Raw genomic sequence first — 57455 nt, 5'->3', positions numbered from 1 at the left:
GCGCACATGGCGCGCACGGCCTCGCGGATGGCCTCGTGGGTCTCGTCCACGGAGAAGTCCATGGATCCTCCTGGTCTCGGGGTGCCGGCGGCGCGCGGGGGTCGGTGCCATCCGGAAGTTCCTTATCACTATTATCACTATGTCGCGGGCACTGTCACCCCCTCCGGCTCGACCCGCTCAGGCGCTGGACAGGGACGCGGCGGGACCGATCAGGTCCGCCCGAGGCGGCGCGGCCCGCCGCACCAGCACCATCGCCACGACGGTGGAGACGGCCATCGCCAGCCACGCCCAGTCGCGGCCACCCGCCTGCGAGAGCAGGCCGAAGCCCATCGGTCCCACGGCGGAGCCGAGCCCGCTGCCCAGCTGCAGCAGCCCGCTCGCCGCGCCGGGCCCCGAGGCGCGCCGAACCACGGCCAGGAGCAGGAGGGCCGGCCAGGTCCAGGCCGCGACCAGGCTGAGCACGACGCCCGAGACCACCAGCCAGCCCGTGCCGCCGAAGGCGGTCCCGGCCGCCACCATCGCCAGAGCCAGGCCCGCGACCCCCATCACCAGCAGCAGGGGCGTCAGGTCGTCGGCGGGCCGGGCGTCGAGGAACCAGCCCGACCCCAGACGCACCAGGACGGCGAGGAGGCTGCCCACCGACACCACACCGGCCGCGGCGACCGGCGCGAGCCCCGCGCCGACCAGGGTGAGGACCGCGAAGCCGGTGATGGTCGCCACCGAGAGCGTGCCCAGGCCGGCGGCCACCACGACGGGCACGGTCCGCAGCGGCGCGGGACGACGCTCGCCCGTCGCCCGCACCGCGTCGACGGCGCCCTGCGAGGACGGCGCCGGGCGGCCCGTCGGCGCGCCGCGCGCGACCAGCAGCCGCGATCCGACCAGCACGGCGAACGGGAGGGTCAGCCCCACGGCCATCGCCGCCCGCCAGCCTTGGCTGTGCGCGAACGCCGGCAGCGTGGCACCGGCGACGGCCAGCAGCACCGGTGGCGCAGTCTGCTTGAGCCCCAGGGCCGAGGCCTGGCGGCGCGCCGGGACGGCGGTCATCACCAGCAGGTTGCTCGTCGGCGAGCAGAGGCCGTAGCCGATCCCGGCGACGGCGAGCACCACGAGGAGCCCGGCCCAGGAGTCGACCAGCAGCACGCAGGCGCCGAGACAGACCGCGCACACCGCTCCCCCCAGGGAGGCACCGAGGGGCCAGCCGCGCCGGTCGATCCAGCGGCCCGCGACCGGGGCCGCGATCGAGGTGACCAGCCAGAAGGCCGAGACGACCACACCGAGCCCGGCGTCACCGAAACCCAGGTCGGCGGTGAGCTCCACCGACAGCAGCCCGACCAGGGACACCACCGCCACCGACGTGCCGAGCAGCGCGAAGGCGAGGAGCGCCACCCCGCGCCCCGACGGGCGCCGGTCGCTCACGCGGCGACCCGCGCCCTGCCGCGTCCGGAGCGGGTCACTCCACGATGCTCAGCGCGATCTCCGGGCACGACTCGACGCCGAGGGCGGCGGCGTCCTCGAGCTCGGCGGGGATCTCGCCGTCGAACTTCACGATCACCTGGCCCTCGTCGACGGTGAGGTCGAAGACGTCGGGGGCGGACATCCGGCAGAGACCGTGCCCCTGGCACTTGTCGAGGTCGGCTACAACTCGCATGGATGGGTCCTCTCCCTTGACGTGATGCTGGGTATAACTATTATCATGATCATGCTCACTCAAGGAAGCCCCTTGGCAACCACGGAGGATTGAACCCGATGTCGGACCAGCCGCGCTGCCCCGTTGTTCACTTCGACCACCACTCGGCGGACCACGCGAAGAACCACGTGGCGAACTACCGCAAGCTCCGCGAGGAGACCCCGGTCTCCTGGACGGACGCGCACGGTGGGTTCTGGGTGCTCGCGGACTACAAGGCGGTCTTCGAGGCGTCTCGCGACGACGAGATCTTCTCCTCCGCGCGCCACGACGAGTACGGCGGCCCCGGCCTGTCGGTGACCATCCCCAAGGCGCCGACCGCCTTCCACATCCCGATCGAGCTGGACCCGCCGGACTTCCGTCCGTACCGCAAGGCCGTCAACAAGGTCACCGCACCTGCGGCCGTGGAGAACCTCGACGGGGTGATCAAGCACTACGTCACCGGCTTCATCGACACCATCATCGAGAAGGGCAACGCCGACCTGGCCATCGTCGCCGCAGTGCCGGCCGCGGTCACCATCGACTGGCTCGGCCTGGACCCCTCGGAGTACAAGAACTACGTCGACGCGATGCACACCCTGGTCTCGGCCGCGCCGGGCACCCCGGAGTACGTGCACGCGGCGGAGGTCGCGGTCCCCTGGGTGAGCAGGACCGTCCGCGACCACATCGCCTACCGCCGCGAGAACCCCGGCACCGACGCGACGACCCACTTCATCAACGTCGACGTCGACGACCGCACGATGACCGACGACGAGATCTACTCGATCCTCGAGCTCGTCATCTCCGGCGGCGTCGGCACCACCGCCTCGCTGGTCACCCAGTCGCTGGTCTGGCTCTACGAGAACCCCGACCAGCGCCAGCGGCTCATCGACGACCCGTCCATGGTCGACATCGCGGTCGAGGAGTTCCTCCGGGTCTTCTCCCCCACCCAGGCCCTGGCCCGCACCATCCTCCAGGACACCGACTTCCAGGGCTGCCCGGTGCGCTCGGGCGACCGGGCGCTGCTGTCCTGGGCCTCGGCCAACCGCGACGCCGAGCAGTTCGAGAGCCCCGACGAGGTCGACATCACCCGCTGGCCCAACCGGCACGTCGCCTTCGGGCTCGGCATCCACCGCTGCGCCGGCTCCCACCTCGGCAAGGCGATGGCCCGGGAGATGATCCGCCAGGTCCTGGCCCGGATGGGCGACTACGTCGTCGACATGGACCGCCTGGTGACCTACCCCGACCAGGGCACCAACGCCGGCTTCCACTCGATCCCGGTGACCTTCACGCCGGGCGAGCGGCTGCTGGGCGACACGCCGCTGTTCGCCGACCACTACACCAAGATCGGCGCGTGAACCGGGCCGCTGCCGGCCACACCCTGGACCCCGAGTCCGGCCACGTCGTGGTCGTGGGTGGTGGCCTGGCCACCGCACGCCTCGTCGGAGCGCTGCGCCGCAAGAGGTTCGCCGGCCGGATCACGGTGGTGAGCGCGGAGCACCATCCGCCGTACGACCGCCCGCCGCTGTCGAAGCAGGTGCTCTCCGGCAGCCGCGACGACGCACCGCTGCCCTTCGACGTCGAGAAGCTCGACGTCGACCTGCGGCTGGGCACCCGGGCCACCGGCCTCGACGCCGGCGCCCGCACCCTGCGCACCGACGCCGGCGACGGCGACGGCGAACTGGCCTACGACGCGCTGGCGATCGCCACCGGGGCGACGCCGATCAGGCTCCCGGGGTCGGGAGCCCAGCTCACGCTCCGCACCCTCGACGACGCGCTCGCCCTGCGACGCCGGCTGACGCCCGGGGCCAGGGTGGTCATCGTCGGCGCCAGCTGGATCGGCGCCGAAGTCGCCACCACGGCGCTCGCGGCGGGCTGCCGGGTCACCTGCGTGGAGTACGCCGCGGAGCCCTTCGCCGGGGCGATCGGCCCCGTGGTCGGCGCCAGCACCCGCGCCTGGTGGGCCGGGATCGACCTGCGCACCAGCACGGCGGTCGCCTCCGTCGAGTCCGACGGCGTCCACCTCGCCGACGGCGAGGTGCTCCCCGCCGAGGTCGTGGTCACCGGGATCGGCGTACGCCCCGACCTGGCCTGGCTGGCGGACTCCGGGCTGCGGACCGACCGCGGCATCCTGGTCGACGCCCGGCTGCGCACCAGCGTGCCGGGGGTCGTCGCCCTCGGCGACGTGGCGCAGCGCTGGTCGCGGCACACCGGCTCGCACCGGCTCGTCGAGCACTGGGACGAGGCGAGCATGGTCGCGACCGCCGCCGCCGCGAGCCTGCTCGACTGGGCCGAGGGCCCCGAGCACGACCCGGTCCCCTACTTCTGGTCCGACCTGTTCGGGCGCAAGCTGCAGTACGTCGGCTCGCACGCCCCCGGCGACGAGCTGAGCGTCGAGCGGGACGACGACGGCGCGCTCGCGCGGGCACGGTGGAGCCGCGACGGCGTGCTGACCGCGTGGCTCGGCGTCGACGCCAGCAAGGACGTCGTGCGGGCGCGGACCGCCGTCGGCGGACCCGTCGAAGCCCTGGGCTGACCCGGTGGAGCTCAGCCTGGGCACGCTTCCGCGAGGACGCCGCGACACGCGCCCGGGCCGGCTCTCGCCCTGGGTCGCCCTGGCCCTGGTCGTCGCGATCGGGGTGAACGTCCGGGCGATCTTCGGCGTGACCCCGCCGCTGATCCCGGTGATCAGCGAGGACCTGGGCATGAACGCCACCACGGCGAGCCTGCTCACCTCGCTCTCGGTGCTCGCGATGGCGGCGGGCGCTCCGCTCGGCCACGCCCTGGCCAGCCGGGTCGGCGCCGACCGGGCGATGATCTCGCTGTTCGCCGTCCTCGGCCTCGCCGAGCTCTCGCGCCTGGTGATCGGCACGGCGGTGCCGCTGGTGGTCACGGCGGGCCTCATCGGCGTGTTCCTGGGCGCGATCTCGACGCTGGCGCCGGCGTTCATCAGCCACCACCTGCCGCGCCTGCGCGGGCTCGGCACCGGGGTCTACTCCACCTCCATGGCCCTCGGGGTCGCGCTCGCCGCCGGTACGGCGCAGCCGATCACCGACCGCGCCGGGTGGCGCTTCACGCTGTCGCTGTGGGGCGTCGGCGCACTGCTGCTCGTCGCCGCCCTCGTCGTCCTCTCCCTGCGCGGCCTGGGCATCCCCCGCACCACGGGCCCGCGGGAGCGGCTGGCACTGCCCCTGCGCGAGGGACGCGCCTGGTTCGTCACCGTCGTCTACAGCGTGCCGATGTTCCTCGGCTTCGGGGTGATCGCGTGGCTGCCGACGCTGTTCGTCGACCACGGCATCGACCCGACGACCGCGGCCGTCTACCTGGTCTGCTTCCAGCTGGTCCAGTTCCTCTCGATCCTCACCCTGGCCCCGCTCACCGACCGGATCCGCGGACGTCGCGGCGTCTTCGCCACCGCCATGGTCGCCTCGACGGTGGGCACGCTGATGCTCACCTGGGAGCCCCACGACTGGGCACTGCCGGGCGCGCTGCTGGCCGGTTTCGGCATCGGCGGCGCGAGCACCCTCGCCCTGGTCAAGGTCCAGGACGAGGCCACGTCTCCGCAGGACGCGACGCGCCTGAGCTCGATGTGCATGCTGTTCTCCTTCACCGCGGGCGGCGCCGCGCCGTTCCTGATGGGTGCGCTGAAGGACGCGACGGGCTCCCTGGTGCCGGGCTTCGGCGTGTGCGCCGCGGTCAGCGTGCTGAGCCTGCCGCTGCTGATCCGGATGCGCCCCGCGGGGCAACCGCGCTGGGGCGACACCCCGAAGTAGGCAAATCTATGCTTATGATTGCACTAGACTTGCAACGACCCCCCATGAGAGGAGACCCGCGATGCCCGGCATGTGGTTCGAGGAGTTCGAGGCCGGCCAGGAGTTCAAGCACCCCTGGAGCCGCACCGTCACGGAGATGGACAACATCCTGTTCACCTCCATCACCATGAACCCGGCGCCCATCCACCTGGACGCGGAGTACATGAAGACCCAGCCGCACGGACAGCGGCTGATGAACAGCCTCTACACCGCCGGTCTGATCGGCGGGATGATCGTCTACGACCTCACCATGGGCACCACCCTGGGCAACCTGGGCTACACGAAGTTCGACTTCCCCCACCCGGTCTTCCACGGCGACACCCTGCGCGCCGAGTCGACGATCCTGGACAAGCGCGAGTCCAAGAGCCGCACCGACTCCGGCATCGTCTACTTCGAGCACCGCGGCTACAACCAGCGTGACGAGGTCGTCCACATCGCCCACCGGGCCGGCCTGATGCTCAAGCGCCCCACCGAGCAGTGACCGAAGCAGTGACCGGAGCGGTGACCGGGGCTCAGACCCTGATCGCGGCCCAGGTGAGCATCGCGTGCCGATGCCAGCGGTCGGGGTCGAAGTCCCCGAAGTCGGCGAGCTGACCCGCCACGCCGAGGACGAGCACCGCCATGTCGGCGTAGGTGATGTCCGCACGGACCTGGCCGTCGTCGATCGCGCGGAGCAGCGCCGCGGTGAAGAGCAGCTCGGTCTCCTGCCGGGCGCGCTCGACCTCGGGGTGCAGGGACGCGGCCCGGAGCACGTCCAGGGTGAACCGGTCGCACCGGAGCCGCTCGAAGAGCGCCGGCAGCAGGTCGGCCAGCGCGTCCTGCCGGGTCGCTCCCAGGCGCCGCCGCATCACGCGACCCCAGTCCCCCAGCCAGCGCCTGGCCACCTCGTCGAGCAGGTCGGCCTTGGTCGGGAAGTGCCGGAACACGGTGGCGTTGCCGACGCCGGCCCGCTCGGCCACCTGCGAGACGGTCGCCCGCAGCCCGTGCTCGGCGAAGACGTCGTACGCCGCCTCGGCGACCAGCACCCGGTTGCGCAGGCCGTCCGAGCGCTGGCGCCGGCGAGCCGGCGGGCGCTGGTCGCTCGCCTCCCTGCCGGGTGCGCTCATCCGACGAGGGCGCCCGCGGGCGCCGTCAGCTGGTCGACCGCCGCGTCGGCGACCCCGGCCGCCAGCCGCCGCAGGTGCTCGGCCGGCTTGACCGCGACCGGGTGCGGCACCACGAGCGAGTGGTAGCCGGGCGACCCGAGGACGTCGGAGAAGCGCGCGACGGTGGGCACGAAGACGTCGGTGATGAGCACGGTCGCGGGCACGCCGTTGCGCTCCAGGAGCAGTGCGTCGTGCACCGAGCATGCCGTGCACGCACCGCAGTCGCCGAGGCCCGCGACGGCCAGGTCGACGCGCGCGGCGAGCGCCTCAGCCTCCTCGTCGCCGATCGGGTTGGCCGCCGACGCCTTGCTGATCAGCTCGACGGAGACGATCGGCAGCCGGGCCCGCAGCTCCTCGGCGAGCAGCTGCAGCAGCTCGCGGGCCCGCGGCTTGCCGTTGTCGACCAGGCCGAGCCGCAGGTCGGCCGGCGCGTCGCCCCGGAGGGCCGGCCGGGCGGCGAGCGGGATCCGCTCGGTCTCGACCTCGGGCAGGCAGGGGGTGTGCACCTGGATGGCGGGACCGGTCATGACGCTGCTCCTCGGGCGTGAAGGGTGGCGGAGAAGGTCGAGAGGTCGACCTCGCAGGCGTCCGGCCCGCAGTCGGGCAACTCGTCGGCCGCCGTCCGGACCCGACGGGTCACCGCCCGGCTGTGCTTCGCCGGCGCGAAGCCCGGGAGGTACGCCGACCACCCGGGACCGCCGCCGCCGCCGCTGACTAGGACGAGGTCGTCGGGCGAGACGAGGGAGGGCAGCAGCCCGTCGGCGCCGGGGGTCATGTCGTGCGCGCTGTCGACCTCGAGCGGTACGCCGTTGGCGATCAGGTCGTCGGGGTGGATCCGGCTGGCCTCGACCAGGAGCTCGGCGGCCTGCCGTTGGGTCCAGCCGGCCTGGCGCAGCGCGAGGGAGTGCTCGGGCCCGAGCACGACGACACCCTGGCCGCCCTTGCCGACCGGGAACGTCGCCGGCACGCGTATCGACGAGGCGATCGTGCGCAGCAGGCCGACGGGGTCCTCCGAGAGGTGGTTGGCGATCTGCCGCGACGCCTCGGTGGCCATCACGGTGACCGTGGTGTCCTCCGGCGCGTAGCCGAGCCGGACCCGCAGCGGCAGCCAGGGCTCCGGCGGGTCGGCCTCGGCGAAGCAGAGGCTGAGCTTGGCGGCGTTGCCGAGCGACGAGGCGTCCATGTCCCCGCTGGCGGCGCCGAAGACGTTGCGGGCGACCAGGCGGAGGGCCCGGCCGATGGTCAGGTTGGCGCGGTTGCCCGGGCCGAGCAGGTTGGCGCCGGAGTTCATCCCGGCCTCGGACGCCATCGGGCCGCTCACCACGATGCAGGTCGCCGCGCCGCCGGTGCTGGTGAAGGTCGCGTTCGCATTGAAGGCCGGGTCCAGGGCCGCACCCATGGCGGCCACCGCGATCGGGAAGTGCACGGGGGCGCAGCCGGCCATCACGGCGTTCACCGCGGCGAGCTCGGCGGTGAGCACCCGGCCGCGACGCGCGATGCCGCCGACCACGTCGCCGGGCGCCATGCCGACGGTGGCGAGCATCGCGGCCACCCGGTCGGGGGTCGGCGCGACGACGGGCAGCCCGTCGGTCCAGCCGCGCTCCATGAAGGTCTCGCAGACCTCGGACTCGGGCAGCTCCAGCAGGGTCATCGGCGCTCTCCATCTGCGATCGCCGGCCGGTGCGGGCCGGTTCGTCGGCGGCGGACGTCGATGACGCTAGCGTCTTAAGCGGACTGCGTCAATCCGTTTAAGCGCCGGGACGGCTCAGCCGGCGAGCACCGGCGGCTGGAACTCCTCGAAGCCGATGCTCTCCAGGTCCCGGAGGGGCGCGACGACCTCGCGACCCACCCGCTCGAGGTAGGCGGCGGTCTGCTCGGCGTCCATGCCGGGCCAGTGCGGCCGGATCAGCAGCGGGCCGATCGGGAGCCGGGCCGCGATGTCGCGGATCTGGTCGCACACCTGGTCACCGGTCCCGAGCAGGACGTGGTCCTTCACGTTCTCGAGGAACTCGTTCTCGACCCGCTCCTGGTCCAGCAGCTGCATGCCCTGGCCGGCGTAGGAGACGTACTTGACCCGCGCGACCTCCGCGAAGTCGCGCAGCGCGTCGTCGTACGACGCGGCCACCTGCAGCTCGCGGCGCAGCGGGAACTTGGTGAGCGGCAGGCCGCACCGGGCGCGCTCGTCGATGTAGGTGCCGATCAGGCCCTCGACCTGCTCGATGGTCTGCTGCGGCGTGATCGTCCAGACGTCGCCGTGGCGCGCGGCCCGTCGCACGCCGGTCTCCTTCATCGCGCCGAGCCAGATCGGCGGCCGGGGCTTCTGGATCGGGTGCAGGTGTGTCGGCCGGTCGTCGATGTCGAAGAACCTGCCGTGGTGGGTGACCCGGTCCTCGGTCCAGCACTTGGTCATCACCTCGATGAGCTCTTCGAGGAGCGAGTAGCGCTGCTTGAACGGCTTGCCGAAGACGTCATACTCGTGCGCCAGGTAGCCGGTGCCGATCCCGACCACCAGCTTGCCGCGGGTGATCACGTCGAGCGTGGCCAGGTCCTCGGCCAGGGACACGGGATGGTGCACCGGCCCGACCAGGACCGTGGTGCCGATCCGCACGTGGTCGTCGAGCTCGGCGGCGAGCCGCGCCAGCAGCGGGATCGGCTGGAACCAGCGGAAGCCGTCGTACAGGTAGTGCTGACCGATGGTGAGGTAGGTGAAGCCGGCGCGCTGGGCGGCCTCCACCTTGCGCAGCATCAGGTCGAGGTGCTCCTCCGGCGGGGTCGAGACCGGCTGGTCGCCCATCAGGATGCCGAATTCCATGACTTGCCTCCTCTGCGCGGTGCGCGCCGCCGGCGGCGGCGCGCACCGACGGGGTCACTTGGCCGTCAGACCGCCGTCCACGGGGATCGTCACGCCGGTGACGAAGCTGGACATGTCACTGGCCAGGAACAGTGCGACCTGCGCGATCTCCTCGGGCTGCGCGGCCCGGCCCAGCGGGATCTGGGCGAAGAACGCCGCCTTCCGCTTCTCGGTCTCCTCCGGGCTGGCCCGGAAGAACGCCGGCAGGCCCGGGGTCTCGACCGATCCCGGCGCGATGGCGTTCACCCGGATGCCGTCGGGGGCCAGGGCGAGCGCCATCGAGCGGACCAGGGCGATGATGCCGCCCTTGGTGAAGGAGTACATCGGGCTGAACGGCGACCCCACCAGGCCCGAGGTCGAGCTGGTGAAGATCACCGAGGCGCGGTCGGCCGCCTTGAGCGCGTCGGTGAGGTAGCCCGAGAGGAAGAAGCTGGACCGGGCGTTGATCTCCAGCCCGGTGTCCCACTCCTCCACGGTCATGTCGAGGCCGGCGGCACCCGGGATGCCGACGTTGTTGTAGAGCACGTCGAGCTTCCCGTGGTCCGCGACGACCTGGTCGGCGAGCCGCTTGAGCGCGTCGAGGTCACGGACGTCGACCCCGGCGGCGCTCGCCGAGCCACCCTTCTCGGCGATGCCCCCGGCCACCTCCGTGGCGGCCGCCTCGTTCACGTCGACGACGTAGACGTGGGCGCCGTGCTCGGCGAACAGCTCGGCTCCGGAGCGGCCCATCCCCGAGGCGCCCGCGGTGACGAGCGCGACCTTGTCCTTCAACAGCATGTGCGTGGATTCCTCTCAGTCCTGCTCGGTCCTGGTGGGTCGGGGCACGCTCAGGTGCCCGGGGGGCGGGTGATGCCCGCCAGCGCGTACTGGATGTGCTTGACCTCGAAGAACTCGGCGTACCCGTCCTCGCCGAGCTCGCGGCCCACACCGCTGCGGCCGGGGCCGCCCCACGGCGCGTCGGGTCGCATGCCCGAGCCGCCGTTGACGGTCACCGTGCCGGCCCGGACCCGCTTGGCGACCTCGATCGCCTGGTCGAGCGGGCCGAAGACGTTGCCGGCGAGGCCGTAGCGCGTGTTGTTGGCCAGCTCGATCGCGTGCTCGACGTCGCGATAGCCGAAGATCATGCCGATCGGGGCGAAGAACTCGGTGTCGGCCAGCGGGTGGTCCGGATCCACGTCGCGCAGCAGGCCGGGACGCAGGTAGTGCCCCTGGTCGAGACCCTCGGGACGACCGCCTCCGGCACCCCAGCTGGCGCCGGCGTCGAGGAGCTCCTGGACCCAGCCCTCGACCCGGGTGCGGTGGGCCTCCGAGATCACCGGGCCGACGACGCTGTCCTCCTCGAGCGGGTCCCCGACCTTGACGGTCGCGATGAACTCGTCGGCCAACCGGCAGAACTCGTCGACCCGGTCCTCGGGGACCAGCACCCGGCTCCACGCCGCGCACCCCTGGCCGGCGTTGCGGGCGAACCGCAGGATCGAGGCCGCGACGGTGGCGGGCAGGTCGGCGTCGGGGAGGACGATGTTCGGGCTCTTGCCGCCGAGCTCGAGGACCGCCTTGCTCACGGAGCCGAGCGCCCCCTGCGACATCACCTGGGCGCCCACGGCGTCCGACCCGGTGAACGACACCATGTCGACGTCCGGGTGGCCGGTGAGGTGGATGCCGATCTCGGGCCCGCCCGTCACCAGGTTGACCACGCCCGCGGGCAGGCCGACCTCGTCCAGCAGCTCGAAGATCCGCAGCGTGCTCCACATGCCCTGCGGCGAGGGCAGGACGACCGTGGTGCAGCCGCTGGCCAGGGCGCCGCCGAGCTTCCACACCAGGAGGTTGAGCGGGTAGTTGTAGGCCGGCAGGGCGGCGATGACGCCGACCGGCTCGTAGTGCAGGAGGCTGCCGGAGGGGACCGGCGTGTTGTAGTGGGGCAGGGCCTGCTCGTAGCCGCCCCGCGGGCCGCGGACCGCCATCTCGGCGTACCACCGCAGCACCTCGATCGGGCCGCCGACCTGCATGCTGCGGCAGGCCGCCACCGGGGTGCCGACCTCCGAGGCGATGAGTCGCGAGAGCGACTCCTTCTCGCGCTCGAGGATGTCGGCGAACCGGTGGATCGCGGCGGCGCGGTTGCGGGGCGTCCAGGAGGGCCACTCGCCGGACCGGAACGCCTTCCGGGCCGCCGCGATCGCCTCGTCCACCTGGGCCACCGAGCTCGTGACGGTCTCACCGAGGGGCTGCCCGGTCGCCGGGTTCACGGACGTGTACGACGTGCCGGACGCGCCGTCGGTCCATGCGCCGTCGACGTAGGTGCTGGCCGACCGCTTCTCGACTGCCATCGAAGTCCTCCTCGGGGTAGTGCGTCTGGTTCCGCCTTGAACATAGCAATGATAGTCATGAATGAGAAGAGCATCGACAGCTTGACCGGCATCGGCTTTTCCGTAGGATTGATTATCACTATTAGGCGTTGGGTCTGGCGCCATCCCGGACCGGGACGAATCGGAGTGCCCATGACTGTCGAGACCCCCAAGCCCGTCGAGCAGTTGGAGCGTGTCGTCATCCGGTTCGCCGGCGACTCCGGCGACGGCATGCAGCTCACGGGCGACCGGTTCACCCAGGAGACCGCGGTCTTCGGCAACGACCTGTCGACGCTCCCGAGCTTCCCGGCGGAGATCCGGGCGCCGGCCGGCACGATCCCCGGCGTCTCGTCCTTCCAGCTCCACTTCGCCAGCCGGGACATCCTCACCCCGGGCGACCATCCGCACGTGCTGGTGGCGATGAACCCGGCCGCGCTGCGCGCCAACGTCGCCGACCTGCGGCCCGGCGCGACGATCATCGTGGACACCCACGACTTCACGGCGCGCAACCTCGCCAAGGCCGGCTACGACGCGAACCCGCTCGACGACGGCTCGCTCGACGACTTCACCGTGCACGCCATCGACCTGACCGGGATCGCGGTGGCGGCCACCAGCGAGTTCGGGCTGTCCCGCAAGGACGCGGCGCGCTCGAAGAACATGCTGGCGCTCGGCCTCCTGTCGTGGATGTACGGCCGGCCCGTCGAGGGCACGCTGAGCCACCTCGCCAGCAAGTTCGCCGGCAGGCCCAGCGTGCGCGACGCCAACATCGCGGCGCTCAGGGCCGGGTGGAACTTCGGCGAGACCACCGAGGCGTTCGCCGTCCGCTACGAGGTCGAACCCGCCGCGGCCGCGCCGGGCCGCTACCGCAACGTCACCGGCAACACGGCGCTGTCCTACGGGATCCTCGCGGCCGGGGACCGGAGCGGGCTGCCGGTGTTCCTGGGGGCGTACCCGATCACGCCGGCCTCCGACGTCCTGCACGAGCTGTCCAGGCACAAGGGACTCGGCGTCACGACGTTCCAGGCCGAGGACGAGATCGCCGGCATCGGGGCGGCGCTCGGCGCGGCGTACGCGGGCGTGCTGGGGGTGACCATCACCTCGGGGCCCGGGATCGCCCTGAAGTCCGAGGCGATCGGCCTGGCGGTGATGCTCGAGCTGCCGCTGGTGGTGGTCGACGTGCAGCGCGGCGGCCCCTCGACCGGGCTGCCGACCAAGACCGAGCAGGCCGACCTGCTCCAGGCGATGTACGGGCGCAACGGCGAGGCACCGCTGCCGATCGTGGCACCGCGGTCACCGGGCGACTGCTTCGACGCCGCCCTGGAGGCAGCCCGGATCGCGATCACCTACCGCACCCCCGTCATGCTGCTCAGCGACGGCTACCTCGCCAACGGCTCCGAGCCCTGGCGGATCCCGGAGATCGCCGCGCTGCCGAGGATCGAGCCCGCGTTCGCGACCGGGCCGAACCGCCGGGTGGTCGAGAAGGACGGCTCCCTCAGCGACGTGTTCTGGCCCTACCTGCGCGACGAGTCGACCCTGGCCCGGCCGTGGGCGCCGCCCGGTGTCGCGGGACTGGAGCACCGCATCGGCGGCATCGAGAAGGCCGGCCACGCGGAGAACGGCACCGGCGACATCTCCTACGACCCGGCCAACCACGACCGGATGGTGCGGTTGCGTCAGGCCAAGGTCGACGCGGTGGCCGAGTCGGTTGCGGGCGTCGAGGTGGACGACCCCTCCGGCCGCGCCCGCCTGCTGATGGTCGGCTGGGGCTCGACGTACGGCCCGATCGGCGCCGGCGTCCGCCGGGTCCGCGACCTGGGCCACGACGTCGCACAGGTGCACCTGCGCCACCTCAACCCGTTCCCCACGAACCTCGGGGAGGTCCTGCGCCGCTACGACAAGGTGCTCGTGCCGGAGATGAACCTCGGCCAGCTGAGCCTGCTGCTGCGGGCGAAGTACCTCGTCGACGCCCAGCCGCTCACCAGCGTGCGTGGCATGCCGTTCGGCGCCGAGGAGATGGAGCGGCTGATCCTCGACGCGCTGGCCGATCTGGGCGAGCGGCCGCACCGCTCCACCACCCTCGCGCACGTGCGCCGACTCGATCTCCAGGAGGCAGGCAAGTGAGCACCACCGGGCTTCCGTTCCCCGGACTCCGTTCGGGTGTCGAGCTGGTCCCCACCACCGACCAGCCCCAGACCGGCAAGGACTTCACCTCCGACCAGGAGGTCCGCTGGTGCCCCGGCTGCGGCGACTACGCCGTCCTCAAGGCCGTCCAAGGATTCCTGCCCGACCTCGGCCTACGCCGCGAGAACATCGTCTTCGTCTCCGGCATCGGCTGCTCCAGCCGGTTCCCCTACTACCTCGACACCTACGGCATGCACTCCATCCACGGCCGTGCGCCGTCGATCGCCACGGGCATCGCGACCGCCCGCGAGGATCTCTCCGTCTGGGTCGTCACCGGCGACGGCGACGCCCTCTCCATCGGCGGCAACCACCTCATCCACGCCCTGCGCCGCAACGTCAACATGACCATCCTGCTGTTCAACAACCGCATCTACGGCCTGACCAAGGGCCAGTACTCCCCCACGTCCGAGACCGGCAAGATCACCAAGTCCACCCCCATGGGCTCCCTCGACCACCCGTTCAACCCGGTCTCGCTCGCGCTGGGCGCCGAAGCCACCTTCGTCGCCCGCACCATCGACTCCGACCGCAAGCACCTCACCACCGTGCTGTCCGCGGCCGCCGCGCATCGTGGCACGTCGCTGGTGGAGATCTACCAGAACTGCCCCATCTTCAACGACGGCGCCTTCGACGCGATCAAGGACAACGACACCAAGGCCGACGCGATCATCCCGCTCGTCCACGGCGAGCCGATCGTCTTCGGCAACGGCGCGAAGGGGCTGGTCCGCGACAGCGAGACCGGCGGGGTGAAGATCGTCGCGGTCGCAGACGTCGGTGACGATGCGATCCTCGTCCACGACGCGCACAACCCCGACCCCACCACCGCGTTCGCGATCTCGCGACTCACCGACGCCGGCTACCTCAACCAATCCCCCATCGGGATCTTCCGCCAGGTCGAACGCCCCACCTACGACGACCAGGCCCGCGAGCAGGTCCGGGTCGCCCGCGGGAGCGCGCCCGGCCTGCAGGCCGTCGTCGACGGCGGCGGCGACGTGTGGACGGTGGACTCCTGACCCTCCGCCCGCCCCCGGGTCATCCGCGGGGACGGGCGTGCCGGGTCAGCCCAGCTTCTGGGTGGAGCCGGCGTCCACCGGCAGCACCACGCTGGTCAGCGCTCGGGACTCGTCCGAGGCGAGGTAGAGCACGGCGTTGCTGATGTCCTGCGACTCGATCAGCGGAATCGGCAGCATGTGGAACGCGCGCATGGACTCGTGCAGGTCATCGACGGTCGCCTCGCCGTTCTTGTGCGGGGCGAAGAGGTCGTAGGTCGGCTGGTTCAGGACCATGTCGGTGGCCACGGTGCTCGGGTGGATCGTGTTCACCCGGATCTGGTGCGGCGCGAGCTCCGAGGCCAGCGCCCGCATCATGCCGACGAGTCCACCCTTCGCCGCCGAGTAGGCGACGGCCTGGGGGCAGCCACGCAGCGCGAGCTGGGAGGAGGTGAACATGATCGAGCCGCCCTGGCCGCGGTCGATCATCGACGGGAGCGCCGCCTGCGCGGTGTTGAAGGCGCCGGTGAGGTTCATGTCGAGAGCGAACTGCCACTCGTCCTCGGGCAGGTCGCGCGCCTCGCCCCAGGTCCAGACGCCCGCGCTGGCGACCACGGCGTCGATCTGGCCGAACCGCTCGAGCCCGGCCTGGACGGCGGCCTGCAGTTGGGACCGGTTGCGGGTGTCGGCCTGCAGCAGCACCGCCTCGCCGCCGATCTCCTTGATGAGCCGGTCGGTCTCGGCGAGATCCTCCTCGGTGCCGAGCGGGTAGGCGACCTTGTCGAGCGAGTGACAGAGGTCGATGCCGATGATCTTGGCGCCCTCACGAGCGAGCGTCAGGCAGTGCGACCGCCCCTGGCCCCGGGCGACGCCCGTGACGAAGGCGACCTTGTTGTCCATGCGACCCATCGTGTTCTCCTTACTTGTCCGGTAACTCAGAGCTCGGCGAGGCTCGCGGTCGCAGCCTCGATGGTGTAGTCGATGTCCTCGGCGGTGACGGCCGCGTTCATCCGGCGGTCACCGGTCGGGAAGCTGGGCTCGAGGACCCCGCGGCTCAGCAGTCCGGCGTGGTAGCGCGCGAACAGGTCGCCGTCGACGTCCATGGCCTCCTTGAAGTTCTTCGGGAGCTGCTCGCGGAAGTACACGACGTACTCGGAGCCGAGGCCGGCCACGCAGGCGGGCACCCCGGCGGCGGCGATGGCCTCGCGCAGCCCGGCCCGGAGCCGCTCGCCCATCGCGTACAGGTGCGGGATCGTCTCGTCGTCGCCGAGCACCCGCAGGGTGGCCAGGGAGGCCGCCATCCCGTAGGGCGAGGCGTTGTAGGTGCCGTCGAGGGTCGCCTTCTTCCCGTCGTAGGCGCCCAGGTGCCCCATCAGCGACTCGATGCCCGCGATGCCGGCGACGGAGAACCCGTTGGCGATGGCCTTGCCGAACGCCGTGAGGTCGGGCGTGACGCCGATGACGCTCTGGTAGCCGCCCAGCGCGGCGCGGAACCCGGTCTTGACCTCGTCGAAGACGAGGATCGTGCCCTCGGCCGTGCACAGGTCGCGCAGCAGCTCGAGGAAGCCGGGCTCGGCCGGCACGCAGCCGTAGCTGTGCACGTAGGGCTCGGAGAAGGCGGCGGCCAGCTCGGGGCCGAACTCGGCGAACGCCGCCTTCAGCCCGGCGTGGTCGTTCCACTCGACGACCACGACGTCGGCGACCGAGCCGGGGTGCAGCCCGGCGCCGTTCGGGGTGTTGAGCGGAGCGTCGGGCGAGAAGTCGACGCGGGAGCTGCCGACGGCGAGCTGGTCGTTCCAGCCGTGGTAGCTGCCGTGGAACTTCAGCAGCTTGCGACGGCCGGTCGCCGCCCGGGCGATGTGCGCCGCGTGCATGGTGGCGTCGGTCCCGGAGCTGCAGAACGCGACCTTGTCGGCGCTGGGCATCGCGCCGCACACGATCTCCGCGACGTCGGCCTCGTAGAGCTGGGGACCGACCCCGGTGACGTCGCAGGTCCGGATCGCCCGCGACACCGCCTCGCTGACCCGCTCGTCGCAGTGGCCGAGGACGATCGGGCCCCACGCGTTGAGGTAGTCGATGTAGCGGTTGCCCTCCATGTCCCACACGTAGGAGCCGGCGGTGCGGTCGAAGACCTGGGTCCAGCCGACCCGGTGTCCCGACGAGACGCCCCGGGGCACGAACTGCTGCGCTCGGGCGATCGCCTGAGCCTGGATGTCTGACTTGTTCATCTTCCTCGTTCCCTTCAGGGTCGTCAGGGCCTGGTCTTCGACGCTCTCAACTTCGCGCGTCGGACGCGAGGGCGTTGAGGCCGACCGCGACGATCATCACCAGGCCACTGATGATGTCCCGGTAGTGCGGTGCGGCGTTCAGCAGGTTCAGCCCGTTCTGGACGAGGGCGAGCAGCAGCACTCCGACCGCGGTGCGCCAGATGGCGCCCTGCCCGCCCTTGATGCTGGTGCCGCCGACGATCACGGCCGCGATGGCGCCGAGTGCGAGCCCGCTCGCACCGGACGCGTCGGCCTGGCCGACGCCCGACTTGGTCACCTCGGCGAGGCCCGCCAGCGCCGCACACACGCCGCTGACGACGAACGTCGTGACGATGACCGCTCCGACCCGGACGCCCGAGACGCGGGCGGCCCTGGGGTTGGCGCCGACGGCGTAGACGTAGCGGCCGTAGGCCGTGCTGCGCAGCAGGAAGGTCAGGGCGATACCGACCACGATCATGATCACCACCGGCGACGGGATGCCGGCCACCGCGGTCGTGCCGATCGTGGTGAAGCCCGCGACGTCGGAGGCGTTGATCAGGAAGCCGCCGCTGATGCCCACCGAGAAGCCCGAGATGATGACGCCGGTGGCCAGCGTGACCAGGAACGGGTGGGCGCGGAGCAGCCGGGAGGCCAGTCCGTTCGCGCAGCCGAACGCCGCGCCGGCGAGGACGACCAGGGCGAGGGCGGCCGGGGTCCCGACGTGCAGGGCCAGCCAGGCGCTGGCCACGCCCGTGAACGCGTAGATCGCGCCGACCGAGAGGTCGAACCCGCCCGCGATGATGACCAGCGTCGCACCGAACGCCGTGATCGCGACGTAGGCGTTCTGGTTGAGGATGTTCATGAAGTTGTCGACGCTGAGGAAGTTGGGGCTGGCGATCGACAGCGACACGACGAGCGCGAGCACCGCCGCCACCAGGCCGAAGTCGCGGATCACGGCGGAGAGCGCGATCTGCCGCCGCGGGGCGACCGCGGCCTCGGTGGAGTTCAGGTCCAGCTCTTGCACCGACATCACGCGGCTCCTTCGACTACGCCGAGAGCGATACTCATGATCGAGTGGACCGAGAGGTGCTCCTGCTCCACCGTGTCCACGATGTGTCCACGCCTCATGACGTGGACGCGGTGTGCCAGCCCGACGAGCTCCTCGCTGTCGGACGACACGATGACGCACGCGACCCCGCTCGCGGAGAGCTCCGCGATGAGCCGGTAGATGGCGACCTTGGCGCCGATGTCGACCCCGCGGGTCGGCTCGTCCAGCAGCAGCACGCGCGGCGTCTCCGTCATCCAGCGGCCGAAGAGGATCTTCTGCTGGTTCCCGCCCGAGAGGTTGCCGACGCGGCCGCGTGGGTCGAGAGGGCGCACCTCGAGCCGGGTGAGCAGCGAGGTGACCATCGGGGTCTCCAGGCTGGCCCGCGGGACGCCGGCGAAGCACAGCCGCCGGAGGTGGGTGAGCGTCAGGTTGACCTTCTGGGAGAGACCGAGCAGCAGCCCCTCGTCGGCGCGGTCCTCCGGGATCAGGCCGATCCCGCGGGCGATCGCCGCCTGGACCGAGCCGGACCGGACCGGCTCCCCGCCCACCGTGACCGTGCCCTGGTGGCGACGGTCGACCCCGAAGATCGCCCGCAGCACCTCGGACCGGCCGCTGCCGACCAGGCCACCGAGTCCGACGACCTCGCCCGGCCAGACCCGGAAGGAGATGTCGTCGACGGCCTCCGTGCTGAGGCCGTCGACGACGAGCACCGGATCGGCCGACCGGTCGACGGCACTCCGGTCGGGGAACACCGCCCCGACCGGGCGACCGAGCATCGCCTCGACGAGGGCCGGCACCGTGAGCCGGTCACGGTCCGGGCAGGCGACGCGCCGGCCGTTGCGCAGCACGGTGACGTCATCGGCGATCTCGAGCACCTCCTCGAGGAAGTGCGAGACGTAGACGACCGCCACCCCCTCACGACACAGCCCGCGTACGACGTCGTGGAGGACCTCCGTCTCGCGGACGCCGAGGGACGACGTGGGCTCGTCCATGACGATGACCCGTGCGTCCCGGGCGACGGCCCGCATGATCTCGATCTTCTGCTGGTCGGCGATCGACAGCGTGCTGACCAGGGCCTGGGGGTCGAGCGCGAACGGCAGCCGCGCCGCGAGCCGCTCGAAGCGCTCGCGGAGCCGGCGTCGGCTCACCACCCCGACGCTCGGCTGCTCCTGACCGAGGAACACGTTCTGCTCCACGGTGAGCGTGGGCACCAGGGTCGGCTCCTGCTGGATCACGACCAGTCCGCGTGCGAGTGCCTCCCGGGGCGAGCCCTGGTGCACCGACCGGCCGTCGACCTTGAGGGTCCCGGTGCTGTGCGGCACCTCGCCCCCGATGATCCGCCCGAGGGTGGACTTGCCCGCGCCGTTCTCCCCGACCAGGGCGTGCACGCGCCCGCGCCGGATCTCGACCGAGACGTCGTCGAGCACCCGGTTGGCCCCGTAGGTCTTGCCGATGCCGTCCAGCTCGACGATGACGTCGCCGCTCACAGCTTCTCCTCGATGTCCGATGGTGGATGCCCGGCGACTACTGGGTGCTGTACTGGCCGACGAAGTCGGGGTTCTCGGCCAGCGACTTCTCGCTGGCCATCACGCCGATGGGGCTCAGGCTGTTCTGCACGATGCTGCGCTCGTCGTCGGACGGCTCCTCGCCGCGGGCCGCGGCGATCGTCAGCTCGGTGACCTTGGCGGCCATGTCCTTCGGCACGAGGGCGAGCGACTCGAACCACCGGCCGGCGCGGATCGCCTCCACCCCGTCGGTGGTGGCGCCGTAGCCGATGATGGTGACCGACCCGGCCTTGTTGCCGAGGGTGCGCCCGCTCTCGGTGACGGCCCGCGCCGCTCCACCGGCCATCTGGTCGCCGACGGTCACGAACAGGTTGATGTCCGGGTTGGCCTGGAGCATGTCGGTGGCGAGGTTGAACCCGTCGACCTCGAGGTAGTTCGCGTCGCCCTCGGCGACCAGCTTGTTGGCCGGGTCGAGGTCGTCCTTGAACGCCGGGACCTTGACCGCGTCGGTGGGCAGCTTCCGCGAGCCCCACAGCATGGCGACCTGGCAGCCCTCGTAGACCTCGCAGGCCCGGTTGGCGGAGTCGGCGATCGACTCGGCGCCGAAGACGACGTCCTCGATGACCTGGGTGGTGAGGCCGTCGAGCTGGAGGTCCACACTCGCGGGGTCCTTGCCGATGGGGTACTCCAGGGACGAGACCTTGATGCCCGCGTCGATCGCCTGCTGCGCGAAGGGCAGGATGCTCGCGGAGTCGTTCGGCATGATGATGAAGGCGTCGTAGTTGCCCGAGGTGATCGCGTCCTGGACCTGGCGGGACTGGACGGAGGCGTCGAACTTGCCGTCGAAGAACTGCACCTTCGCGTCCATGCCCTGGGCCGTCTCCTCGGCCTGCTTGAACATCGACTGGGTGTAGGTGTTGTTGGCGGCGAGGCCGAAGAAGGCGATGTCGACGGTGCCGCTGACGGGGTCGGCCGCGGCCGCGCTGCCGCCGCTCTTCTCGGTCGAGGAGCAGGCGGTGGCGGTCGCGAGGACGGCGGTCAGGGCCAGGGCGCTGACGCCGCGCGCGAGGGTGCTGCGGTTCATGGGTGGTCTCCATCTGAGGTGTACGAAGGATGTGTCGGGGTGCCGCGGGCGCTGGGGCGTCGCGGTGGGACGCCCGGCGAGGGCGGTCGTGTGTTCGTCCGAGACGGTCGGCTCCGGTCGGGCCTGTGGGCCCGCTCCTCAGCCGGACAGCTGATCTGCGACGTGTCGTGCGAGTCGCTTCGCCACCATCACGGTGGGCAGGTGGGTGTTGGCGGCCGGGATGTCGGGGAGCACGGAGGCGTCGATGACGCTGACGCCGTCGTACCCGATGACGCTGCCGTGCAGGTCCACGACGGCGCCGTCGTCGGCGGGGTCGCCCATGCGGCAGGTCCCCACGGGGTGGAGGTAGTTGCCGAGGCGGCCCTCGAGCCAGGTGTCGACGAACTCCTCGGACCGCAGCCGGTCGAAGGTGGTGCCGGTCCCGGCCTCGACGCGCTCGACGGTCTTCTCGAAGGCGGGCGTGGCGAGCACCTCTCCGAGGATCTGCAGGCCGGCGAGGAAGGCCTGCTTGTCGTCGTCGGTGCTGATCAGGTCCAGGTCGATCGCGAGCCGGCCGGTCGCGTCGTCGAGTCCGAGGCCGCCGCTCGACGTCGCGGTCATCAGCGACATCACGAGGACGCCGGCCGCGCCCTCCGGCGCCCCGGCCAGGCTGCCGTGCATGGGCAGCAGGTGGATGTCGCTGGGCGTGCGACCGGACGAGGTGCGCAGCACCGAGCCGATGGTCGGGATCGAGCGGTCCTCGGCGGGCGCGTCCGCGTGCAGCACGAGGTCGACGCGGATGGCGGCGTGGTCCTTCAGGTTGCGGCCCAGGCCGGGCCGGGAGATGCCGGAGCGCATCAGGATCTCCGGGCTCCCGAACGCGCCCGCGCACAGCACCACGTGGTCGGCGTCGATCCGCGAGCCGTCCGAGAGCCGGACGCCGGTCACCTGCGGGCCACGGCACTCGAGCGCGACCACCGTGGCGTCGTCGCGGACCGTGACGCGTCCGTCGGCCCGGGCGCCGTCGAGGAACTGCTCCGCGCTCGAGCTGCGGCCGGCGTCGTCGGCGGTCAGCCAGAGGCGACCGGCGCCGTCCTGCTCGTCGAAGCGGAGATCGACGTCGTCGGGCATGCCGAGGTCGGCGGCGGCGTCGCGCAGGGCGCGGTCGACCACGGTGAGCTCGTCCTCGCGGACCTGGCGCAGCGTGGGGAACAGCTCCGCGAAGGTCGGGGCGACGTCGTCCCAGCCCCAGCCGGTGCAGCCGTACCGGTCCCGCCAGCGGTCGTAGTCCGCGGCGATGCCCGGGAGGCCGATCATCGCGTTGACCGCGCCCGACCCGCCGATGCCACGACCGCGCAGGTAGTCACGGGGCGCCTCGCCCCGACGGAACGACGCGACGACTCCGCTCCAGAACGCCGCGGGCTCGTCGAGGGCGTCCATGTACGCGATCGATCGGAGCCGGGCCGGACGGCTCTCCGGCGTCCGGTCGCTGCCGGCCTCGACGAGGAGCACCTCGCAGCCACCACCGAGCTCGGCGGCGACGACGCACCCGGCAGACCCGGCACCGACGACTACTACCCGCTTCATCAGACCCCTCCGCTCCATGACGACCCTGTGACGTCGATCTCGCTATCGTGGAGATCACGAGGAAGTTACATTCATTTCAGGTCGTCTGCCAAGAGGCTTGCCTGAAATATTTCGATCGAATCTGCTTCTCCCCTGCCCCCAGCCCGTCGCGGCGCGCGATTCTCGCTCGATCACGGTCGCGGACGGGCGAGAGATCGCTCTTGGGCCCCGCGCGAGCGTTCTGAACTATCTGTTTCAGGTCAGCCCTGATCTCGGATTCCGCAAGATCGATGTCACTTCCTGTTACGATGCGCGAGTGACGATGCCGGACGCTGACACCACCCCGGCCGGCGGCGACGCAGACGGCCCTCCGGCCTCGGTCCGCCGGGCCGTGCAACAGTCGATGGAGCGGCTCAGCAACAGCGAGCGGAAGGTGGCGCGCGCCCTGCTGGCCGGCTACCCCGGCTCCGGTCTCACCACGGTCGCCGACCTGGCCGCCGCGGCCGGCGTCAGCCCGCCCACGGTGATCCGGTTCACCGCCCGGCTCGGGTACGACGGCTACCCCCAACTGCAGCGCGCGATCGTGCACGAGGTCAACGAGGGCATGGGCTCGCCGCTGGCGCAGTACGGCGACACCCGCCGGTCCGAGGGCGAGGAGGTCCTCGACCACGCGGTGCGGACCATCCAGTCGAGCCTCGAGCGCTCGTTCTCCGAGCTGTCCAGCTGGGACTTCAAGCGCGTCGTCCGACTGCTCAGCGACGAGTCCCGTGAGATCCGGGTCGTGGGCGGCCGCTTCAGCCGCCTGCTGGCCGACTACCTCTCCTCCCACCTGCACCTCCTGCGCGGCCGGGTGCAGCTGATGAGCGAGCCCGGGCTCGAGCGCCTGGCCGCGATCGCGGACGCCGGCCCGAGCACCCTCCTGGTCGTGTTCGACTACCGCCGCTACGACGAGGCGGTCGGGCAGTTCGCCGTCGACATGAAGTCGCGGGGGTCGAGCGTCGTGCTGCTGACCGACAACTGGCTCTCGCCCGTCGCGAAGATCGCCGACGTCGTGCTCACCAGCCGGGTCGAGGCACCCTCCCCCTTCGACTCACTCGTCCCCGCGATGGCCCTCACCGAGGCGCTGATCGCGGCCCTCACCGATGCCGTCGGCGACCGGGGCCGCGAGCGGCTCGAGCGGCTGGAGGCCTTCGACCCCCAGGCCCGGCACCTCGAGGACCAGGCCTGACCCTGGAACCACCGGTACCGCACGGCGGGGTGGTTTCGAGGTTCGGGCCTGGCGGCCCTCACACCTCAACCACCGGGCTCACGCCGGTTGAGGTGCGAAGGCGCTCAGCGCCTCAGCCTCGAAACCCGGCGAGTCTGGAGGCTCGCGCTGGTTGAGGTGCGAAGGCGCTCAGCGCCTGAGCCTCGAAACCCGGCGAGTCTGGAGGCGAGCGGGACCACGGTCAGGTACCTCGGGTGTGGTGGTTTCGAGGTTCGGGCCTGGCGGCCCTCACACCTCAACCACCGGGCTCACGCCGGTTGAGGTGCGAAGGCGTTCTGCGCCTGAGCCTCGAAACCCGGTGAGTCTGGAGGCCACCGGCTGACCCGCTCGATCACCTCGTTGCGATGACCGGCCGCCGGGCACAGGCGCGGCCAGCAGACGTCGCAGACCGCGCCGCCCGAGCGGCGTCCCGGCAGACCCATCACAGACCCTGATGCGGGTGGCGGTGCTCACGCGGCGGGTCGAGGTTCTCCTTGATCGCGCGCACGGACGTCCAGCGACGGAGGTTGTCGGGGGCGCCGGCCTTGTCGTTGGTCCCGGAGGCGCGGGCACCGCCGAACGGCTGCTGCCCCACGACGGCGCCGGTCGGCTTGTCGTTGAGGTAGAAGTTGCCCGCCGCGTTGCGCAGCAGGACGGTGCCGCGGTGCAGCGCGACGCGGTCGGTCGCGAAGACGGCGCCGGTGAGGGCGTACGTGCTGGTGTCGGCGATGTGGGTGGCCATCGCCTCGAACTCGTCGTCCTCGTAGACGTGCACGGCCAGGATCGGGCCGAAGTACTCCGTGTCGAACATCGCGTGCTCCGGGGTGTCGATCTCGACGATCGTGGGCCGGACGAACCAGCCGTCGGCGTCGTCGTACGTCCCGCCGGCGAGCACCGTGCACGCGTCGTCGGCGTGTGCGGCGTCGATCGCGGCGGCGTGCTTGCGGTAGGCCCGCTCGTCGATGACCGCGCCCATGAAGTGGGAGGGGTCGGTGACGTCGCCCATCGTCAGGGACTCGACGGCGCTGCAGAGGTCGTCGCGGATCGCGCTCCACAGCGACCTGGGCAGGTAGGCCCGCGAGGCGGCCGAGCACTTCTGCCCCTGGTACTCGAAGGCCCCGCGGATCAGGGCGGTGCGCAGTGCCACCAGGTCCGCCGAGGGGTGCGCGAGGACGAACCCCTTGCCCCCGGTCTCGCCGACGATGCGGGGGTAGGCCGCGTAGCGGCCGAGGCCGCCGGCGACCTCCGCCCAGAGGTGGCGGAACGTGGCCGTCGATCCGGTGAAGTGGATGCCGGCGAGAGCACGGTGCCGGAGCGCGACGTCGCTGACCAGCCGGCCGTCGCCGGGGAGCATGTTGATGACGCCGGGCGGCAGCCCGGCCTCCTGGAGCAGCCGCATCGTGTGGTGTGCGGCGAGCTGCTGGGTGGGCGACGGCTTCCACAGCACGGTGTTGCCCATCAGCGCCGGCGCGGTGGGGAGGTTCCCGGCGATGGCGGTGAAGTTGAAGGGCGTGATCGCGTACACGAAGCCCTCGAGGGGCCGGTACTCGAGCCGGTTCCAGGTCAGCGGCGAGTTGGCTGCCGGCTGGCCCGCGATGATCTCGCGGCCGAAGGCGACGTTGAACCGCCAGAAGTCGGCGAGCTCGCAGGCGGCGTCGATCTCGGCCTGCGCCACGGTCTTGGACTGTCCGAGCATCGTCGCGGCGTTCAGGGTGTCGCGCCACCGGCCGGACAGCAGGTCCGCGGCACGCAGGAAGACGGCGGCGCGCTCGTCGTAGGGCAGTGCGGCCCACCCGTCTGCTGCGGCGGCCGCGGCCGCGACGGCGCGCTCCGTCTGCTCCTCGGTCGCGTGGCGCGAGGTGCCGAGCACCGAACTGGTGCGGTGTGGCTCCCGGACCTCGAAGGGCACGCCGGTGCCGGCGTCCCACTCAGCGCCGATGAGGGCGGGTAGGTCGAGGGGCGTGGCCCGCTGGGCATCGGCCTCGCGGAGGACGGCCGCCAGCTCCGGGCTCCCGGCGGCGTAGGTGTGGACCGGCTCGTTGACCGGGGTGGGCACGTTGGTGATGGCGTTCATGGTCAGGCCTTGTCCTCCAGGCCCGACGGCGCGAGCGCGCTCAGCGCCGTCGAGATCCGCCCCGGCTCGATGCCCAGGGCCTCGGCACGCTCCTTGCGGACGATCGCCTCGCGAACCAGGTGCGCTCCGACGTACCGGATCGGGTCGGGTGGGAAGTGCTTCGCCGGGGCGGACACCAGGCCGGCGTTGCTCCACTCGTCGTCGCGCCCGAGCACCATCGAGGCGAGCATCTTGCCGCCGACGACGCTGGGCCCGACGCCGTTGCCCGACCAGCCGACGCCGACGGCGATCGTCTTCTCCCGGTTGAGCCAGTCGATGATCGGGAGGCTGTTGTAGGTGCGGTCGATCGGCCCGGCCCAGTCGTGGGTGATCGGCGCCTGCCGCAGCATCGGGTAGTAGCGGTGGAAGTCGCGGGTGACCATCCCGGCGCGGCCGGAGTGCCGCTCCATGGCCGGCGGCAGGTAGCCGCCGATGCCGATGGCCCAGCCGCCCTTGCCGAACACGACCCGGCCCGACTCGGTCGTCCGGTAGTAGCAGACGAGCGTCTGGGAGTCGGTGATCGCGGGGCCCTCGCGCCAGCCGATCTCGTCGAGCTCGTCCGGGATCGGCGCGGTCGCCACGATGTCGCTGGAGATCACGAACAGGCGCGTGTGCAGCTCGCGCAGGCCGGCGGCCCACGCATTGGTGGCCACCACGACCTTCTCGGCCGTGACGCTGCCCTGGTCGGTGCGCACCACGGGCCGGCCGCGACGGCCGAGCTTCCGGACCTTGGTGTTCTCGTGGATCGTGACACCGAGCTCGAGCGCGCGCTCCCGCATCGCCCGCACCAGGTGACCCGGGTGCACGATCGCGCCCGAGGCCTCCAGTACGCCGGAGAGGTGGGTCGGGCTGCCCGACTGCCGGGCGACCTCGGCCGGTGTCAGCGGCCGGAACGCACCGGGCTGGGCGTCGTCCGCCAGCCGGACGACGTCTCGCCAGGAGTCGTCGTGCGCCGGCGCGGTGGCGGTCCAGAGCCAGCCGCTGCGCCGGAACTCGGCCTCGGGTGCGTGGGCGCGGCAGAAGTCGCCGATCTCGTCGATGGCGTCCTCGGAGGCGCGGGCCAGGCGGAGCGCCTCCTCCTTGCCGAACAGCGCGACGAGCGAGGAGAACTTGGGCCACCAGGACAGCACGAAGCCGCCGTTGCGGCCGGAGGCGCCGCCGCCGCAGACGTCGGCCTCGAGGACGGTCACGTCGACGCCGGGGTCCACGGCCTTGATCCGCAGTGCGGTCCACAGCCCGACGTACCCGCCGCCGATGATGGCGATGTCGGTCGTGCGGTTGCCGACGAGGCGGTCGGTGGCGGGGCCGGTGCCGGCCTCCTGCAGCCACAGCGACCGGTGCTTGGCAGTGGGCATGTCGTCAGTACCTCCAACGGAGCAGGTCGATGCGCTCCTCGAGACCACGAGCGCCGTAGGTGTCGTCCTCGTAGCGATGCACGCCCACGAACGAGTCGATGAGCTCGTCGCCGAGCGCCTTGCGGAGCACGGCGTTGGACTCGAGGCGGTCGAGGCTCTCGGCGAGGGAGCCGGGCAGCCGGCCGACGCCGAGCCGGGTGCACTCGTCGTCGGTCAGGGAGGCGGGGTCGGTGTCGATCGGGTCGAGGATCGGCGCCTCGCTGGAGATCGCGTCCTGCGTCGTCGCCATCACGGCGGCGACGACGAGGTAGGGGTTGGCGGCCGGCTCGATGACCTTGACCTCGCAGTTGGCGGCGGACTGGCCGTGCCCGACGGTGCCCTTGATGAACCGGATTCCGGCCTCCCGGTTCTCCGGTCCCCAGCACACCCAGGCGCCGCTCCACATGCCGGGCAGGAGGCGGTCGGTGCTCAGGACGCTGGGCGCGAACAGCGCAACGGTGTCCGGCAGGGTCCGAGCGAGCGCGGAGACCATGGCCAGGCCCGCCTCGGTCATGCCGCAGGTGCGGTCCCCGTCGGTGAACACGTTGCTGCCCTGGTGCATCGCCGACACGTGCAGGTGCGCGCCGTTGCCGATGCCGTTGGCCGCCGTGATCGGCGCGAACGACGCGCGCAGGCCGTGTCGCAGCGCGGTTCGGGAGGCCACGATCCGGGTGACGACCGAGTTGTCGGCGGCGGTGACCGGGTCGGTCGGCCCGATCGAGACCTCCACCTGTCCCTGGCCGTACTCAGGATGGATCTGCTCGACCTCGATGCCGGCGTCCGCCAGGGCGTCGGCGAGCTCGAGGATGAACGGCTCGAGCTGGAGGAACGGCGTCAGCCCGTAGCCGGGGCCGCGGTGCGCCAGCACCGCCTCGTCTCCCCCGTCTCCCTCGAAGAGGGTGAACTCGAACTCGAAGGCCATCTTGTACTCGTAGCCACGAGCGGCCGCGTCGTCCTGGAGTCGCTGCGCCGCCGAACGCGGACAGGTCGCCATCGGCTCGAGGCTCTGGTCGAGCTGGTTCACGGGCGCCCAGTCGAGCGTCGGGGAGATCCGCCGGCGCGCGGCCAGGTCGGGGACCAGCCGCATGTCACCGACGGCCATGTCCGGCCGGAGCGGGATCACGTGGTCGTCGACGCACATGCCGGCGAAGGCGGGCGAGAGCCCCATGCCCTTGCGCGCGATGCTGTCGACCCGCGCGGGGGGCACCATCTTGGCCCGGGTCACGCCGGCGTTGTCGACGATGGTGACGAGGAGGTTGCTGGACGGTGGGTTCACGACATGCTCCATTCGGCGAGAGACCCCGATGAACGCTGGCTCAACACGTGCTCGGCGGCGACGAAACCGGCGAGCAGGACCCGCGCGACGTCCTCGATGGCCTCGTCGGGTGGGAGGAACTTGGGGCTGTGGAGCCCCGGGGAGGTCGGGGAGCCGTCGCCGGTGCCGACGAAGGCCATGACCGAGGGCAGGACGTCGCTGTAGTAGGCGAAGTCGTCGGCGCCGCACGAGCGGAGGTCCTGGCCGACGGTGAGCCGGTGGCCCTCGAGCAGCGGCCGCATGACCTCGACGATCGCGGGATCGTTGGTCAGCACCGGCTCCCCGCGGGTGATGGTGAAGCTCGCCGTACAGCCGTAGCCGGCGGCGACGTTCTGCGAGATCGACTCGACGTCGCGCTCGACCTGCACCCGATGGCCGGAGTCGAAGGTCCGGATGGTGCCGAGGATGCGCACATCGTTCGGGATGACGTTCGCCGACTGTCCGCCCTGGATCAGGCCGATGGAGACGACGGCGGGCTGCATCGGGTCGGTACGCCGGGAGACGATCTGCTGCAGTGCGGTGATCACCGCGGCCGCGGCGAGCACCGAGTCCTCGACCGTGTGGGGGTAGGCCGCGTGGCCGCCCACGCCGGAGATGACGATCTCGAACTCGTCGGACGCCGCGTTGACCGGGCCCGATGCCGCCGAGGTGGTCCCGTGCGCGATGCGGGGCTGCAGGTGCGCGCCGATCACGGCGCCGATCTCCGCGGTCCGCCACTCCTCGGCGGCCAGCATGTCGACCGCGCCGCAGGGGTAGGTCTCCTCGCGCGGTTGGAGCAGGGCGACGACCGGTACGTCGGGCATGGTGGTGCGGATCGACCAGACCGCGGCGTACAGCGCGGCCATGTGGACGTCGTGACCGCACGCATGCATCGCGCCGTTCGTGGACGCCCACGGCACCCCGGTGGCCTCGGTGATCGGGAGCGCGTCGAGCTCGGCGCGCAGCGCCACCGCCTGGCCGCCGCGCGGGCCGAACCGGAGGATGCGGCCGTCGGCGATCGACGGCTGCTGCGGCATGCCGAGGCGCTGGGCCAACAGCTCGGCGATCTCGTCCTCCTTGCCGCCGACGCGCGGGTCCCGATGGATCACGTGCCGCAGCTCGACGGCGCTCGGGAGGATGGTCTCCAGGGCCGCGTCGAACAGGTGGTGGCGGGAGCGGATGTCAGACATCGGCGTAGACGTTCTGGGCGTTGCCGGAGGCGATCAGGTCGAGGTAGCGGACGGCGTCGCCGGCGCCCATCTCGTCGGCGTCGACCCACGCGGAGAAGATCCGGGTCACGGCGCGGCGCCAGAGCAGCGAGCCGCACAGGTAGAGCTCGGGGAGTCCGTAGGCATCGGTCGAGAAGAGGACCTTGTTGAACGGCGCGAGCTCGAGGGACTCGCGGACCACCTGCGCCGAGCCGAAGCCGGTGTAGTTCACCGCCGCCCCCGTGTCGAGGTAGACGTGCGGATAGACCTGGGCGAGGAAGGCCGCCTCCCGCTGGAACGGGTAGCAGTGCAGCAGTGTGATCGCCGTTCCGGTGCCGACGGTGCGCCGGATGAACTCCGTCATCCGCGAGGGGTCGCAGCGGTACAGGTCGATGTCGGAGTCGCCGTAGCCGACGTGGAACTGGAGCGGCCGCCGGCGATCGACGGCCTCCCACAGCAGGTGCCGGATGATCGTCTCGTCGGTGAGGCGGACCCGCGCGCCGTCCGTACGGCGAGCGACTACGGCGTCCGCCGCGCGGCGGACGTCGGCGAGGCCGGGCCGGGCCGGGTCGAAGTCGAGGCCGTGCCGGTAGGCGACGACCGACTTGAAGCCGACGGCGACCGCGGCGGACTCGTCGAGGCGGTCGGTGAGCCGGGTGACGAACTCGTCCCCGCCGCCGACCTGCTCGAGCAGGCGCTCGGCGATCACCTCGAGCCGGTGCACCTCGCGGTGGGCGGCGCCCGTCGCCGCTCCGATCTCCGCGGCGCCGAGCAGCTCGGAGCCGCCGACGCCGGTCTCGATGATGTAGGTGTCGATGCCGGTCGCCCCGAGCAGCCGCCGGTTGACCTCCTCGGGACCGAGCTCCGACCGACGGGCGACGTACGCCGCACCGGAGCTGTGCTTGGGCAGGTCGAGGAGGGGTGCGCACAGGGCGCGCACGGCCACCCCGAACGGCGTGTCGAAGTTCGACCCGCCGAACGGCGACGGCCAGGAGGACTCGGTGGCGAGGCCCTCGAACCCGGCCAGGTCCAGGTCGGCCGACACCACGCCGTGGCAGTGATGGTCGACGAGACCGAGGCCGTCGACGTACGCGGCGATGTCGCTCATGAACTGAATCCTCACTCTGCCGACTTCAGGGGTCTCACGCCGTCTTGTACTTTTTGTTACAGGATGGCTGGACAAAAGTAGTGGCGTAACGAGTGATTCGCAAGGGGCCGCGCCGGATGGGTCCTCCGAGCTTCGCCATCACTCCTGCGACAGCGCCACGTACCGCCGGTGCCGAGAGTCGCCACTCGCCGTAACACGTATTCCAGTTTGAGATTGACTCATATGGCTGTAACGGTTAGCACATGACGCCACGGTCTGCGGACGGGATCCGTCCGCAGCCGGCCGGTGGCTCGTCCTTGACCGATCAGTGAGCGGGGCCGGTCGGCGGGCCGGCCACCGGCTCGTCGGTGTCGATGAGGGAGGGCGGCCCCATCGCGATCCCCTCCTCGGCGTCCGGGGCCGAGGCCCGGGCGTCGGCCAGCACGTCGGCGGGGACGTGCTGCTCGAGGAAGCGCCGCGCCAGCTGGGTGGAGGGATGGATGGCGATCGTGGCCACCACGATGATGCCGGCGATCACCAGCCAGCCCGCTGCTCCCCAGCTCATCGCGAGGAAGGTGTAGAGCGCCGGGGCCCACACCCGGCCGAGGGTGCCGCTCAGCTCGGAGGCCCCCTGGTAGGCCCCGCGTTGGCGCGGGTCCATCAGCTCGGCCTCGAACGCCCAGCTCGCGGCCGAGAGGTAGAGCTCGGCGCCGGTGACCGTGACGTGTCCCAGCCACACCAGTGCGATCGTCGTCCAGCCGACGGTGTCGTGGGTGGCCAGCGTGATCAGGCACGAGACCACGAAGAACGTGGACGAGATCCGGACCGCCTTCAGTGCGGTCGGCACGTCCTCGACGCCACGCGCCGCCGCCATCGGCAGGAAGATGCACATCACCGTGTTGGTGCCGAACAGGAACGCCAGCAGCACGTGCGGGGCGTCGGTCTCCTCCACCAGCCACAGCGGGATCACGATGTTGAGCAGCACCTGGTTGGTCCAGAACACGCCGGTGAAGAAGGTCGTGAGCAGCCACCCCGGGTTGCGCAGCGGCCCCGGCCCGGGGATCTTGACCTTCCGCTCCTCGGGCGTGCGCTCGTCGTGCGACGCCTTCGGCAGCCTGCTGATCGCGGTCGCGTTGACCAGGAAGACCGCCGCGGTGAACCACGGCACCGCCCTGAGCAGGTCGTCGGAGTGGAAGGCCAGCGCGATGCCGCCCACCAGCGAGCCGAGGGTGAACCCCACGTTGAGCGCGGAGTACATATAGGCGCGCGACCTCACCCGCTCGTCAGCCGGCAGCACGTCGATGGTGTACGCGCCGTGCGCGGCGCCGCCGAGGGCACCGATGACCTCCATGCCGACGGCCATCAGGAGGTACCCCTGGAAGTCGGTGATGAACGGCCACACAGCGAACATCGCGGCCTGCCCGGTCGCGCTGACCGCCCACATCTTCTTCGGCCCGAAGCGGTCGACCAGCTTGCCCATCGGCAGCGCGGCCAGGAAGGCGGCGATGCCTGCGAGGGTCAGGCCGAGGCCCACCTGCGCCGCCGAGAGGCCCACGATCTGGGTGAAGAACACCGCCGACCCGGTCATGAAGGTGCCCTCGCCGAGCGCGAAGAGGAGCGACTGGACGGCGAGCCGGCCCGCCAGCGGAGACGGTGGGCGTGCGTGGCGCAGGATCGCAACGGACATCACCGAAGACTCTGCCCCGCCACCCGACCGATGTCGTGCGATTTTGTCCCGGGCCAGCCCAGTGTGGGGATGGTGGTTTCGAGACAGGCGCCAGCGCGCCTTCCTCAACCACCGTGCCCCCCGACGACGGTGGTTGAGGAGGTTGCGCTAGCAACCGTCTCGAAACCCCGCAAGCCGACCCGCAGCCGCCACCACAGGCGCCGCCACCGCGGTGGTTTCGAGACAGGCGCCAGCGCGCCTTCCTCAACCACCGTGACCGGCTCGCCCTCGTACCTCAACCACCGGGGACCGACGCCCCCACGACGGTGGTTGAGGTGCGAAGGCGCCCTGGCGCCTGAGCCTCGAACCACCCAGGACCCGATCGGCCGGGTGGCTCAGCCGGGCTCGCTGCGGGACACCGCGCTGGTGGGGCGCCGGGTGGCGTCGACGGCGAGGTGGAAAAGGTCGGGGCGCTGGTAGTGCCCGGCGACATCGGCGGCGAAGCGCCACTCCCCCAGGGTCGCGGGGTCGATGTCCGCGATGACGAGGCCCGCACGCTCGCGGACCGGGCCGACGAGCCAGGCGCCGTCGGGGCCGATGACGCCCGAGCCGCCGTCGAAGAGGACGTCGGCGGCGGCGTCCTCGCGCGCGCCGTCGCCGAGCGCGAGGCCCTGGCGGAAGGCGGCCCGCATCTCCTCGGGAACGTCCTCGGTCCGCGCGATGTTCGCAGCGACCACCACATAGCAGCGACCCTCGATCGCGTACGTGCGGCTCGCGAGCTCGTGCGCCTCGGCGAGGTCCGGCCACGACGCGACGTGGACGTCCTCGTGCCCGGCGTGCAGGACCTGGCGCGCCAGCGGGTTCCAGTGCTCCCAGCAGATCAGGCCGCCGACCCGGCCGGCCGCGGTCTCGACGACCCGCAGGCCGGCGGCGTCGCCGAAGGCCCACACGTTCTTCTCCGTGGACGTCGGCACCAGCTTGCGGTGGTGGTTGACCATCGTGCCGTCGGAGTCGATGACGACCTGGCTGTTGTAGACCGTCCCGGAGCCGGGTCCGGCGAGCTCGTTGAGCCCGAGCACGACCACCACGGATCCCTCGCGCGCCGCCTCCCGGACCGGCCCTAGCTGGTCGTCGGCGCCGCCGACGAGGACGCTCGATTCGAGGAGCCGGCGGTACAGGCGGCGGCCCAGCGGGTCGTCCCACGTGGCCGCGCCGAAGCACCAGGCGGGGTAGCCGCCCAGCCACGTCTCGGGGAACGCGACCAGGTCGGCCCCCGCGGCGGCCGCCTCGGCGACCAGCTCGGCGCAGCGCTCGACGCCGGCCTCGCGGTCGCCGAACACGGAGGGGTACTGCACGGCGGCGACGCGCATCAGCGGTCCTCCTGTCCTCGGTTCGGTACGCCGAGCGCGTCGAGCACCTCGGCGGCGGCGCGGTCGCCGGAGCGGATCGCGCCGTCGATGTAGCCGTGCCACACGCCGGAGGTCTCGCTGCCGGCCCAGTGGATGCCCGCCCGCGGAGTGCGCCACCCGCGGTGGCCGTACTCGACCCACGCCCCCGGGGCCGGCACGGCGGCGTACGCGCCCCCGGCCCAGGGGTCCTCGACCCAGTCCTGGACGAGCAGGTCCACCGGCCGAGTGGCCTCGGCGCCGAAGAGCCGGCCGAGCGTGCCGAGCAGCGACGCGCGCCGCCGCTCGTCGTCGAGGGCCGCCCAGGTGCGCAGCCGGTCGCCGTACACGAAGGCGACGAGTACGCCGCAGGCGCCGTCGGCCGGGGAGTTGTCGAAGACCACGCCCGGCAGGTCGTCGGCGGTGAACAGCGACGCCTGGCCGGAGCGGCCCTCGTCGCTCCAGAACGGGCGCTCGTAGACGAGGTGGATCTTGGCGACGTCGCCCATCACGCTGCGCTCCAGCCAGCGCCGCCGGGCCGCCGGGAGCGGCGGGTCGAAGGCGATGGCGCGAGCGGCCGGCGGCGTCGTGGTGACGACGACCCGGTCGGCGCGCACGGCCCCGCGGTCGGTCTCGACCGTGTAGCCGGCGGGCCCGCCGCCGCGGACGGCGCGCACCGGCGTGCCCAGGTGCACCCGCGGGCCGAGGTGCGCGGCGACGGCGAGCGCGGGCGCCTGGGCGCCGTCGACGAACCGCTGGTCCTGGGCGTGGCCGCGGGTGAGCATCAGCTGGTCCCAGCCGCCCGCGGAGGCGACGTAGAAGGCCAGGTGGAGCAGCGAGAGGTCCCGCGGCTCGACGGCCCACACGCCCTGGACGGCCAGCGCGAGGCGCGGCCGGGCGGCCTCCGGCACGGTCGCCAACCAGGACGCGACGGTGGTCGAGTCCAGCCGCTCGGCGTCCGGGGTGGCCGCGGGGTCGTCGAGGTCGACCCGGGCGGCGAGGGCCTCCAGCTCCGCAACGGCCTGTCGGTACTCCGCGTGCCCCGGGGCGGTGGAGTCCTGCGCGGAGGTGCCCTCGTGGATCGAGCCGTCGGACCAGAGCTCCAGGTGCACGCCCTCGTCGTGGGTCGGGAAGCGGGGGCAGCCGAAGCGATCGGCGAGCGCCAGCAGCCGGGTCTGCGTGGGACCCACCCACTGGCCACCGTGGTCGATCGCGTGCGCGCGGGGGTGCGGTGCCGACCAGACCCGCCCGCCGGGCCGGTCGGCGGCCTCGAGCACGACCACGTCGACTCCCGCGTCGGCGAGGGTCAGCGCCGTCGTGAGTCCGGCGTACCCGGCCCCGACGACGACCACCGACGCCCGGTCGGGCAGCCCGCCGCTCATCGCGCCCGGCTCGGGTCGAGGAGGGCGCGGGCGCTGTCGATCACCGCCTGCTGGTGGGGCTGCACGTCCTGTCCCGGCCAGCCGATCCAGTCGGGCTCGAACGGGTCGTCGATCCCGGTGTCGTGGCCGCTCAGCGCCTCGACGACCGCCAGCCCGCAGAAGGGCACGTAGATCGGGGAGTAGCCGCCCTCGTGGCTCATCACCAGCCGTCCCTCGCAGAGTCGCTCCGCCAGCGCCACCAGTCCCTCGGTCATGGTCCGGTAGGTCGACGACGTGACCATCATGGTCGCCAGCGGGTCGGCGTTGCAGGCGTCGAAGCCGCAGGCGACCAGGATCAGCTCCGGCTCGAACGCCGAGATCGCCGGCACGACGACCTGCTCGAAGGCGGCCAGGTAGGCACCGTTGCCCGATCCGGGCGGCAGCGGCACGTTGACGACGGTGCCGAGCGCGTCGCCGCGGCCCCGCTCATCGATCGCGCCCGTGTCGGCCGGGAAGTTGCCGTCCTGGTGCAGCGAGATCGTCAGCACGTCCGGGTCGTCGAGGAAGATCGACTCGGTCCCGTTGCCGTGGTGGACGTCCCAGTCGACGACCGCGAAGCGGCGCAGACCGTAGTGTGCGCGGGCATGCTCGATCGCGACGGCGACGTTGGCGAACATGCAGAAGCCCATCCCGCGCTCGGCGACGGCGTGGTGACCCGGCGGGCGCACCAGCGCGTAGGCGTTGTCGACGGTGCCGTCGAGCACCGCGCGGACGGCGCGGATCGTGCCGCCGGCGGCGAGGGCCGCGACCTCGTACCCGTTCCAGCCGAACGGCGAGGTGCCGTCGCCCATGTCGCCGCCCTCGCGGCGCCGGCTCTGCTCCTGCATCGAGCGCAGGTGCTCCTCGGTGTGCACCCGGAGGAGGTCCTCCTCGGCGGCCGCCCTCGGGCGCAGCTCGGTCAGCTCCTCGCGCAGGCCGCTGACCTCCACGAGCGAGGCGAACCGGGTCTTGGACTCCGCCGACTCGAAGTGCCCGAAGGGCTGCACCCCCGGCGCGCCGAGCACGTAGCCCGCCGCGCGGCCCGTGTCGTGCCAGCCGTAGAGCTCGTGCCAGACCCAGCCGGTACGCCGCGCGCTCACCGGACGAGCTCCGGCAGCGTGCTGCCGAGCAGCCGCTCCGCCTCGGCCATGATCGTGGCGACCACCTCGGCGACGGGTGCGACCTCGTGGATCAGGCCCTGCGACTGGCCCGCCCACCACATGCCGCCGTCGAGCTCGCCGTCGGCGAGGACCCGCTGCCGGCCACGGGCCCCCGAGGCCAGGTCGGCGACGTCCGCGAAGGTGGCGCCCGGCCGCGACCCGATCTCGCGGATGCTCTCGGAGACCTCGTTGCGCGCCACGCGCGCGGTGTTGCGGAACTCGCGGAACACCAGCACGGTGTCGCGCTCGTCGTTGGCGACCAGCTGCCGCTTGACGTTGTCGTGGATCGGCGCCTCGTCGGTCGCCATGAACCGGGTGCCCATGTTCGCCGCACAGGCGCCCAGCGCGAGCGCCGCGACCAGGCCGGCTCCGGTGGCGAGCCCCCCGGAGGCGATGACCGGGATGTCGAGCGCCCGCGTCGCCGCCGGGATCAGCACCAGTCCGGGTACGTCGTCCTCGCCGGGATGACCGGCGCACTCGAAGCCGTCGATGCTGATCGCGTCGACGCCCTTGCGCTGGGCGGAGAGCGCGTGCCGGACACTGGTCGCCTTGTGGATCACCCGGATGTCGGCGGCCTTGAAGTCCGGCAGGTGGGGCTCGGGGCTGGATCCGGCGGTCTCCACGACGCGCACGCCGGACTCCACGATCGCCGCGCGGTACTCGTCGTACGGCACCGGGTCGCGGGTCGGGAGGATCGTCAGGTTCACCCCGAACGGCCGGTCGGTCAGCTCGCGGGTGCGGGCGATCTCCGCCGCGAGCGCCTCGGGCGTCGGCTGGGTCAGCGCCGTCAGGAAGCCCAGGGCGCCCGCCTCGGCGACCGGCGCGATGAGCTCGGCGGTGCCGAGGCCGGTCATGCCTCCGCACACGAGCGGGTGGTCGACACCGAACATCTCGGTGAAGGTGGTTCGGATCATCGGGCTTCTCCTCCGGGTCGTCGGGGTCGTCAGAGGTTGCGGGAGATGACCAGCCGCATGATGTCCGAGGTCCCCTCCTCGATCTCCTCGAGCTTGACGTCGCGCATCCACTGCTCGACCGGGTACTCGCGGGAGTAGCCCCAGCCGCCGAGGGTCTGCACGGCCGCGTGGGTCACGAACATGGCGGTCTCCGACGCCTGGAGCTTGGCCATCGCGGCGAGGCCGTTGACGTTGGCACCGGCGTCGAGCTGCCGGGCCGCGTGCAGGGTCATCAGCCACGCCGACTCGATCCGGGTCGCCATGTCGGCGAGCCGGAAGGCGACGGCCTGGTGCTCGATGATCGGCTTGCCGAACTGGGTCCGGCTGCGCGCGTAGTCGAGGGCGAACTCGTACGCCGCGCGCGCGGAGCCGGTCGCGGCGGCGGCCAGCACCACCCGGGAGACGTCGAAGGTCTTCATCAGGCCGGTGAAGCCCTGGCCCTCGTCGCCGAGCCGGTTCTCCTCCGGCACGAACGCCTTGTCGAAGAAGATCTCGCGGCACACGATCGCGCGCTGGCCCATCTTCTTCATCGGCTCGCCGAAGGTCATGCCCGGCGTGTCCTTGGGCAGCAGGAAGGCGCTGACACCGCGGGAGCGCTGGGTGAGGTCGGTCTTGGCGAACACGACGTACTGGTCGGCCAGTCCGGCGTTGGAGATCCACGCCTTCTGGCCGCTGATCTCGTAGCCGCCCGGCACCTTGTCGGCGCGGGTGACGATCGAGGCCGCGTCGGAGCCCGAGCCGGGCTCGGTCGTCGCGAGCGCGGTGTAGAGCGGGCTGTCGCCGGTGAGCGGGCGCAGCCACCGCTCCTTCTGCTCCTCGCTGCCGAGCGCCAGCAGCGGGTCGGCGAAGAAGCCGTTGGAGCAGACGAAGTTGCCGATGCCCGGGTCGCCCCAGCACAGCACCTCCTGCACGAGGCACTGGGTGAACACGTCGGTGAACCCGCCCCCGCCGTACTCCTCGGGCAGCATGAAGTCGGTGATCCCGACCTTGGCCGCCTTCTGGAAGATGTCGACCGGCGACACGACGTCGGCCTCGTCCACCTCGCGACCGCGGGGCCGGATCTCCTCGGCGGCGAACTTCGTGCAGAGCTCGACGATGTCGCGCTGCTCCTGGGTCAGCGGCCAGTACTCGACGTTGGGCTGGGGCATTGCTTCTCCTGGGTTGCGTGGTGGTGCGGTGGTCGTGGGTCAGAGATGGACGGCGGTCAGCTCGGTGAACTCGACGAGGCCCTCGACGCCGAACTCGCGTCCGAAGCCGGAGTGCTTCCAGCCGCCGAAGGGGGCCTCGACGTTGTAGTCGGCCTCGTTGACGAAGACCTGGCCGGCGTCGATGCGGCTCGCCAGCGCCCGGGCGCGGTCCCGGTCGCGTGACCAGACGGCACCGGCGAGGCCGTACGCCGTGCCGTTGGCGATGCGCACCGCCTCCTCCTCGTCGCGGTAGGGATGGACGACGAGGACCGGCCCGAAGATCTCCTGCTGGCTCGCCGGGTCGTCCACGGGCAGTCCGGCGAGCACGATCGGCCGCATGAAGTGGCCGGTCGCGGGCGTGGTCGTCTCGCTGTTGGCCCGTCGCGCTCCGCGGGCCAGGGCACCCTCGACGATCGCCGACACCCGGGCGTGCTGAGCGCCGCTGGTCAGCGGGCCGAGCTCGGTGGCCGGGTCGGTCGGGTCGCCGACCACCATCTCGTCGGCGCGGGCGGCGGCGACGGCGACCGCCTCGTCGAGTCGGTGCGCGGGGACCAGCAGGCGGGTCCAGGCGCTGCAGGTCTGTCCGGTGTTGAGCATGCAGGCGTCGACCGACCACCGCACCGCGGCGACCAGGTCGGCGTCGTCGCACACGATGCTCGCCGACTTGCCGCCCAGCTCGAGCGTCACCCGCGCGAGGTGGTCGACCGCCGCCGCGGCGACCTGCCGGCCGACCTCGGTGGATCCGGTGAACGAGACCACGTCGACCTCGTGGTGGGCGACCAGGGGCGCGCCGACCTCGGGACCCGTGCCGGGCACCAGGTTGAACACGCCGTCGGGCAGGCCGGCCCGGAGCGCCGCCTCGGCGAAGGCGTACGCCGAGAGCGGGGTGAGCTCGGAGGGCTTGTGCACCACCGTGCAGCCCGCCACGAGGGCGGATCCGACCTTGGCCGCGAGCTGGTAGAGCGGGTAGTTCCACGGCGTCACGAGCGCGGCGACACCGGCGGAGCGCCGGTGCAACACGAGGTCGCCGTGCTCCTGCACGAAGGGATACGTGCGGGCGTGGCGGGCCGCCGAGGCGAGGATGTCGAACGAGACGTCGACGTGCCACGCCGTGGCCACCGTCACCGGGGCGCCGACCTCGGCGACCGTCATCTCGACCAGCTCGTCGCGGCAGCCGCGCAGCTCCGCGAGGAGCGCGTCGAGGTGGTCGGCACGCCGCACCGCCGGGAGCGCCGACCACTCGGCGTGCGCCGCGCGCGCCGCGGCGGCGGCCTGGTCCACCTCGGCCGCGCCCGCCCGGGCGCCGGAGCCGACGGTGGCGCCGGTCGCCGGGTTCTCGACGTCGATCGTGCGGTCGGCGCGGACCCAGCGACCGCCGACGAGCGCGTCGTCGCGGAACCAGCTCATCGGCCCGCCTCCTCGTCCGTCGCGACCACGAGAGCGTCGACCGCCAGCGCTCCGGCCGGCGAGACCCGCACCGGGTTGATCTCCAGCTCGGCGACCGCGGGGTCGGCGGCGACCGCCTCCGAGGCGGCCACGATCACCTCGACCAGCGCGGCGACGTCGACCGGAGGCCGCCCCCGCCAGCCGGCCAGCAGCGCGCGGCTGCGCAGCGCGTCCACCATGGCGGTGGCGGTCGCACGGTCGACCGGCGCCAGCTCGGTGCGTACGTCGCGCCAGAGCTCCGCCTCGGTGCCACCGGCGCCGACCGTGACGAGCGGCCCGAAGTCCCGGTCGCGCCGGGCGCCGACGAGCAGCTCGACGACGTCGGGGCTGCGGTCCTGCTCCTCCACGACGTACTCGCCGTCGCCGAGCCGGCCGTGCATCCGGGCGAAGGCGTCCGCCAGCTCCGCGGCCGTGCGCAGGCCGAGCACGACGCCGCCGTGCTCGCTCTTGTGCGCCAGCCAGCCGGCCTTGAGCACGTACGGGCCGCGGAGCGTCTCGGCCACGGCACGGGCCTCGTCGACCGTGCTCACCCGGACCCCGGGTGGCAGGGCGACGCCGATGCTCTGCAGCAGGTCGCGCGCGGCCCAGTAGCCCGGACCCGTGCCGAGGCGACGGGGCTCCGGCGCGTCGGTGGCGCGGCCGGGGTGCGCAGACAGGTGGGCGGCCCGGGCCACGGCGCGCAGCGCCGACTCGACCGCGGGGTAGGTCGGGATGCCGTGCTCCCACATCCGGGACACCGCGGCCGAGCCCGCGCTCATCGTGTGGACCACGAGCGGCACGTGGGCGTCCTGGGCCAGGCGGGCGAGCCGGTCGACGACCTCGAGCTCCTGGTCGACCAAGGCGGGCGAGTCCTCGCCGTAGCAGCCGAGATAGCCCGAGAGTAGGACGGCGTCCACCTCGCCGGACTCGACCAGCCGCTCGCAGAGGGCCGCATAGGTCATCAGGTCGGCCTCCCCCGCTCCGGCGAGGTCGATCGGGTTCGCGACCGACGCGCCCGCGGGCAGCAGCGCGCCCAGCGCGCCCTGGAGCTCCTCGGAGAACACCGGCGTGCCGAGGCCGACGGCGCTCGCGACGTCCGCGGCCACGCCGCCCTGGCCGCCGCTGTCGCTGACCACGGCGACCCGCGGGCCGGCCGGGATCGCGGCGACCGAGAGGAACCGGGCGAGCTCGACCAGCTCGGTCGGCGTCGCGACCCGCACCGCGCCCGCCGCCCGGCAGGCGGCGTCGACCACGTCGATGGCGGAGGTCATGGAGCCCGTGTGGCTGGCCGCCAGCCGCTTGCTGCCCTCGCTGGCACCGGTCGCGAGGACGAGGGTGTGCTTCCCGGCCGCCCGGAGCCGGCGCAGGATGCGGACCAGATCGGCCCCGCCGGCGAAGCTCTCCAGGTAGAGCGCGACGATGCGCGTCTCGTCGTGGTCGATGAGGTCCTCGAGCAGCTCCGCGGCGCGGACGTCGTACTGGTTGCCGACCGAGACGAACCGGGAGACGCCGAGGCCGGCGCGCGCCGCCAGGGTGGCGATCTCGGAGCCGAGCTGGCCGCTCTGGGAGACGATGCCGATCCGACCCGGTGTGAAGTGGCCCCAGGCCAGCTGCAGGTCGGCGGCGGCGTCGAAGACGCCGAGGCTGTTGGGGCCGACCAGCCTCGCCCCGGCCGCGGCGAGGCGCTCGCGGAGGCCGTCGTCGTCCGCGACCCCGGCGGTGATGGCGAGGAATGCGCGCACCCCGCGGTCGAGGGACTCCGTCACGACCGCCTCGACGTGCGCCGCCGGGACGCACAGGACGACGAGCTCGGGGGTCTCGGGCAGCGCGGCGACCGACGGGTGGGCCGGGTGGCCCTGGACCTGCCGGGCGCCGCGATTGACCAGCCAGACCGTGCGCCGATGGGCGCCACGGAGCGCACCCTGGGCGATCCAGTAGCCCCACTTGGCATGGTCGTCGGAGGCGCCGACGACGGCGACCGAGCGCGGGTCACGGAACGATCGGAGGTCGCCTGCGCGGGTCCGGTCGGAGGGGCTGAGCACGGTTCTCCCTTTTTGATTGATGCGTCAGTTAAATATAGAGGGACGCCGATCCGGCGGTCAACGATCGGCGCAGCCGTCGTGGTGGGGAGCGCACCGGGCGCTCCCCACCACGACGGCTCGGGTCAGCGGGACCGCTCGGTCGCGTAGCCGCCGCGACCGGTCCGGCGGACCACCAGCAGGGTGCCGAGCCAGTGCACGACCCCGGCCACGACCAGCGCCGGGATCGAGGCGCCGACGTACTGGAAGCCGCTGTTGGGCTCGTAGTTGACCGGGTGCAGCAGCGCCACGTAGGTCAGCGCGCCGAGCCCGACGGCCACGAAGGCCACCCAGTTCCAGCCGGCCCAGAAGCCGTACGCCGACTGCTGCGGCGGCAGGTAGAGGTCGCGCAGGCTGAGCCGGGCCCGGCGCAGCACGAAGTAGTCGACCACCTGGACGCCGCACATCGGCGCCACCACGATCGCCACCCAGCTCAGGAATCGGCCGTAGTTGTTGTAGACCGACTCGGGGAACAGGCAGATCACCACGACCGGCACGAGGAAGAGGGCGCTGAGCACGGGCCAGGCGATCTTGCGGAGCCTGTCGCTGGCGCCGGTGATGGCGGAGATGCCCGAGTAGGCCTCGGCGACCATGCTGGTGAGATTGGCGAACGCGATGAACGCGAGCACCGCGACACCGAGGACGGCGCCGCCGAGCGGGATCATCCACACGGTCGGGTCGTCCGACCCGAGCGCCAGGGCGGCGAAGACGCCGACCACCGCAGCCACCGACGAGGCGGCGAACAGCCCGAAGGCGTTGGGCCAGAAGGACGCCCGGGGCGTGTCGGTCAGGCGCGCGAGGTTGCCGATCATCGGGTACCACGCCAGGCCGCCGGCGACGTTGAGCTCGATGGAGAGCATGAAGGCGAGGTGCTGGTCCTCCATCGGGTACAGCGGCGCGGCGGACGCGATCTCCGACCACGAGGCACGGTCGAAGATCAGCACCAGCATGCCGAGGGTGATCACGACCATCACCGGAGCGGCGATGTTGCCGACCTTGCCGACGCGCTGCGGTCCGCCGACCAGCAGCACCCAGGCGAGGACGACCGCCAGGAGCGCGGCCACGGAGATGGCCACCCCGGAGGTCGCGAAGCTGCTGTCGACGATCTCGTCCATCACGTTGGCGAGGGCATGCCCGACCATGATCGCGAGGAGCGCGGTCCAGGCGGCCATCACGAGCACGGTCATCACGATCATGACGACCTTCGCGCCCACGACGCCGAAGACGCTGCGCAGCCCGGTGTACATCTCCACGCCGTACTTGGCGGTCGGGACGCACGGAGCGAGCGCGACCAGCAGGACGGCGATGCCGTAGCCGATCACGATCGAGGCGATGGCGCCCTTGGCGCCGACGTACAGCGCGACGGCGCCGCCCTGGAGGAACGCCCAGGTCGCGATGGCCAGGGTGACGTTCATGCCCGAGAACCTGCGGAAGGACCAGATCCGCTCCGAGCGGAGCAGGGGGAGGTCGCTCTCGGTCGCGCCCGCGTCGGCGGCGTGGGAGGTGGCCTGTGGTGCGGTCATCGCGGGTACCCCCAGAGCAGCAGGACGACGGTGAGCACGACCAGGCCGAGCGCGGCGAGCAGCACGTCGCGGGCGGGCAGGTCGTCGAGGATCCGGTCGCTCGACGCGGGGTCCTCGAGAAGGTGGAGGCGGCGCTCCAGCTCCTCGTCGAAGGTTGGGTCCGGCATGTGCGGGTTCCTCTCTTGCAGGGCAGCGGCCGCAGTGGCCGCGGCCGGAATCAGTCGAAGACGACGACGGCGCGACCGCCGCGGGCGTGGCGCATGTCCTCGAAGGCGTCGATCGCGCCGGCCAGCGAGATCTCGGAGCCGACGAGCACGTCGAGCGGCAGGTCGCCCGCGAGATAGCGCTCGGCCAGCGCCGGGAAGTCGCGGCTCGCGATGCTGGAGCCGTAGTTGCAGCCCAGCAGGCGCTTGCCCTCGGCGGCGAGGGTGTAGGCGTCGAGCGGCACCCGCGCGTCGAGGGAGGTCAGTCCCTCGAGCACGACGGCGCCTCCCGGGTTCACCAGGTCGAGGGCCTGGTTGATCGTCTCGACCCGGCCGATCGCCTCGAAGACGTAGTCGAGGCCGTCGGGGGCCGCGGCCGCGATCTGCGCGGCCAGGTCCGGCGCGTTCCCGGCGACCGCGTGGGTCGCACCGACCGCGCGGGCCAGCTCGAGCCGGTCCGCGGCGAGGTCGATGGCGACGATCGGGTGGGCTCCGGCCAGCACCAGCCCGGCGATCGTCGCCTGGCCGACACCGCCGCAGCCGATCACGGCGGCCGCCTGGCCGGGTCGGACCTGGGCGGTGTTGAGCACCGCGCCCACGCCCGTCGCCACGCTGCAGCCGATGAGCGCGCCGATGGTGAAGGGCAGCGCGTCGGGCACCTTGACCGCCGCGGTCTCGGGGACGACGACGTACTCCGCGAGGGCGCCGACGCCGATGAACGGATAGACCTCCGCGCCGTCCTGGCTGAGCGCGGTGCTCCCGTCGGGCAGGCGGTGCTCGTTGCACATGTTGCCGGTGCACAGCCACTGCTCCCCGCGCTTGCAGGCCGCGCAGCGGTGGCAGGGCGGGAACCAGGAGAGCACGACGTGGTCGCCGACGGCGAGGTCGGCGACCCCCTCCCCCACGGACTCCACGACGCCGGCGGCCTCGTGCCCCGGGACCAGCCGCTCGCCGGAGGGCCAGTCACCGTCGATCAGGTGGAGGTCGGAGTGGCAGACCCCGGACGCCATCACCTTCACCCGGACCTCGGACCCGCGGGGTGCCCGGAGGTCAAGCTCGTGGACGGCCAGGCCGTCGGTCGGCGAGTGCACCAGGGCTTGGATGGACAGCGACGTCATCGGTTCCTCACGTTCGGCCGGGCTCGGGGGCGGTCACGGCTGGGTTTCTCGGGGTTTCTCGGGGGTGTCTCGGGAGTGTTTCCTGGCGCTGCGCGACGCGGCGTACGTCGTCGGCAGCACGTCAGCGGTCGAGTGACCTGGAGCACGTTATGATTAACTGGACGATCAGTCAATAGGAGATTCCATCCATGCTCGCAGCACTGGCCGACGGCGTACGACGAGGACGGACGACCGCCGAGGACCTGGTCCTGGAGGCCGCCGCCCGGATCGAGTCGGCCGAGCCCGACCTCGGCGCCGTGACCTCGATCGACGTGGCCGCGGCCCTGACGCGGGCGCGGGCGATCGACGCGTCGGGCGCGGAGCACGCCGGGCCGCTGCTCGGCCTGCCGCTCCTGGTCAAGGACATCGAGAACGTCGCGGGCCGCGTCACGACGTACGGCTCCGTGCCGTTCGCCGACGCGCCGCCGGCCGCTGCCGACTCCCCCGTCGTCGCCCGCCTCACCGCCGCCGGCGCCGTGGTCCTCGGGCGCACGAACACCTGCGAGTTCGCCCACGAGGGCTACACCGCCAACCGGCTCCACGGCGCCACCCACAACCCGTGGCGGCCCGAGTGGTCGCCCGGCGGCTCCAGTGGCGGGTCCGCCGCCGCGCTCGCGGCCGGACTGGTGCCGCTCGCGACCTCCAGCGACGGCGGCGGGTCGGTCCGGATCCCGGCCTCGCTGTGCGGGCTGCTCGGGCTCAAGCCCACCACCGGGGTGATCGGCTCCGAGCCGACGCCGGCCTGGCTCGACGTCCACACCGACGCCGTGCTCGCCACCTGCAGCGCCGACCTCGCCCTGCTCCTCGACGTGATGGCCGGCCCCGTCCCTGGCTCCACCGCCCCCGGGCCGGTCGCACTGGCGCCCGCGACGCCGGTGCACCGGGTGCTCGCCGTGCCCCGCATCCACGGGAGCGGCGAGCTCGGCGGCACGCTCGGCGCGGATCTGCGGGACGCGACCCACCGGCTGGCCGCGGCGCTCGGCGAGGCCCAGGGCCGGGAGGTGCAGGTCGTCGACACCTCGATCGCGGAGCTCTTCGCCGCCGACGACGTACGCGACCTCGTCGAGCGGTGGGAGCCGGACTGGTACACCGTGACCTCGGCCGAGCAGGCCCAGCTCCTCGGCGAAGACGTCGTCCGACGCTTCGCCGACGCGTGGGACCCGTCGTTCGCGGCGGCGATGGAGCACGGCCTGCGCGTGACGGCCGCGGAGTACCTCGCGGTCCGGCGCCGGTGCGCCCACGCCCGGCGGGTGCTCGACCTCGCCCTCCCGCCCGGCACCCTGCTGGCGACCTGCGTCCTCGACGGCCCCGGCTACCGGCCCGACGGCCGCGCCCCGGGCCACGCGGACCCGGGCAGCCCCTACGGGCTGACCCAGACCGTCCTGGCGAACCTGACCGGCCATCCCGCGATCTCGCTGCCCGCGGGGGTCTCCGGGCTCGGCCTGCCCTGGGGTCTGCAGGTCCTCGCCGGGCGGTGGCAGGACCGCGCCCTGCTGACGACCGCGGAGGCCTGGGAGCGGGCGCACCCCTGGCCCCGGACCGCGCCCGGGTTCACGGCGTTCGACTCCGCGTCGCGATCTAGATGACTAATTCCAAGGGATCGTGCAAGCGAGCGGCGCTCAGCGCCGCTCCGGCAAGGCGCCGATGCGTCGGCAGACTGGACGTCTTTCAAGCGTCGGCAACGCCGCCGGAGCGGATGATGAGCGTCGCGCAGCGTGCGAGGCCTTGGAATGAGTCATCTAGGCCGTAGTGGCCGTCGGCACCGCCACGGAGTCGACGAAGGCCCGGCAGGTCGCCTGCATGTCCTCGATGCTGATCGCCTGCGCGCCGGCGAGGACCTGGATCGCCAGGCCGTCCATCATCGAGACGTACATGTTCGCCACCAGCGCGGGGTCGCCGACGTCGAGCAGCCCCTGCTCCTGGCCCTCCACGATGGCGTCGAGCACCGCCTGTCGCCACTCGCCGTAGTAGACGTCGTTCACCTGGCCCATCGACGGATCGCGCAGCGCGCTGATCCACAGCTCCATCCAGACCCGCCAGGAGCGCACCGACTGCGGCGAGGACGGGAGGTAGGCGTCGGCCAGCGCCCGGAGCCGGGCCACCGGGTCCAGCCCGGGGGTCACCACCCGCTCGCGTCGCAGTCGCGACTCCTCGTACTCGAAGCGGAACGCCTCCCGGAGCAGCTCCTCCTTGGAGTCGAAGTAGTAGTGCACGGTTCCGGTGCTGTAGCCCGCCTTGCGGGCCACGTCCACGATGCGCAGGTCGCGGAAGCCTCGCTCGGAGACCACCGCGCAGGTCGCCTCGAGGATCTCGCGGCGACGCTCGGCCACGGCGCTGGGACGGGCCATGTCTCTCCTCCGCGATCGTTGACTGACCAGTCAGGACACTGGTGGAGACGACCCTATCGCCTGTCCGTCCGACCTCGCCGGTCGCTCACCGGACCTCGACCCGGTCGGCGAGGAGCGCGTCCGCCTCCGCGAGCAGTCGACGTGCGTCGCCGAGGTGCCCGGCGCCCGCTGCCTCGTCGTCGCGGGGCGGGCCGACGTCGAGAGCCCAGCGGGCGCTCGAGCGCGTTCGTCGCCCCGGCGGAGCCGGCGCCTCGACCGGTACGTCGGTCGCGGCCTCCCTGCCGGGGGCGGCTCGCGCGGGCGGCCCCGCGGGGGCGAGCACGATGTCGGCCTCGAGCCTCAGCAGCCGCAGCCCCAGCAGGCGGGCCAGGACGTCGGCGCGGACGACCGCGCCGGTCCCGAGCGAGGCGTCCCCGTCGACGGCCACGCTCGTGAGTACGACGTCCGGGGCCGAGGCCCGGTCAGGTCCGGCCCGGCGACGACGGCGCGAACCAGTGGCCCGTGACCTGGTCGAGCTGCCCGAGCTGATCGGCGACCTTCTTCGCGACGTCCTCGATCTGCGCATACCGTTCCCGTCCCGCCTTCGCCCCGAGCACGTACCCGGCACCGAACAGCACGAGTGCCTTGAGCATCACGCCCTCCTCTCCCTGGCCCGCAGGGACGAGACGACGGCGCTGGCCGCGGTGACCGCGCCCATCACCGCCAACGCGGTCGCCCCGGAGGCCACCATCGTCTTCACGTCCGCGTGCTCGACCTTGCTCACCACCTGCTCCGGCGCCGACTTCTTCCCCAGCAGCCTCATCACGTTCACTCCTCCGACCTGCCTCGTCGTTTCCCGGCCCGACCCGCGACGGGTCAGGAGCGCCCTCGCGCGCTCGTGCTCGCGGCCTTCTTGGCCGCCGCCTGCTTCCTGGGAGCCTGCTTCCTGGGCGCCTGCTTCCTGGGCGCCTGCTTCGTCTGCTTCGCGCCGGTCCGGGCGGCCGCGCTCCGACCACCCTGGCGGGACCGCGCGCGACCGATCGCGGCGACGAGCTGGTCGTGCCGCATCCGCGAACGGCCCTCGATGCCGAGACCGGCCGCGATCGGCAGCAGCTCGGCGATGGTGCGATCGCGAAGGGGGCCGGCAACGTCGGTGACGCCGTCGTCCCGCTCGAGCGCGGACATCGCCGTCGCGGTCTCGCTCCGCAGCGCCCGCGCGGCCTGGACCCGGTCGTCGACCTCGGCCGCCTGGGCCTGCGCGTGCGCGGCCATCTCCTCAGCCGCGTGGTGCGCGTCCCTGGCCGCTGCCAGCGCCGCCTCGGCCGCCTCGTCGGAGATCTGGCGGGCCGCGGCCATCTGCTCCTCGGCGGCTGCGATGTCCTTCCGCGCCTCGGCCTGGGCCGCCTCCGCCTTCTCCTCGATCTGCTGCCGCTCGGCCGCGAGCTCCTCCTCGAGCGAGTGGAGCCTGTCGCCCTCCTCGGCCTCCGCGGTCGCACGCTCGGCCTCCACCATCTCGTCGGCCCGACGACGCGCCTCCGCGACCCGGGCCTGGACCGCCTCGTCCCGCTCGCGGGCGGCCGCTTCCAACCGCTCACGATGCTGGGCGTCGACCTCTCGAACCCGCTCGGCGAGCTGGCGCGCCCGCTCCGCCTTCGCGACGGCCTCGCGCTCCGCATCCTGTGCGCGCTTGACCGCCCGCCGTGCCTGGTCGAGCCGATCGTCCACTCCGCCACCTCCCGGCAACGACGTGCGGGCGGCCGATGCCGCAGCACCGATTCCGTCGGTCACCGCGTCGACCGCGGTGGCCGGTGGGCCGAGCGCCTTCGAGGCCATCCAGGCCGCATTCCGCGGCAGGTCGACTACTCCGGTCTTGGTCTTCTCCGCCAGCCAGGCGGCGGGATTGCGTGTCACGATGGTTCCCTCCCCAGGTCTCCTATCCCGCCTGGGTACCCACGTGTGATCCAGGTGACACGCAGCCCACGGGTCACCGCTCGTGTCGCCGCGACGAGATGGTTCAGACGTAGTCGTCCCAGAACCAGCGGAGACCGACGGTGCCCGGGCCGAAGCCGGTGATCGTGCGATGGACGCTGTGGCCGTAGGTCGTGACCTCCTCCGACTCCTCCCGTCCGTCGACCACGGTGAACGCCTCGCAGCGCGCGGGCACCTTGTCGGGATGGAAGCGGACCCAGAGGCTCACCGACCTCAGCCGCGGCCAGGCCCAGTAGCGGAGCTCGTTGTCATCCTCGGCGGCGTCGATCTCCACCTGCTGCTCGAGGATCGCCGTCTCGCCGACCGCGAGCTCCTCGTCGAGCAGCATCTCCGCGACCGTCACCATCGACGCCGCGTCGCGGAGCACCCGGCCGAGCCGGTAGCCGCCGAGCGCGGTGAACGTCGGCGGTGGCTCGTCCGGGTTCTCGCCCGCGGTCACCAGGGCGAAGCGGCGAGCGCCGTTGACGACGGCCTCCACCAGTGAGATGTGGGTGAGGCGTACGGCGCGGCCCCGCGCATCGAGGTCGTACTTACCGGTGACCTCCCGCTCGATGACCTCGTCGTAGGGGTTGACCATCCCCAGCTCGTCCAGGAGCCGACCCATCGCCTGCTGCCGGTCGGGGTAGACGGCGAAGGGATCGGACCGCGGCAACCGGCGGCGCCGGCCCGGCGACGCCAGCGACTCGAGCTCGCCGGGGAACAGCCCCAGGATCTCCTCGATGGCCGTCACCGCCCGCATCGACTGCTCCTGCTCGGGTTGGCGCAGCCCCGCCCGCCAGTAGCTGAGCGAGGCCAGGCTCACCGGCGTACCGCGCGCCGCCAGCTCGTCGCGGAGCCCGCCCAGGCTGATCGCCCGCTGGTCGAGGGCCTCGGCGAACACATCGGCGAACGTACGGCGCCCGCCGGCACTCATGCGACGGCTCCGCGCGACCGAACCACCGCAGGCAGGGGCGGGCGTCCGGCGCCCCAACCCCAGCTCACGGCACGAAGATACCTCCGACCCGCCCGGCGTGGCCCCGGCGGTCGCCTTCACACCAGAGGCCGGGAGGTGTGAAAGCCGGCTTCCTACGGTGACCGCGAACTTGCACTGCTCGCCTGATCGGGCCAGCTGGACGGCGCCCGCGCGCCACCAGTCTCGGAGGTCGGTCGAGTCGACCTCTGGGAGACCCTCTTGTCCTACCTCGCACCTGCCTTCGCACGCCCACCCGGCTCGCTGCCGCGGCGAGCGCTCATCGTCTGCCTCGCGCTGCTGCTCGCGATCGCCTCCGCGGTCGGCCTGACCCAGCCCGCCCGTGCCGCGACGCCCGGCATCACGTCCAACATCCTGCTCAACGGCGCGACGTACGACGGGACGTCCGTCGTCGACGAGGGCGACACCCTGACCCTGCGGGTCCAGTACAGCGACGACGTGACGCCCGGCTCGACGGTGGTGTTCGAGTTCGGTGACAACGTCACCCTGACGGGCATCCCGGCCTCGAACACGGCGGTCCAGTCGTTCGTCCAGGACGGGAACAAGGTGTCGATCACGTTCAAGGACCCGTGGCCGGCGAACGTGAACCAGGGCGTCTTCGACCTCCAGTTCAAGGTCGACGCCGTCGACGCCAGCGCCCAGGACCGGCTCACCTGGAAGGTCGACGGCGACGAGCACTCGATCGACGTGATCATCCGCAACCAGGGCGACCAGTTCGCCAACGTGTCGGAGGGCTACGCCAAGAGCGCCACGCCCGGCAACCTGGACAGCTTCGTGACCGTCGTCGGCGGCGAGGTCAAGCTCAAGCCGGAGATCGTCGACCAGCAGCTGAGCTACACGCTGCGGCTCGACTCGCCCGAGGCCAGGAGCGGCTACCCCGTCGCCGACCAGCTGCCCGCCGGACTGGGCTACGTCACCGGCTCCTTCGCCGGCCAGCTCACGAGCTGGGACGCCGACGGGCTCAACCGCACCACCGGGCCCTTCGCCTTCATCCCCACCGTCGCCGGCGGCTCGTTCACCGGCTCGGTCGACGTGCCCGGACCGTCGATCCTGACGATCACCTACCAGGCCGAGGTCACCGACGTGGCCGCGCTCGAGGCCCTGCTGCAGGCCAGGTACGACGCGCTGGGCGGTGCCACGGGCAGCTTCGAGATCCAGCTGACCAACACCGCGACCTTCGGCACCACCGACCGGACCGCCTCGGTGCGACTGCGCGGCAACGTGCCCGGGGTCAACATCGGCCAGGCCTTCACGAAGACCGCCGACTGGAGCACCCGGAACGTCGTCACCGACGCCGACGGCAACCTGACGCCGCCGGCCGACATCACCTACACGCTCAAGGCCGACCTGCGCCAGTGGACCGGCGGCCCGAACTTCACCCTGGACCGCAACGTGGTCATCAGCGACGACCTGCCCGCCCAGGCCACCTGGAACACCACGGCCGCCGACTTCGTCACTGCCAGCGGCATCACCCTGACCCAGGCCACGCCCTGCCCGGCCGACGCCGCCGCCTTCGCCGGCGACGCCTTCGTCGGCCAGTACTGCGTGAGCGGTCAGCGGCTGCTGATCAACGTCGGCAAGGACAACACCACGAACGCCTCCATCGCGGTCAAGGCCCAGCTCAACACCGTCGCCGGCCTCGAGCAGACCGGCACCACGACCGTCGAGGACGCGACGCCGTACCGCCTGCGGAACGTCGCGGCCTTCCACTACCGCGACGGCGCGCCGTACAACGCGCAGCGCGACGTGACCGTCGTGACCCTCCCCGACTCCAGCGGCGGCATCAACGACTCGAGCGTGTTCACCAAGTCCGGGCAGGCCGAGGACACGACCATCGACCCGGGCGAGACCGTGACGGTCGACTACACGTTCAAGGTCGCCGCCGGCAAGGGCATCGACGCGCGGACCAGCACGATTGTGGACTACGTCGACACCGACGTCTTCGACCTCGACGACCCCTCCTCCGTGGCGGTGTCCGGGACCTACGACGGCCAGGCGCTGACCGCCTCGCACTTCGACCTCGGCACCGACGCCGACGGGAACCTCGTCATCGAGCTGAGCAGCACCGGCAAGGCGGTCGTCGACGCCCGCGGCGCCGGCAAGGCCTACGAGGTCCGGATCTCGCTGACCACGATGCCGTTCGTGGGCAAGGAGACCAGGACCATCACGAACAAGGCCACCCTGTTCGGCTCGGACGGCGACCCGCTGTACTGGTCCGAGACCGAGGCCGAGGCCACGTCGTACGGCGACGAGGCCGAGGTACGCAAGCGGGTCTTCGACCGCTCGAGCCAGGAGTGGGTCGAGACCCTCGAGGCGCGGATGGACGGCCACGGGAACCTGGTGCAGGACACCTACGTCTACCGGATCGAGTTCATCCCGCACGGCAGCTACGACAACGTGGCGATCATCCCCGTCGACGACGTGCTCCCGAACGCGGCGGAGTTCCTCGGCTTCGTGACCGAGGCCGACGCCGCCACCGGCGCCAACCCGACCGGCGGGCCGGTCGACATCGGTGGCAACCTCGAGGCCACCCACGACACCGCCAGCGGCACCGTCACCATCGAGCAGAAGAGCGGGACGCTCCTGGACGCCGGCGCACCCATCGCCGCGTACGTCGCGGTGCGGATCACCGACGCCTCGGCGCCGGTCGTCAACCGGATCGGCAGCACCTTCGCCGAGATCGTCCCGCTCAAGTCGGTGTCGGTGGGCGACTACGTGTGGGTCGACACCGACCGCGACGGTCGTCAGGATCCGGGCGAGCCCGGCATCCCGGGCGTCGTGCTGACCATCGTCGGCCCCGACGGCGGACCCGTGACCGACGTCGACGGCAACCCGGTGGGTCCGGTCACCACGGGCCCGAACGGCGAGTACACCTTCGACAACCTGCCCGCCCTGTCCGGCAACGAGACCTACACGGTCCGCATCGACCGGGAGGCGTCGGCCGGGCCGCTCAAGCCCTACGTGCCGACCAGGCCGGGCCAGGGCGACCGGCCGGGCGACTCCTCGACGTGGGAGGCCTCGACCGAGCCCGGCGACCTGCACGACGACGGTGACCGCGACCCGACGCTGGACTTCGGGTTCGTGAGCAAGACGTACGCGATCGGCGACGTGGTCTGGATCGACGCCGACAAGGACGGCGTCCAGGACGCGGGTGAGGCACCGCTCTCCGGCGTCAAGGTCGAGCTGCTCCAGGACGGCAAGGTGATCGCCACCACGACCACCGACGTCCACGGGCGCTACGTCTTCGACAACCTGCCCGCCGGCACCTACCAGGTGCGCTTCACGCTGACCGACGAGCAGAAGGAGACCTACGAGTTCACCACGCGCGACTCGGGGTCCGGCGACGCGGCGGACTCCGACGCGAACCCGGCCGACGGGCTCACGACCACGATCGTCCTCGACGACTCGAACCCGGCGCTCACCGGGAGCTACGAGTACCGCGAGATCGGCGCGACCCAGGGCATCGACCCGACGTGGGACGCCGGGGTGGTCGTCAAGGACGTGGCCAAGACCTACGCGATCGGCGACGTGGTCTGGATCGACGCCGACAAGGACGGCGTCCAGGACAAGGGAGAGAAGCCACTCTCCGGCGTCAAGGTCGACCTGCTCCGCGACGGCAAGGTGATCGCCACCACGACCACCGACGCCCACGGGCGCTACGTCTTCGACAACCTGCCCGCCGGCACCTACCAGGTGCACTTCACCCTGACCGACAAGCAGCGGAAGAAGTACGAGTTCACCACGCGCGACTCCCGCTCCGACGACGCACGCGACTCCGACGCGAACCGCTCCGACGGTCTCACCCGGACGATCGTGCTCGACGACTCGAACCCGGCGCTCACCCGGAGCTACGACCACCACAAGATCGGCGCCACCCAAGGCATCGACCCGACGTGGGACGCCGGCGTGATCCTCACGGAGGCGGTCGGCGGGGACGGGGACTCCGCTGACGACCCGGCCGACGACCCGGCCGGCGACGCGGCGGACGACGCGGCCTCCGGCGAGCCCGACGAGCAGCCCACGGGGTACCTGCCGAACACCGGCACCACGATCGGTCTCGGGATCGTCGCGGCGATGCTCGCGCTCCTGGGCGCCGGCGGCTCGCTGCTGCTGATCGGCCGGCGCCGGAAGGGCGACCCGATGAGCGAGGTCCTCTAGGCCGTGTTGATCAAGTAGGCGCCGTCGCGTAGCAGGCGCGGAATTGAGCAACACGGCCTAGGTCGCCCGCGAGGTGGGGCCGGAACTCCCGTCCGGCCCCACCTCCGCCCGTCGGGAGACTGTCTCTCAGTCGCGCGACGGCAGCACGCAGAACTCGTTGCCGGACGGGTCCGCGAAGTGCCGCCACGGCAGGTCGCCCCACCCGAGGTCGAGCTCGCGGCCGCCGCGATCGGCGATCCCCCGCGCCACCGCGTCGGCGTCGTCGCCCGGCTCCAGCCGGAGGTCGAGGTGGATCCGGTTCTTCGCAGGCCCCTTCGGCTCCGTCTCCGGACACAGCTCGAGCAGGGGGCCGCGGCGCGACGCGTGCTGCAGGCTGGGCAGCCCGGACCCCTCGATCGGCACCCACCCGGACAGCCACGACCAGAAGTCGCGCTCGCGGTCGGGGTCGGCCACGTCGAGCGGCAGCGCCGCGATGGGCCCGGTGCCGTCGTACGCCGCGCGCTGCTCCATCACGCAGAATGCGTTGCCGTCCGGGTCGGCGAGCACCACCCACGGCACCTGCCCCTGACCGATGTCCGCGCGTCCGGCGCCCGAGGCGAGAAGTCGCTCGACGACCGCCTCCTGCTCCTCGGCGCCCCGGAGGTCGAGGTGCAGGCGCTGGGGCCCCGCCGGGGGCTCCGGCACCCGCTGGAAGCACAGGTCGAGCACCGGCCCCTCCGCGACGGCCAGCCTGGTCTCGAACCCGGCGAGCTCGTCGGTCAGTCTCTCGGTGCCCAGCGCGGCCTCCCAGAACCGGCCGAGCGCCTGCGGGTCGGTAGCGTCGAAGACGACGTTCTCCAGGAACACGACCCCACCGTAGGCAGATGCCGGCCTCCGCCGTCCAGCGACGGGAGCACCGCACGCCGGCTCCGGCAGGATGGCGACCATGGCAGGCATCGCAGGCGGACGCGACTGGATCTCGGCACTCCCACCGCGGCTCGACGGTCAGCGATCGGCGCTCGCCGGACTGCTCGACTTCTGCGAGAGCGCCCCAACGGTGACCTCGCTGTCGGTGGGCTGCTCGCTGGGTCGGGGCGCCGCCGACGAGCTCTCCGACGTCGACGCCGCGATCGGCGTCGGTGCCGAGCGGGGTGCTGGCGGCGCCGAGCGGGTGCGCGAGGTCGAGGAGTCACTGGTCGAGCGACTGAGCGGTTGGGGGTTGATCGACCTCCTCCGCGACGAGTCGTCGACCGGCGAGCTCTTCATCCGGCGGGTCTTCGCCCAGCTCACCGACGGCGTGCAGCTCGATCTGGCCGTCATCGCGGAGGCGGAGGTGCGGCGCGGCGACGCGGCGCCGGACTTCGTCTCGCTGTACCGCACAGGCGACGTCGGGGACGACACGGCCATGCCCTCGGCGTACGACGTGGCCGGGGACCGGGTCCGCACCTGGGCCTTCCTGGGCTGGCGGGCGCTGCTCGACGCGGACAAGTACCTGCGCCGCGAGTCCCCGTGGGAGGCGCACCAGCGTCTCGAGGAGGCCCGGCGGCACATCTGGGCGCTCTGGGCGGCGGCCCAGGGCACGAGCTACCCGTGGCACGGCCTGTCGCAGGTCCTCGACCACGACCCGTCCTCGCTGCCGGTGGGCATCGGGGCGACCGTGGCGGGCCTCGACCTCGCCGAGCTGCGGGCCGCCCTGATCGCCAGCGCGTCGGTGCTCGACGAGGTCAGCGCCGCCGCGGCCCGACGATGCCCCACGAGCCTGCCGACGGGCCTCGCCCAGTTCACCCGTGGGGTGCTGGCCGGGTCGCGGCGGCGATGAGTTTCGCCGCTGCCTGCAGTCTTCCCATGCACCGCGCTCCTCACCTCGAGGAGCGCGAGACCACCGCTCTGCAGAGGAGGCGATCGTGAGGCTGCTGCTCACGTCCGCGGGAGTCACGAACCCGAGCATCCACGACGCGCTGGTCGGCCTGCTGGACAAGCCGATCGCGGAGGCCCGCGCCCTCTGCATCCCCACCGCTCAGTACGGCCATCCCATGTGTGGGCCGGACTCGGCGTGGCGCTTCGTCAGCGGCCGCAGCCACCTGCCGATGTGCGACCTGGGCTGGCGGTCGCTCGGCGTGCTCGAGCTGACGGCGCTGCCGAGCATCGACGAGGAGCGGTGGGTCCCCTGGGTCCGCGACGCCGACGTCCTGCTGGTGGCCGGTGGCGAGGCGACGTACCTGTGCCACTGGATGCGGCAGTCCGGGCTCGCCGACCTCCTGCCGTCGCTGCGGGACACCGTCTGGGTGGGGCTGAGCGCCGGCAGCATGGTGCTCACCCCGCGGATCGGCGCCGACTTCGTCGAGTGGCCCTCCGCGCCGGACGACCGGACGCTCGGGGTCGTCGACTTCTCGATCTTCCCGCACCTCGACGAGGTGCCGGAGAACACCCTGGCCGAGGCCGAGCGATGGGCGCGCGAGATCGCGGGGCCGGCGTACGCCATCGACGACCAGACGGCCATCGCGGTGACCGACGGCACCGTCGAGGTCGTCTCCGAGGGACACTGGAAGGTGCTCCGCTCGTAGCCGAGCATCGGCCTCACGGCTCGCCCTTGTGTCGAGCACCGCCGACCAAGCGGCAGACTTGCGCCATGCCCGGGTACCTGCCGCACGACTGTCCTCAGATGCGGACGTTCATCGAGGACAGCCGACTGCCGATCGGCTACACCGATCGCTTCCGGGAGTACTGGATCGAGCTCGTCGCCGGCCATCGCGCGCTCCAGGTCATCGAGTTCTGTCCCTGGTGTGGCGCTGAGCTCCCCCGCTCACTGCGCGATGAGTACTTCGACGCACTCGAGCCACTGGAGGTGGACATCGGAACCGCCGTCGACGAGCTACCCGCCGAGTACCGCGACGACACCTGGTGGCGACGGCTCGAATCGCCGTGAGTCGGCCTGGTTGCTGACGGTGGCCTCGGAAGAGCGATGCCGTTCAGGACGGGAGGCGCGTCTCGGTCGGCACGCGAGTGTTGCCGCGGACCTCGACCGGGACCGACCGGAATCGAGGAGCACACAGCCGCGATCCGTGCGGAGACGCACGGCGACATGCGGTGACATGCATGCTCAGCTAACACATCGACCGAACATGTCAAGTCTCGCCGATACTCT

Annotated in this window: 50 protein-coding genes (1 of these 50 running past the window's edge); 12 read left to right on the top strand and 38 right to left on the bottom strand. The window is 72.2% G+C overall.

Annotated features, from left to right (window positions below):
• From FHU40_RS14780 to FHU40_RS14770, 3 genes are all read right to left on the bottom strand, one after another.
• Positions 1-62, bottom strand: the 5' end (the start) of a protein-coding gene (locus FHU40_RS14780) for an acyl-CoA dehydrogenase family protein (protein WP_183593056.1). 1099 nt of this gene lie to the left of the window's left edge; only the first 62 of its 1161 coding nucleotides appear in the window; its start codon is at positions 60-62; the stop codon falls past the left edge of the window.
• 115 nt (positions 63-177) lie between these two features.
• Positions 178-1416, bottom strand: coding sequence for an MFS transporter (locus FHU40_RS14775; protein WP_183593055.1), 1239 nt, complete (start codon positions 1414-1416; stop codon positions 178-180).
• Positions 1417-1450: 34 nt separating this feature from the next.
• Positions 1451-1648 carry a ferredoxin gene (locus tag FHU40_RS14770; protein WP_183593054.1) on the bottom strand — a complete coding sequence of 66 codons (198 nt, stop codon included), beginning with the start codon at positions 1646-1648 and terminating at the stop codon, positions 1451-1453.
• A 98-nt stretch (positions 1649-1746) separates the two neighbouring features.
• On the opposite strand from FHU40_RS14770, the gene FHU40_RS14765 reads away from it, so the two are divergent.
• From FHU40_RS14765 to FHU40_RS14750, 4 genes are all read left to right on the top strand, one after another.
• The gene (locus FHU40_RS14765) at positions 1747-3021 is read left to right on the top strand and encodes a cytochrome P450 (RefSeq protein ID WP_183593053.1); all 1275 of its coding nucleotides are present in this window, start codon (positions 1747-1749) and stop codon (positions 3019-3021) included.
• Positions 3018-4199 (top strand): FAD-dependent oxidoreductase, encoded by a 1182-nt coding sequence (locus tag FHU40_RS14760; RefSeq protein WP_221199843.1) that lies wholly within the window; start codon positions 3018-3020, stop codon positions 4197-4199. The genes FHU40_RS14765 and FHU40_RS14760 overlap by 4 nt, the downstream gene beginning before the upstream one ends.
• Positions 4200-4203: 4 nt before the next feature.
• Entirely contained in the window at positions 4204-5436 is a 1233-nt protein-coding gene (locus tag FHU40_RS14755; RefSeq protein ID WP_183593052.1) for an MFS transporter, read from the top strand.
• Between the two features lie 61 nt (positions 5437-5497).
• Positions 5498-5956 (top strand): MaoC family dehydratase, encoded by a 459-nt coding sequence (locus tag FHU40_RS14750; protein ID WP_183593051.1) that lies wholly within the window; start codon positions 5498-5500, stop codon positions 5954-5956.
• A gap of 31 nt (positions 5957-5987) precedes the next feature.
• On the opposite strand, the gene FHU40_RS14745 is transcribed toward FHU40_RS14750, so the two are convergent.
• The 6 genes from FHU40_RS14745 to FHU40_RS14720 all read right to left on the bottom strand — a co-directional run bounded on the left by FHU40_RS14745 (position 5988) and on the right by FHU40_RS14720 (position 11795).
• The gene (locus tag FHU40_RS14745; RefSeq protein WP_183593050.1) at positions 5988-6581 is read right to left on the bottom strand and encodes a TetR/AcrR family transcriptional regulator; all 594 of its coding nucleotides are present in this window, start codon (positions 6579-6581) and stop codon (positions 5988-5990) included.
• Positions 6578-7147 carry a UGSC family (seleno)protein gene (locus FHU40_RS14740; protein ID WP_183593049.1) on the bottom strand — a complete coding sequence of 190 codons (570 nt, stop codon included), beginning with the start codon at positions 7145-7147 and terminating at the stop codon, positions 6578-6580. Before FHU40_RS14740 ends, FHU40_RS14745 begins: the two co-directional genes overlap by 4 nt.
• Positions 7144-8271, bottom strand: coding sequence for a hypothetical protein (locus FHU40_RS14735; protein WP_183593048.1), 1128 nt, complete (start codon positions 8269-8271; stop codon positions 7144-7146). Before FHU40_RS14735 ends, FHU40_RS14740 begins: the two co-directional genes overlap by 4 nt.
• 114 nt (positions 8272-8385) lie before the next feature.
• Positions 8386-9432 (bottom strand): LLM class flavin-dependent oxidoreductase, encoded by a 1047-nt coding sequence (locus FHU40_RS14730; RefSeq protein WP_183593047.1) that lies wholly within the window; start codon positions 9430-9432, stop codon positions 8386-8388.
• A gap of 54 nt (positions 9433-9486) precedes the next feature.
• The gene (locus FHU40_RS14725) at positions 9487-10248 is read right to left on the bottom strand and encodes an SDR family NAD(P)-dependent oxidoreductase (protein ID WP_183593046.1); all 762 of its coding nucleotides are present in this window, start codon (positions 10246-10248) and stop codon (positions 9487-9489) included.
• A gap of 50 nt (positions 10249-10298) precedes the next feature.
• Complete coding sequence (locus tag FHU40_RS14720; protein ID WP_183593045.1) at positions 10299-11795, bottom strand: aldehyde dehydrogenase family protein; 1497 nt, start codon at positions 11793-11795, stop codon at positions 10299-10301.
• Positions 11796-11966: 171 nt separating this feature from the next.
• Between FHU40_RS14720 and FHU40_RS14715 the strand changes: the two genes are divergently transcribed.
• Together FHU40_RS14715 and FHU40_RS14710 are read left to right on the top strand one after the other, a co-directional pair.
• A complete protein-coding gene (locus FHU40_RS14715) occupies positions 11967-13934 on the top strand; it encodes a 2-oxoacid:acceptor oxidoreductase subunit alpha (protein WP_183593044.1) in 1968 nt (655 codons plus the stop codon).
• Positions 13931-15004 carry a 2-oxoacid:ferredoxin oxidoreductase subunit beta gene (locus tag FHU40_RS14710; RefSeq protein WP_183593043.1) on the top strand — a complete coding sequence of 358 codons (1074 nt, stop codon included), beginning with the start codon at positions 13931-13933 and terminating at the stop codon, positions 15002-15004. Before FHU40_RS14715 ends, FHU40_RS14710 begins: the two co-directional genes overlap by 4 nt.
• A gap of 45 nt (positions 15005-15049) precedes the next feature.
• Here the strand turns inward: FHU40_RS14710 and FHU40_RS14705 are convergent, their stop codons facing one another.
• From FHU40_RS14705 to FHU40_RS14680, 6 genes are all read right to left on the bottom strand, one after another.
• Positions 15050-15889 (bottom strand): mycofactocin-coupled SDR family oxidoreductase, encoded by an 840-nt coding sequence (locus FHU40_RS14705; RefSeq protein WP_183593042.1) that lies wholly within the window; start codon positions 15887-15889, stop codon positions 15050-15052.
• A 26-nt stretch (positions 15890-15915) separates the two neighbouring features.
• A complete protein-coding gene (locus FHU40_RS14700) occupies positions 15916-17208 on the bottom strand; it encodes an aspartate aminotransferase family protein (RefSeq protein WP_183593041.1) in 1293 nt (430 codons plus the stop codon).
• A 46-nt stretch (positions 17209-17254) separates the two neighbouring features.
• Complete coding sequence (locus tag FHU40_RS14695; protein WP_183593040.1) at positions 17255-18256, bottom strand: ABC transporter permease; 1002 nt, start codon at positions 18254-18256, stop codon at positions 17255-17257.
• Complete coding sequence (locus FHU40_RS14690) at positions 18256-19761, bottom strand: ATP-binding cassette domain-containing protein (RefSeq protein ID WP_183593039.1); 1506 nt, start codon at positions 19759-19761, stop codon at positions 18256-18258. The genes FHU40_RS14695 and FHU40_RS14690 overlap by 1 nt, the downstream gene beginning before the upstream one ends.
• 37 nt (positions 19762-19798) lie before the next feature.
• The gene (locus FHU40_RS14685) at positions 19799-20863 is read right to left on the bottom strand and encodes a sugar ABC transporter substrate-binding protein (protein WP_183593038.1); all 1065 of its coding nucleotides are present in this window, start codon (positions 20861-20863) and stop codon (positions 19799-19801) included.
• Positions 20864-21001: 138 nt separating this feature from the next.
• The gene (locus FHU40_RS14680; protein ID WP_183593037.1) at positions 21002-22429 is read right to left on the bottom strand and encodes a GMC family oxidoreductase; all 1428 of its coding nucleotides are present in this window, start codon (positions 22427-22429) and stop codon (positions 21002-21004) included.
• Between the two features lie 301 nt (positions 22430-22730).
• On the opposite strand from FHU40_RS14680, the gene FHU40_RS14675 reads away from it, so the two are divergent.
• Positions 22731-23636: a MurR/RpiR family transcriptional regulator gene (locus FHU40_RS14675; RefSeq protein WP_246390902.1), complete on the top strand. Its 906-nt coding sequence runs from the start codon at positions 22731-22733 to the stop codon at positions 23634-23636.
• Between the two features lie 460 nt (positions 23637-24096).
• On the opposite strand, the gene pruA is transcribed toward FHU40_RS14675, so the two are convergent.
• The 16 genes from pruA to FHU40_RS14595 form a co-directional block, all read right to left on the bottom strand.
• Complete coding sequence (pruA, locus tag FHU40_RS14670) at positions 24097-25728, bottom strand: L-glutamate gamma-semialdehyde dehydrogenase (protein ID WP_183593035.1); 1632 nt, start codon at positions 25726-25728, stop codon at positions 24097-24099.
• A 2-nt stretch (positions 25729-25730) separates the two neighbouring features.
• Positions 25731-27122, bottom strand: coding sequence for an NAD(P)/FAD-dependent oxidoreductase (locus tag FHU40_RS14665; RefSeq protein ID WP_183593034.1), 1392 nt, complete (start codon positions 27120-27122; stop codon positions 25731-25733).
• A 4-nt stretch (positions 27123-27126) separates the two neighbouring features.
• A complete protein-coding gene (locus FHU40_RS14660; protein ID WP_183593033.1) occupies positions 27127-28437 on the bottom strand; it encodes a type I glutamate--ammonia ligase in 1311 nt (436 codons plus the stop codon).
• Positions 28434-29645, bottom strand: a complete 1212-nt coding sequence (locus FHU40_RS14655) for a M20 metallopeptidase family protein (RefSeq protein ID WP_183593032.1) — start codon at positions 29643-29645, stop codon at positions 28434-28436. Before FHU40_RS14655 ends, FHU40_RS14660 begins: the two co-directional genes overlap by 4 nt.
• Entirely contained in the window at positions 29638-30771 is a 1134-nt protein-coding gene (locus FHU40_RS14650; RefSeq protein WP_183593031.1) for an amidohydrolase family protein, read from the bottom strand. The genes FHU40_RS14655 and FHU40_RS14650 overlap by 8 nt, the downstream gene beginning before the upstream one ends.
• 304 nt (positions 30772-31075) lie before the next feature.
• Positions 31076-32437 (bottom strand): MFS transporter, encoded by a 1362-nt coding sequence (locus FHU40_RS14645; RefSeq protein WP_183593030.1) that lies wholly within the window; start codon positions 32435-32437, stop codon positions 31076-31078.
• A gap of 374 nt (positions 32438-32811) precedes the next feature.
• A complete protein-coding gene (locus FHU40_RS14640) occupies positions 32812-33786 on the bottom strand; it encodes a carbon-nitrogen hydrolase family protein (protein ID WP_183593029.1) in 975 nt (324 codons plus the stop codon).
• Positions 33786-35183 (bottom strand): flavin monoamine oxidase family protein, encoded by a 1398-nt coding sequence (locus FHU40_RS14635; protein ID WP_183593028.1) that lies wholly within the window; start codon positions 35181-35183, stop codon positions 33786-33788. The genes FHU40_RS14640 and FHU40_RS14635 overlap by 1 nt, the downstream gene beginning before the upstream one ends.
• Positions 35180-36301, bottom strand: coding sequence for a class II histone deacetylase (locus tag FHU40_RS14630; protein WP_183593027.1), 1122 nt, complete (start codon positions 36299-36301; stop codon positions 35180-35182). The genes FHU40_RS14635 and FHU40_RS14630 overlap by 4 nt, the downstream gene beginning before the upstream one ends.
• Positions 36298-37275: an NAD(P)H-dependent flavin oxidoreductase gene (locus tag FHU40_RS14625; RefSeq protein WP_183593026.1), complete on the bottom strand. Its 978-nt coding sequence runs from the start codon at positions 37273-37275 to the stop codon at positions 36298-36300. The genes FHU40_RS14630 and FHU40_RS14625 overlap by 4 nt, the downstream gene beginning before the upstream one ends.
• Before the next feature lie 29 nt (positions 37276-37304).
• Positions 37305-38462: an acyl-CoA dehydrogenase family protein gene (locus FHU40_RS14620; protein ID WP_183593025.1), complete on the bottom strand. Its 1158-nt coding sequence runs from the start codon at positions 38460-38462 to the stop codon at positions 37305-37307.
• A gap of 39 nt (positions 38463-38501) precedes the next feature.
• A complete protein-coding gene (locus FHU40_RS14615; protein ID WP_183593024.1) occupies positions 38502-39908 on the bottom strand; it encodes an aldehyde dehydrogenase family protein in 1407 nt (468 codons plus the stop codon).
• Positions 39905-41968: an acetate--CoA ligase family protein gene (locus tag FHU40_RS29550; RefSeq protein ID WP_183593023.1), complete on the bottom strand. Its 2064-nt coding sequence runs from the start codon at positions 41966-41968 to the stop codon at positions 39905-39907. The genes FHU40_RS14615 and FHU40_RS29550 overlap by 4 nt, the downstream gene beginning before the upstream one ends.
• Before the next feature lie 122 nt (positions 41969-42090).
• On the bottom strand, positions 42091-43527 hold the full coding sequence (locus FHU40_RS14605; RefSeq protein ID WP_183593022.1) for a cytosine permease: 1437 nt from the start codon (positions 43525-43527) through the stop codon (positions 42091-42093).
• On the bottom strand, positions 43524-43694 hold the full coding sequence (locus FHU40_RS14600; protein WP_183593021.1) for a hypothetical protein: 171 nt from the start codon (positions 43692-43694) through the stop codon (positions 43524-43526). Before FHU40_RS14600 ends, FHU40_RS14605 begins: the two co-directional genes overlap by 4 nt.
• Before the next feature lie 50 nt (positions 43695-43744).
• Complete coding sequence (locus tag FHU40_RS14595) at positions 43745-44848, bottom strand: alcohol dehydrogenase catalytic domain-containing protein (protein WP_183593020.1); 1104 nt, start codon at positions 44846-44848, stop codon at positions 43745-43747.
• Between the two features lie 188 nt (positions 44849-45036).
• Between FHU40_RS14595 and FHU40_RS14590 the strand changes: the two genes are divergently transcribed.
• A complete protein-coding gene (locus FHU40_RS14590) occupies positions 45037-46473 on the top strand; it encodes an amidase (protein WP_183593019.1) in 1437 nt (478 codons plus the stop codon).
• Between the two features lie 153 nt (positions 46474-46626).
• Here FHU40_RS14590 and FHU40_RS14585 read toward each other — a convergent pair whose 3' ends face one another.
• The 6 genes from FHU40_RS14585 to FHU40_RS14560 all read right to left on the bottom strand — a co-directional run bounded on the left by FHU40_RS14585 (position 46627) and on the right by FHU40_RS14560 (position 50116).
• Positions 46627-47235 (bottom strand): TetR/AcrR family transcriptional regulator, encoded by a 609-nt coding sequence (locus FHU40_RS14585; protein ID WP_183593018.1) that lies wholly within the window; start codon positions 47233-47235, stop codon positions 46627-46629.
• A gap of 85 nt (positions 47236-47320) precedes the next feature.
• Entirely contained in the window at positions 47321-47662 is a 342-nt protein-coding gene (locus FHU40_RS14580; RefSeq protein WP_183593017.1) for a hypothetical protein, read from the bottom strand.
• A 34-nt stretch (positions 47663-47696) separates the two neighbouring features.
• Positions 47697-47867 (bottom strand): hypothetical protein, encoded by a 171-nt coding sequence (locus tag FHU40_RS14575; protein ID WP_183593016.1) that lies wholly within the window; start codon positions 47865-47867, stop codon positions 47697-47699.
• A complete protein-coding gene (locus FHU40_RS14570; RefSeq protein ID WP_183593015.1) occupies positions 47867-48037 on the bottom strand; it encodes a hypothetical protein in 171 nt (56 codons plus the stop codon). The genes FHU40_RS14575 and FHU40_RS14570 overlap by 1 nt, the downstream gene beginning before the upstream one ends.
• A 53-nt stretch (positions 48038-48090) precedes the next feature.
• On the bottom strand, positions 48091-49125 hold the full coding sequence (locus tag FHU40_RS29545) for a Rho termination factor N-terminal domain-containing protein (RefSeq protein ID WP_183593014.1): 1035 nt from the start codon (positions 49123-49125) through the stop codon (positions 48091-48093).
• Between the two features lie 103 nt (positions 49126-49228).
• A complete protein-coding gene (locus tag FHU40_RS14560) occupies positions 49229-50116 on the bottom strand; it encodes a hypothetical protein (RefSeq protein ID WP_183593013.1) in 888 nt (295 codons plus the stop codon).
• A 258-nt stretch (positions 50117-50374) separates the two neighbouring features.
• Here FHU40_RS14560 and FHU40_RS14555 point away from each other — a divergent pair, with 258 nt between their 5' ends.
• Entirely contained in the window at positions 50375-54331 is a 3957-nt protein-coding gene (locus FHU40_RS14555) for an SdrD B-like domain-containing protein (protein ID WP_183593012.1), read from the top strand.
• 126 nt (positions 54332-54457) lie between these two features.
• Here FHU40_RS14555 and FHU40_RS14550 read toward each other — a convergent pair whose 3' ends face one another.
• Positions 54458-55177 (bottom strand): VOC family protein, encoded by a 720-nt coding sequence (locus FHU40_RS14550; protein WP_183593011.1) that lies wholly within the window; start codon positions 55175-55177, stop codon positions 54458-54460.
• A 79-nt stretch (positions 55178-55256) separates the two neighbouring features.
• Here FHU40_RS14550 and FHU40_RS14545 point away from each other — a divergent pair, with 79 nt between their 5' ends.
• From FHU40_RS14545 to FHU40_RS14535, 3 genes are all read left to right on the top strand, one after another.
• Complete coding sequence (locus FHU40_RS14545) at positions 55257-56129, top strand: hypothetical protein (protein WP_183593010.1); 873 nt, start codon at positions 55257-55259, stop codon at positions 56127-56129.
• Between the two features lie 85 nt (positions 56130-56214).
• Positions 56215-56874, top strand: a complete 660-nt coding sequence (locus tag FHU40_RS14540) for a Type 1 glutamine amidotransferase-like domain-containing protein (RefSeq protein WP_183593009.1) — start codon at positions 56215-56217, stop codon at positions 56872-56874.
• Positions 56875-56939: 65 nt separating this feature from the next.
• Positions 56940-57236: a DUF6980 family protein gene (locus tag FHU40_RS14535; protein WP_183593008.1), complete on the top strand. Its 297-nt coding sequence runs from the start codon at positions 56940-56942 to the stop codon at positions 57234-57236.
• The last annotated feature ends 219 nt before the right edge of the window (positions 57237-57455 follow it).

The organism is Nocardioides soli, assembly GCF_014191495.1.
GTDB lineage: Bacteria > Actinomycetota > Actinomycetes > Propionibacteriales > Nocardioidaceae > Nocardioides > Nocardioides soli.
The sequence above is the reverse complement of the archived record's forward strand: the minus strand, read 5'-3'. Positions and strand labels throughout refer to the sequence as shown.

Coding starts and splice junctions, on each gene's coding strand:
- FHU40_RS14730 (WP_183593047.1), bottom strand. CDS start 9,432: ATGGAATTCGGCATCCTGATGGGCGACCAGCCGGTCTCGACCCCGCCG.
- FHU40_RS14570 (WP_183593015.1), bottom strand. CDS start 48,037: ATGAGGCTGCTGGGGAAGAAGTCGGCGCCGGAGCAGGTGGTGAGCAAG.
- FHU40_RS14645 (WP_183593030.1), bottom strand. CDS start 32,437: ATGTCCGTTGCGATCCTGCGCCACGCACGCCCACCGTCTCCGCTGGCG.
- FHU40_RS14735 (WP_183593048.1), bottom strand. CDS start 8,271: ATGACCCTGCTGGAGCTGCCCGAGTCCGAGGTCTGCGAGACCTTCATG.
- FHU40_RS14680 (WP_183593037.1), bottom strand. CDS start 22,429: ATGAAGCGGGTAGTAGTCGTCGGTGCCGGGTCTGCCGGGTGCGTCGTC.
- FHU40_RS14740 (WP_183593049.1), bottom strand. CDS start 7,147: ATGACCGGTCCCGCCATCCAGGTGCACACCCCCTGCCTGCCCGAGGTC.
- FHU40_RS14635 (WP_183593028.1), bottom strand. CDS start 35,183: ATGAGCGGCGGGCTGCCCGACCGGGCGTCGGTGGTCGTCGTCGGGGCC.
- FHU40_RS14595 (WP_183593020.1), bottom strand. CDS start 44,848: ATGACGTCGCTGTCCATCCAAGCCCTGGTGCACTCGCCGACCGACGGC.
- FHU40_RS14600 (WP_183593021.1), bottom strand. CDS start 43,694: ATGCCGGACCCAACCTTCGACGAGGAGCTGGAGCGCCGCCTCCACCTT.
- FHU40_RS14545 (WP_183593010.1), top strand. CDS start 55,257: ATGGCAGGCATCGCAGGCGGACGCGACTGGATCTCGGCACTCCCACCG.
- FHU40_RS14705 (WP_183593042.1), bottom strand. CDS start 15,889: ATGGGTCGCATGGACAACAAGGTCGCCTTCGTCACGGGCGTCGCCCGG.
- FHU40_RS14620 (WP_183593025.1), bottom strand. CDS start 38,462: ATGCCCCAGCCCAACGTCGAGTACTGGCCGCTGACCCAGGAGCAGCGC.
- pruA (WP_183593035.1), bottom strand. CDS start 25,728: ATGAACGCCATCACCAACGTGCCCACCCCGGTCAACGAGCCGGTCCAC.
- FHU40_RS14750 (WP_183593051.1), top strand. CDS start 5,498: ATGCCCGGCATGTGGTTCGAGGAGTTCGAGGCCGGCCAGGAGTTCAAG.
- FHU40_RS14745 (WP_183593050.1), bottom strand. CDS start 6,581: ATGAGCGCACCCGGCAGGGAGGCGAGCGACCAGCGCCCGCCGGCTCGC.
- FHU40_RS14715 (WP_183593044.1), top strand. CDS start 11,967: ATGACTGTCGAGACCCCCAAGCCCGTCGAGCAGTTGGAGCGTGTCGTC.
- FHU40_RS14765 (WP_183593053.1), top strand. CDS start 1,747: ATGTCGGACCAGCCGCGCTGCCCCGTTGTTCACTTCGACCACCACTCG.
- FHU40_RS14665 (WP_183593034.1), bottom strand. CDS start 27,122: ATGCCCACTGCCAAGCACCGGTCGCTGTGGCTGCAGGAGGCCGGCACC.
- FHU40_RS14605 (WP_183593022.1), bottom strand. CDS start 43,527: ATGACCGCACCACAGGCCACCTCCCACGCCGCCGACGCGGGCGCGACC.
- FHU40_RS14770 (WP_183593054.1), bottom strand. CDS start 1,648: ATGCGAGTTGTAGCCGACCTCGACAAGTGCCAGGGGCACGGTCTCTGC.
- FHU40_RS14655 (WP_183593032.1), bottom strand. CDS start 29,645: ATGTCTGACATCCGCTCCCGCCACCACCTGTTCGACGCGGCCCTGGAG.
- FHU40_RS14615 (WP_183593024.1), bottom strand. CDS start 39,908: ATGAGCTGGTTCCGCGACGACGCGCTCGTCGGCGGTCGCTGGGTCCGC.
- FHU40_RS14560 (WP_183593013.1), bottom strand. CDS start 50,116: ATGAGTGCCGGCGGGCGCCGTACGTTCGCCGATGTGTTCGCCGAGGCC.
- FHU40_RS14685 (WP_183593038.1), bottom strand. CDS start 20,863: ATGAACCGCAGCACCCTCGCGCGCGGCGTCAGCGCCCTGGCCCTGACC.
- FHU40_RS14590 (WP_183593019.1), top strand. CDS start 45,037: ATGCTCGCAGCACTGGCCGACGGCGTACGACGAGGACGGACGACCGCC.
- FHU40_RS14675 (WP_246390902.1), top strand. CDS start 22,731: ATGCCGGACGCTGACACCACCCCGGCCGGCGGCGACGCAGACGGCCCT.
- FHU40_RS14575 (WP_183593016.1), bottom strand. CDS start 47,867: ATGCTCAAGGCACTCGTGCTGTTCGGTGCCGGGTACGTGCTCGGGGCG.
- FHU40_RS14700 (WP_183593041.1), bottom strand. CDS start 17,208: ATGAACAAGTCAGACATCCAGGCTCAGGCGATCGCCCGAGCGCAGCAG.
- FHU40_RS14720 (WP_183593045.1), bottom strand. CDS start 11,795: ATGGCAGTCGAGAAGCGGTCGGCCAGCACCTACGTCGACGGCGCATGG.
- FHU40_RS14625 (WP_183593026.1), bottom strand. CDS start 37,275: ATGATCCGAACCACCTTCACCGAGATGTTCGGTGTCGACCACCCGCTC.
- FHU40_RS14725 (WP_183593046.1), bottom strand. CDS start 10,248: ATGCTGTTGAAGGACAAGGTCGCGCTCGTCACCGCGGGCGCCTCGGGG.
- FHU40_RS14650 (WP_183593031.1), bottom strand. CDS start 30,771: ATGAGCGACATCGCCGCGTACGTCGACGGCCTCGGTCTCGTCGACCAT.
- FHU40_RS14640 (WP_183593029.1), bottom strand. CDS start 33,786: ATGCGCGTCGCCGCCGTGCAGTACCCCTCCGTGTTCGGCGACCGCGAG.
- FHU40_RS14585 (WP_183593018.1), bottom strand. CDS start 47,235: ATGGCCCGTCCCAGCGCCGTGGCCGAGCGTCGCCGCGAGATCCTCGAG.
- FHU40_RS14535 (WP_183593008.1), top strand. CDS start 56,940: ATGCCCGGGTACCTGCCGCACGACTGTCCTCAGATGCGGACGTTCATC.
- FHU40_RS14695 (WP_183593040.1), bottom strand. CDS start 18,256: ATGTCGGTGCAAGAGCTGGACCTGAACTCCACCGAGGCCGCGGTCGCC.